The sequence below is a fragment of the Providencia sp. PROV205 genome, assembly GCF_028479505.1.
GTDB lineage: Bacteria > Pseudomonadota > Gammaproteobacteria > Enterobacterales > Enterobacteriaceae > Providencia > Providencia huaxiensis.
In genome coordinates this window covers 459,927-502,476 of record NZ_JAMPNU010000001.1, presented here as the reverse complement: position 1 = coordinate 502,476, position 42,550 = coordinate 459,927, and the positions used below count along the sequence as shown (strand labels likewise).

The 42,550-nt window shown below is 37.3% G+C and carries 40 protein-coding genes, 4 tRNA genes and 1 pseudogene (1 of these 45 running past the window's edge); 16 read left to right on the top strand and 29 right to left on the bottom strand.

The genetic code is table 11. From position 1 onward, the window contains the following. Positions 1 to 646: 646 nt before the first annotated feature. Positions 647 to 934: a hypothetical protein gene (locus PR800_RS02405; protein ID WP_102139251.1), complete on the top strand. Its 288-nt coding sequence runs from the start codon at positions 647 to 649 to the stop codon at positions 932 to 934. Between the two features lie 70 nt (positions 935 to 1,004). Here the strand turns inward: PR800_RS02405 and PR800_RS02400 are convergent, their stop codons facing one another. Next, positions 1,005 to 1,898 carry an endonuclease/exonuclease/phosphatase family protein gene (locus PR800_RS02400; RefSeq protein ID WP_272530130.1) on the bottom strand — a complete coding sequence of 298 codons (894 nt, stop codon included), beginning with the start codon at positions 1,896 to 1,898 and terminating at the stop codon, positions 1,005 to 1,007. A 256-nt stretch (positions 1,899 to 2,154) separates the two neighbouring features. Further along, a complete protein-coding gene (locus PR800_RS02395) occupies positions 2,155 to 3,189 on the bottom strand; it encodes a LacI family DNA-binding transcriptional regulator (protein WP_272530129.1) in 1,035 nt (344 codons plus the stop codon). Positions 3,190 to 3,548: 359 nt separating this feature from the next. On the opposite strand from PR800_RS02395, the gene PR800_RS02390 reads away from it, so the two are divergent. The 3 genes from PR800_RS02390 to PR800_RS02380 are packed head-to-tail and all read left to right on the top strand — an operon-like array spanning position 3,549 to position 5,573. After that, the gene (locus tag PR800_RS02390) at positions 3,549 to 3,995 is read left to right on the top strand and encodes a PTS sugar transporter subunit IIA (RefSeq protein WP_102139254.1); all 447 of its coding nucleotides are present in this window, start codon (positions 3,549 to 3,551) and stop codon (positions 3,993 to 3,995) included. Between the two features lie 22 nt (positions 3,996 to 4,017). Then, positions 4,018 to 4,305: a PTS sugar transporter subunit IIB gene (locus tag PR800_RS02385; protein ID WP_102139255.1), complete on the top strand. Its 288-nt coding sequence runs from the start codon at positions 4,018 to 4,020 to the stop codon at positions 4,303 to 4,305. 11 nt (positions 4,306 to 4,316) lie between these two features. Next, positions 4,317 to 5,573 (top strand): PTS ascorbate transporter subunit IIC, encoded by a 1,257-nt coding sequence (locus PR800_RS02380; RefSeq protein ID WP_036958647.1) that lies wholly within the window; start codon positions 4,317 to 4,319, stop codon positions 5,571 to 5,573. Positions 5,574 to 5,624: 51 nt separating this feature from the next. On the opposite strand, the gene PR800_RS02375 is transcribed toward PR800_RS02380, so the two are convergent. Then, the gene (locus PR800_RS02375) at positions 5,625 to 6,431 is read right to left on the bottom strand and encodes a bestrophin-like domain (protein ID WP_181489852.1); all 807 of its coding nucleotides are present in this window, start codon (positions 6,429 to 6,431) and stop codon (positions 5,625 to 5,627) included. A gap of 208 nt (positions 6,432 to 6,639) precedes the next feature. Beyond that, positions 6,640 to 7,122, bottom strand: coding sequence for a DUF523 domain-containing protein (locus PR800_RS02370; RefSeq protein ID WP_272530128.1), 483 nt, complete (start codon positions 7,120 to 7,122; stop codon positions 6,640 to 6,642). A 333-nt stretch (positions 7,123 to 7,455) separates the two neighbouring features. On the opposite strand from PR800_RS02370, the gene PR800_RS02365 reads away from it, so the two are divergent. Beyond that, complete coding sequence (locus PR800_RS02365; protein ID WP_272530126.1) at positions 7,456 to 8,199, top strand: ankyrin repeat domain-containing protein; 744 nt, start codon at positions 7,456 to 7,458, stop codon at positions 8,197 to 8,199. Positions 8,200 to 8,364: 165 nt separating this feature from the next. Here the strand turns inward: PR800_RS02365 and PR800_RS02360 are convergent, their stop codons facing one another. Then, entirely contained in the window at positions 8,365 to 9,309 is a 945-nt protein-coding gene (locus tag PR800_RS02360) for an SPFH domain-containing protein (protein WP_004263460.1), read from the bottom strand. 429 nt (positions 9,310 to 9,738) lie between these two features. Between PR800_RS02360 and PR800_RS02355 the strand changes: the two genes are divergently transcribed. The 5 genes and pseudogenes from PR800_RS02355 to PR800_RS02335 all read left to right on the top strand — a co-directional run bounded on the left by PR800_RS02355 (position 9,739) and on the right by PR800_RS02335 (position 14,267). After that, complete coding sequence (locus tag PR800_RS02355) at positions 9,739 to 10,692, top strand: 2-keto-3-deoxygluconate permease 1 (RefSeq protein WP_096863928.1); 954 nt, start codon at positions 9,739 to 9,741, stop codon at positions 10,690 to 10,692. A gap of 10 nt (positions 10,693 to 10,702) precedes the next feature. Then, the gene (dtnK, locus tag PR800_RS02350; protein WP_239979043.1) at positions 10,703 to 11,977 is read left to right on the top strand and encodes a D-threonate kinase; all 1,275 of its coding nucleotides are present in this window, start codon (positions 10,703 to 10,705) and stop codon (positions 11,975 to 11,977) included. Between the two features lie 16 nt (positions 11,978 to 11,993). Then, positions 11,994 to 12,950 carry a D-threonate 4-phosphate dehydrogenase gene (locus tag PR800_RS02345; protein ID WP_036958696.1) on the top strand — a complete coding sequence of 319 codons (957 nt, stop codon included), beginning with the start codon at positions 11,994 to 11,996 and terminating at the stop codon, positions 12,948 to 12,950. A 3-nt stretch (positions 12,951 to 12,953) separates the two neighbouring features. After that, entirely contained in the window at positions 12,954 to 13,730 is a 777-nt protein-coding gene (locus tag PR800_RS02340) for a DeoR/GlpR family DNA-binding transcription regulator (RefSeq protein WP_395350137.1), read from the top strand. Between the two features lie 105 nt (positions 13,731 to 13,835). Continuing rightward, positions 13,836 to 14,267 (top strand): annotated as a pseudogene (locus PR800_RS02335) (carboxymuconolactone decarboxylase family protein). A gap of 66 nt (positions 14,268 to 14,333) precedes the next feature. On the opposite strand, the gene map reads toward PR800_RS02335, so the two are convergent. Together map and PR800_RS02325 are read right to left on the bottom strand one after the other, a co-directional pair. After that, positions 14,334 to 15,104: a type I methionyl aminopeptidase gene (map, locus tag PR800_RS02330; RefSeq protein WP_102139261.1), complete on the bottom strand. Its 771-nt coding sequence runs from the start codon at positions 15,102 to 15,104 to the stop codon at positions 14,334 to 14,336. Further along, a complete protein-coding gene (locus PR800_RS02325) occupies positions 15,097 to 15,303 on the bottom strand; it encodes a ParD-like family protein (RefSeq protein ID WP_004910200.1) in 207 nt (68 codons plus the stop codon). The genes map and PR800_RS02325 overlap by 8 nt, the downstream gene beginning before the upstream one ends. Positions 15,304 to 15,629: 326 nt before the next feature. Here PR800_RS02325 and PR800_RS02320 point away from each other — a divergent pair, with 326 nt between their 5' ends. Both PR800_RS02320 and PR800_RS02315 read left to right on the top strand, forming a co-directional pair. After that, on the top strand, positions 15,630 to 16,055 hold the full coding sequence (locus tag PR800_RS02320; protein WP_166265395.1) for a universal stress protein: 426 nt from the start codon (positions 15,630 to 15,632) through the stop codon (positions 16,053 to 16,055). Positions 16,056 to 16,192: 137 nt separating this feature from the next. Further along, complete coding sequence (locus PR800_RS02315) at positions 16,193 to 16,624, top strand: DUF5339 family protein (protein ID WP_272530123.1); 432 nt, start codon at positions 16,193 to 16,195, stop codon at positions 16,622 to 16,624. 5 nt (positions 16,625 to 16,629) lie between these two features. Here the strand turns inward: PR800_RS02315 and PR800_RS02310 are convergent, their stop codons facing one another. Both PR800_RS02310 and PR800_RS02305 read right to left on the bottom strand, forming a co-directional pair. Continuing rightward, positions 16,630 to 17,403 (bottom strand): nucleotidyltransferase domain-containing protein, encoded by a 774-nt coding sequence (locus tag PR800_RS02310; protein ID WP_195698554.1) that lies wholly within the window; start codon positions 17,401 to 17,403, stop codon positions 16,630 to 16,632. A 6-nt stretch (positions 17,404 to 17,409) separates the two neighbouring features. Continuing rightward, on the bottom strand, positions 17,410 to 18,615 hold the full coding sequence (locus PR800_RS02305) for a nicotinamide mononucleotide deamidase-related protein YfaY (RefSeq protein WP_102139266.1): 1,206 nt from the start codon (positions 18,613 to 18,615) through the stop codon (positions 17,410 to 17,412). Between the two features lie 220 nt (positions 18,616 to 18,835). Between PR800_RS02305 and PR800_RS02300 the strand changes: the two genes are divergently transcribed. Then, complete coding sequence (locus tag PR800_RS02300) at positions 18,836 to 19,393, top strand: toxin-antitoxin system YwqK family antitoxin (RefSeq protein ID WP_102139267.1); 558 nt, start codon at positions 18,836 to 18,838, stop codon at positions 19,391 to 19,393. A 105-nt stretch (positions 19,394 to 19,498) separates the two neighbouring features. Here the strand turns inward: PR800_RS02300 and fabV are convergent, their stop codons facing one another. From fabV to PR800_RS02215, 17 genes are all read right to left on the bottom strand, one after another. Then, a complete protein-coding gene (gene fabV / locus PR800_RS02295) occupies positions 19,499 to 20,698 on the bottom strand; it encodes an enoyl-ACP reductase FabV (RefSeq protein ID WP_195698552.1) in 1,200 nt (399 codons plus the stop codon). Positions 20,699 to 21,025: 327 nt separating this feature from the next. Next, positions 21,026 to 21,586, bottom strand: coding sequence for a hypothetical protein (locus PR800_RS02290; RefSeq protein ID WP_102139269.1), 561 nt, complete (start codon positions 21,584 to 21,586; stop codon positions 21,026 to 21,028). A 125-nt stretch (positions 21,587 to 21,711) separates the two neighbouring features. Beyond that, complete coding sequence (locus PR800_RS02285) at positions 21,712 to 21,864, bottom strand: MbeCy (protein ID WP_102139270.1); 153 nt, start codon at positions 21,862 to 21,864, stop codon at positions 21,712 to 21,714. A gap of 267 nt (positions 21,865 to 22,131) precedes the next feature. Beyond that, positions 22,132 to 22,218 (bottom strand) — tRNA-Leu (locus PR800_RS02280). A gap of 123 nt (positions 22,219 to 22,341) precedes the next feature. Next, positions 22,342 to 22,428, bottom strand: a tRNA-Leu gene (locus tag PR800_RS02275). Between the two features lie 7 nt (positions 22,429 to 22,435). Further along, positions 22,436 to 22,509, bottom strand: a tRNA-Cys gene (locus tag PR800_RS02270). Positions 22,510 to 22,532: 23 nt separating this feature from the next. Further along, positions 22,533 to 22,608, bottom strand: a tRNA-Gly gene (locus PR800_RS02265). A gap of 166 nt (positions 22,609 to 22,774) precedes the next feature. Then, a complete protein-coding gene (pgsA, locus tag PR800_RS02260; protein WP_102139271.1) occupies positions 22,775 to 23,323 on the bottom strand; it encodes a CDP-diacylglycerol--glycerol-3-phosphate 3-phosphatidyltransferase in 549 nt (182 codons plus the stop codon). A gap of 57 nt (positions 23,324 to 23,380) precedes the next feature. Next, positions 23,381 to 25,213, bottom strand: a complete 1,833-nt coding sequence (gene uvrC / locus PR800_RS02255; RefSeq protein WP_272530122.1) for an excinuclease ABC subunit UvrC — start codon at positions 25,211 to 25,213, stop codon at positions 23,381 to 23,383. Beyond that, positions 25,180 to 25,866 carry a LuxR C-terminal-related transcriptional regulator gene (locus tag PR800_RS02250; RefSeq protein WP_102139273.1) on the bottom strand — a complete coding sequence of 229 codons (687 nt, stop codon included), beginning with the start codon at positions 25,864 to 25,866 and terminating at the stop codon, positions 25,180 to 25,182. Before PR800_RS02250 ends, uvrC begins: the two co-directional genes overlap by 34 nt. Positions 25,867 to 26,062: 196 nt before the next feature. Continuing rightward, complete coding sequence (gene pepT, locus PR800_RS02245; RefSeq protein ID WP_102139274.1) at positions 26,063 to 27,295, bottom strand: peptidase T; 1,233 nt, start codon at positions 27,293 to 27,295, stop codon at positions 26,063 to 26,065. A 67-nt stretch (positions 27,296 to 27,362) separates the two neighbouring features. Continuing rightward, entirely contained in the window at positions 27,363 to 28,916 is a 1,554-nt protein-coding gene (locus tag PR800_RS02240; RefSeq protein ID WP_102139275.1) for an AbgT family transporter, read from the bottom strand. A gap of 295 nt (positions 28,917 to 29,211) precedes the next feature. Further along, the gene (gene psiE / locus PR800_RS02235) at positions 29,212 to 29,619 is read right to left on the bottom strand and encodes a phosphate-starvation-inducible protein PsiE (protein WP_172412229.1); all 408 of its coding nucleotides are present in this window, start codon (positions 29,617 to 29,619) and stop codon (positions 29,212 to 29,214) included. A gap of 183 nt (positions 29,620 to 29,802) precedes the next feature. Continuing rightward, positions 29,803 to 30,216, bottom strand: coding sequence for a GFA family protein (locus PR800_RS02230; protein ID WP_210848752.1), 414 nt, complete (start codon positions 30,214 to 30,216; stop codon positions 29,803 to 29,805). 73 nt (positions 30,217 to 30,289) lie between these two features. Further along, positions 30,290 to 30,559: a hypothetical protein gene (locus PR800_RS02225; protein ID WP_102139277.1), complete on the bottom strand. Its 270-nt coding sequence runs from the start codon at positions 30,557 to 30,559 to the stop codon at positions 30,290 to 30,292. A gap of 167 nt (positions 30,560 to 30,726) precedes the next feature. Next, positions 30,727 to 32,211 (bottom strand): DUF3999 family protein, encoded by a 1,485-nt coding sequence (locus PR800_RS02220; protein WP_272530119.1) that lies wholly within the window; start codon positions 32,209 to 32,211, stop codon positions 30,727 to 30,729. Continuing rightward, complete coding sequence (locus PR800_RS02215) at positions 32,208 to 35,036, bottom strand: DUF2339 domain-containing protein (RefSeq protein ID WP_272530118.1); 2,829 nt, start codon at positions 35,034 to 35,036, stop codon at positions 32,208 to 32,210. Before PR800_RS02215 ends, PR800_RS02220 begins: the two co-directional genes overlap by 4 nt. Positions 35,037 to 35,631: 595 nt before the next feature. On the opposite strand from PR800_RS02215, the gene PR800_RS02210 reads away from it, so the two are divergent. Next, positions 35,632 to 36,555 carry an AEC family transporter gene (locus PR800_RS02210; protein ID WP_102139280.1) on the top strand — a complete coding sequence of 308 codons (924 nt, stop codon included), beginning with the start codon at positions 35,632 to 35,634 and terminating at the stop codon, positions 36,553 to 36,555. 161 nt (positions 36,556 to 36,716) lie between these two features. Beyond that, a complete protein-coding gene (glpX, locus tag PR800_RS02205) occupies positions 36,717 to 37,694 on the top strand; it encodes a class II fructose-bisphosphatase (RefSeq protein ID WP_195698777.1) in 978 nt (325 codons plus the stop codon). Positions 37,695 to 37,769: 75 nt separating this feature from the next. Here the strand turns inward: glpX and dtpA are convergent, their stop codons facing one another. Further along, the gene (gene dtpA, locus PR800_RS02200; RefSeq protein WP_102139282.1) at positions 37,770 to 39,236 is read right to left on the bottom strand and encodes a dipeptide/tripeptide permease DtpA; all 1,467 of its coding nucleotides are present in this window, start codon (positions 39,234 to 39,236) and stop codon (positions 37,770 to 37,772) included. 947 nt (positions 39,237 to 40,183) lie between these two features. Between dtpA and PR800_RS02195 the strand changes: the two genes are divergently transcribed. Next, positions 40,184 to 41,212, top strand: a complete 1,029-nt coding sequence (locus tag PR800_RS02195) for a tetratricopeptide repeat protein (RefSeq protein WP_206276549.1) — start codon at positions 40,184 to 40,186, stop codon at positions 41,210 to 41,212. Between the two features lie 113 nt (positions 41,213 to 41,325). On the opposite strand, the gene dpiA is transcribed toward PR800_RS02195, so the two are convergent. Together dpiA and dpiB are read right to left on the bottom strand one after the other, a co-directional pair. Continuing rightward, positions 41,326 to 42,006 carry a two-component response regulator DpiA gene (gene dpiA, locus PR800_RS02190; RefSeq protein ID WP_102139284.1) on the bottom strand — a complete coding sequence of 227 codons (681 nt, stop codon included), beginning with the start codon at positions 42,004 to 42,006 and terminating at the stop codon, positions 41,326 to 41,328. A 1-nt stretch (position 42,007) separates the two neighbouring features. Next, positions 42,008 to 42,550, bottom strand: the end of a protein-coding gene (dpiB, locus tag PR800_RS02185) for a sensor histidine kinase DpiB (protein WP_272530116.1). 1,086 nt of this gene lie beyond the right edge of the window; only the last 543 of its 1,629 coding nucleotides appear in the window; the start codon falls outside the window, past its right edge; the stop codon is at positions 42,008 to 42,010.

The window sequence follows — 42,550 nt, the reverse complement described above, 5'->3', positions numbered from 1 at the left end:
TTAACAAAAATGAACAGAAATATGTAATAAAATAATTCAATTCAATAATAGTTATGTCGAAATATTAATTAACTCACTTGGTAGGTAATTTAACTCAATATAAGCGTAAACTTGAATTAATTAATAATTTATTCGTTATTTTCAAATAAGTCCCCCTTGGCCTACCCTCGCATCCAAAAACAAAAAAAATACTTTAAATTCAATCAAATGAAAATATTCACATTGATTTAAATTATCTTCCATCTTTATTCTTAACGTCTCGTTATCTTGCATTTTTTTTAGAATGAATTAGCCAAATTGCCGCTTTCCCTTAAGCGCAATAGATTTTAACTAATTGATTAATAAAAACAAAATAACAAACAAATCAATTGCTAAAATGTTAATTTTTTGATATCAAAAAGTTAATCATAATGAATGAACCCAAAAAACATAAGAATTTCTAACGATATCTATATAGTAATTTACCATTAGACTCTTATATATACCTACTTTTTCCCAATTTTTGATATATCCAACCAAATCAAATTACAGAATATTCCTAGAAAGAATTGCTTCTTTTAGCCAATACATAAAATTATCCGGCTAAATTTGACAAAATATTTTTTCCATCTCATGTAGCATTGCTTTCCAAAGAAAAGGGTAAACCATGACAAATATTCAATTACTATTACTTGCAACTAATAACATCAAAAACAACACAGAGCTAAGCCACTCTCAAGAGTCTTATGTATATCAATTTTACTATGCTAATATCGTCGGTCATTTCGATAGCATTCAAAAATTCCTTACCGTATTTAAACAGCAGACGAGTGCAACATTAGATACATCACAACAATTAACTGAGCAGCGGCAGCAGATATACTCAACAGTTGAGTATTATTTAGGCATAGCTGAAAAACGCTATATTGAAAGGAAAAAAATACTAGCCAATTAACTTATCATTACAATTGGAAAGGCCTACAAACTAAATGAGGCCTTTTATCGAAAATTTTTCTGTTAAGTGTTTATTGCTCTTGTAGCTCTAATTCAGCAATTATAGGTAGGTGGTCACTAACATTGGACCATTGAAACTCTTTACTATCCGTTGGGATTTCCATTTTTTTCACATCCCAAACTTGGCCTTTAAATGTAAAAATATGGTCAATGTCTATGGCTGGGTTTATCGCAGGCCAACTACGATAATCAACACCTTTTAACTCAACTGGGTTCCACATATAACGAATTTCTTGGATAGGCTGTTCATTAGCTGTTGAATTAAAATCTCCCGCTAATATTTTTATTGAAGCTGCAATATTATCAAATCCCGTATCCGTATCCCCAATACTCGCATCTAAAATATGGCGCACTTGCCCAATGCGAATGGTTGGATCTTTCTGCCAATCAAGGTGGGTACCCATTACAATGATTGGCGCATCAAAGCCTGGTTTTGATATCTGAGATATTAATACAACACGTTGTTCTGCATCACCTGAGGGTAAATTAATCACTTTAGATTTATCGATTTTATATTTTGATAAAATTCCCACACCGTACTCTCCACCATCAAAATCCAGAGCCTTACCAAAAGCAAAATCCATCTTATTGGCTTTAGCTATTTCTTCTAGCTGGTGAACTTTTTTACTGCGAGCTGTTTTGTTATCAATTTCAGTTAAAACAATCACATCTGCATCTATTTTTGCAATCGCTTTATTCAGCCCATCAAGGTCACTGACATCTGATGCCAACTCATTTTTACCAATGTTATAAGTGGCTACTTTAATGGTTGGTTTGTCTGAAGTGTAAACTTTATTCGGTGTTCCCCCATCCTGTACCTTCAGAATTTCAGAACCCGTCATCGTAGCCATCGCACCACAAGAAAATAAAATTGCGCTAGAAATAGCTGTTTTTAGTAATTTCATAATTTTCCCCTGTTAATATCTAATACGGCAAAATAGTGCAAGCATTCAATAAAATCCTAGCTGAACCGAATTCATCTACCTGCAGTTTTCATACATTAACAGAGAATAAAAAAGATATAGTGACCAAGCCGACAATCTTATTTCGAGAGAAAAAAAAACCACTTTTTAGCCCCCGAAATAGTGAGCAAATGCACCATTATTTACTAAGGACAAGCAAGATATTCAAAAAAACGTGATCAATAACGATAAATTAAATTTAAGCACTTTGCCTTGCTTCAAATTTATAGGGGAAAACAACCCCTTCTTTACGTTCAATGAAATCACAATCGGCATCAGCAAGCCATTTTTGTAATCTTTTCGCTGTCTCTCTAGCCATTTTACTGTAATCAATTCGTACTGAAGTCAGTGATGGGTGGATGTGATCACAATTTGAAGAGCCTTCGACGCAGGCAATCGCTAGCATTTTAGGTATCTGAATTAAACGCCTTTGGCACTCAAAAATGACACCAAGCGCGATCATTTCATGGCTACAAACCACCGCTTCAAGCTCAGGTTGGCGGGTCAGCATCTCACTAATTGCTTGGCGACCAAAATCCATCGTTGCAACATACGGAGTTGTAATACTTTGGTCTGCGCTTTGGTTATACGCCAGCATTGCTCGGTTCCAGCCACTTAGTTGCTGACTTTGCATTTTGCTGTCCATTTGAGCACCAATATAACCTATCTTCTTATACCCTTTTTGTAACATATAGTTGGTTAAAAAATTAACCGCGTCTCCAACATTACTTTTGATGTTCAACGTGACTGGATGATTAGATTCCCCCGCAACACTGACTACAGGAATATCTAAATTCTTCAAATAATTCGAAACGCTTTCTGAGTTTATCGCCCCAAAAACAATCAAAGCTGCGGGGTTGCTCTGTAATAGTGTTGATAAGACCTCAGACTCTTTTTTTTGCTGGTAATCATGGCTACCAATAACGACTTGATAACTATTTTTGTTCAGCGCTTCTTGTAAAGATTGCAGAAAAACTGAACTAGCATGATCACGCAAAGACGGAATTAAAACAGCAACAGTACGACTTTGGCCTGAAGCTAAAATACCTGCCGCTGAATTAGGTATATAACCAAGCTCTTCAACTGCGGCATTAATTTTTTCACGTAACTTATCGGATACTAATTCAGGTGTACGCAAAGCCCTAGATACCGTCATGGATCCAACACCTGCGTATTTTGCGACATCCTGCAATGTGACTCGCCCTGTATTTTTTCTTTTTCGTATTTTTTGCATGTAATACTTTTACTTAGCCTAAACTATTATTAACCCTAAGATATTCAGATCTTTGGTGGCCATTTACCCTGTACTTTTACTTTTTCTCGTGTTTTCAAACTAATACACTAAAAATAGCCAATATGATTGGCTTAAATCTAAAGAAACAGTAAAGATCACCAACTCAGGTTAACTTACCACAGGTTGAATTTGTTAATCAGCCGACAAGTGTACTCATTTCATATTTGTTCGCTATATTTTCTTAAAATGATAGCGCTATCACGAAAATGAAATATTCAACTAGATAGCGCTACCATAGAGCACTACTATTCATTCAACCATTACAAAGATAATAATTTCACTCTACCAGGAGCAACCCGATGCTAACGACATTACTGACCCCTAACGTCATTCAAGTCGTCGACAGTGCCAGTAATTGGCAAGAAGCGATAAAAATCGCCTGTAATCCATTAATTAATAATAAATTCATCGAACCGAGATATATTGATGCAATAATTCAATCACACGAAAAAATTGGCCCTTACTATGTATTAGGCCCTGGTATTGCCATGCCTCACGCACGCCCAGAAGACGGAGTAAACCAACTATCTCTTGGACTAACCGTTATTAAGCAAGGCGTTGAGTTTGGTTCCGAAGGCAATGACCCAATCAGATTATTAATTGTATTGGCAGCAACTGATAGCAATAGCCATATTGGTGCTATCGCAAAATTAGCTGAACTATTTGATAATCAAGAAGATGTAGATAACATCATGCAATCAGAAAACGTCGATGACATTCTAAAAATCATCGCTAAATACGAATAAACTCAATATTAAGGTAAACATTATGAAAATTACTGTTGTTTGTGGGAATGGTTTAGGTACCAGTCTGATGATGGAAATGAGCATCAAAAATATCTTGAAAGACTTGCAAGTTAACGCTGATGTTGACCATGTCGATTTAGGATCTGCAAAAGGCACTGTGAGTGACATCTTTGTTGGGACAAGCGATATTGCAGAACAATTAGTTGCACAACAAGTTGGTGGCGAAATCGTTGCTCTCGAAAATATGATTGATAAAGTAGCAATGAAAGAACGCCTGACTGTTGCTTTACAAAAACTTGGTGCAATGTAAGCGGAGGCACTATGTCATTTTTTCGTTTTCTGATGCAGGATGTTTTATCTGAGCCAGCCATTCTTGTGGGTTTAATCGCACTTATTGGTTTGATCGCGCAGAAAAAACCAGTAACTGAATGTATTAAAGGCACCATCAAAACCATCATGGGTTTTGTGATCTTAGGTGCTGGTGCTGGATTAGTTGTCAGCTCGCTAGGTGATTTTTCAGCTATTTTCCAACATGCTTTTGGTATTAATGGTGTGGTACCAAATAACGAAGCTATTGTTTCTATTGCACAAAAAAGCTTCGGTCGTGAAATGGCCATGATCATGTTCTTTGCGATGCTAATCAATATCTTGATTGCTCGCTTAACGCCTTGGAAATTTATTTTCCTCACAGGGCATCATACCTTATTCATGTCCATGATGATTGCGGTCATCTTAGCTACTGCGGGAATGGAAGGTACACTATTAGTCACTGTTGGCTCACTGATTGTTGGTTTTTGTATGGTCTTTTTCCCAGCAATTGCCCACCCTTACATGAAAAAAGTGACGGGTTCAGATGATGTTGCGATTGGCCATTTCTCAACGATTTCTTATGTCCTAGCAGGGTTCATTGGAAGCAAATTCGGTAATAAAGAACATTCAACAGAAGATATGAATGTCCCGAAAAGCTTACTATTTTTAAGAGATACACCTGTCGCTATCTCTTTCACCATGTTCATTATTTTTATCATTACATGCTTATTCGCAGGCGGTGATTTCGTTCGCGAAGTCAGTGGTGGTAAGAATTGGTTCATGTTCTCATTAATGCAATCTATTACATTTGCTGCGGGCGTATATATTATCCTGCAAGGTGTGCGTATGGTTATTGCAGAAATCGTCCCGGCATTTAAAGGTATTTCTGACAAATTAGTCCCTAACGCAAAACCTGCTTTAGACTGCCCAGTGGTCTTCCCATATGCACCAAACGCAGTATTAGTCGGCTTTTTAAGTAGTTTTGCTGCAGGTGTTTTGGGAATGTTCGTTCTATATGCATTAAATATGACAGTTATTATTCCAGGCGTTGTCCCTCATTTCTTCGTAGGTGCAGCTGCTGGTGTATTTGGTAATGCAACAGGCGGTCGTCGTGGCGCTATCTTGGGTGCATTCGCTCAAGGACTATTGATTACCTTCCTACCCGTATTCCTGTTACCTGTTCTTGGGGATATTGGTATTGCTAATACTACATTCAGTGACGCTGACTTTGGCGCAATCGGAATTCTATTAGGTATTATCGTCCGCTAAAACAGAACTCCCCATGGCAAATTTGCTAGCGGGGAGTTTTTTACAGCTACCCTACTTTCCCAACCAAGCAGCATCCCTAAATAAGAATTCCTGTAATAAAATCAAATCATCCGGTGTCACATGGATCATACCTTCACCAGGAACATCAATTTCAGCAATCATAAATAGAGCCAACGTGGTTAATGAAGGCAATATGAGTATCAACCAATTTTTCCCTTTTGTTCCGCGTATATTGTAGCCAATAAGGATATTTGAACAGATAGCAAAAAAGATCAGTAAAAACCAAGTGGCATTTGGAATTTGGTGTCGCCAACTTGCCATCGTCTTTTGTTGAGAAAGATAAAGGTCACTAAATGCACTTAATACAGAAGCCACAATCGGGTTTGGTGTTTGGCTGGCTTCCTTTACTGCTATTTCCCACAACTGGCTTTGCTTCTCCAAAGAAGTCATCCGCCATTGGTTATTTTCGTCACTGATACCCGACTTAAAAAACTCAATCCGAGCTTCCAAATATTGTTGAATAAGCTGTGAGGCTTTACTTCTATCATCTGTACTCAATAGCTGTGCTCGCTGGTATGCTGTACCAATAGCAATAGCTTCATTTTCTTCTGTTTGTTGGCGGTTGTTATAACCATTAATCGAAATTGATAAAACAAACCCTATCAATAAACCCAATAAAGATAAAATCGCCCCTAAAATAATTTTAGCTTCATCATCTGTCGCTTCTTCGTGGGCTGATTTACGCTTGAAAATATATTTACCGACATAAGCGGAAATAACTAACAAGATAAATGTGATCACAAATAAAAGAATGGAATCGATTGGAGAGTCATTGATCAACTCAGAAATATTGAACATTGCATTAGCTCATAAAGTTTATTTACTAATGATATAGCACAAGAACAATACAATTATCTAGGCAGTACTATTTTTTTACTAAATTTCAGATAATAACAGCAATTAGGTATCATAATACGACACCCAATTAGCTAACAATAAAGCACAAACTCACTAATGCAGTACTCCCCTAAATTAACCCTAAGTTGATTATCTATAGATATTTTCATTACAATATTTCTAAATAACCGTTAATTTTCATGATTAAATCAGGTGAGTTTTCATCCAATATATCAATATTATGCCGTTTAAATAGTGCGGCACAAACACCCATGCCAACTTTTAAATTACCATCAAACTGGCCACTATAGATATGCTGACTACCGCACGAGGGGCTATTGCTTTTAAGTACAACTAATCGCACATTCATTAGTTGGATTTTTTCTAATGCAATATGCGCACCGCGAATAAACTCCTGCGTGACATCGACATTATCGCTACCGACCACACTAGCTCGACCAGCGAGTACATCATCACCATTTCCCCCTATTATTTCTGCCGATGCTCTTGGTGTTGGTAACCCACCAAAAACTTCAGGGCAAATACTGATGACCAGACCATCCTCATAGAGTTTTTTCAAAGGGGTATATAATTGATGCTTCCCATCATATCTTACACAATACCCTAATAAACAAGCGCTTACCGCAATCATGACCAATCCTATTAGTAGTTCTAACTCTTTAAGGCGTTTCGCACGATTATATTAGACTATAAGTTCACAAAATACTTCGCGCTAATAGTGCTCGCAAAATAAATAAAACAAGAAATTAATCCCTAGTAGATATATCCACCTGAGTTAGAAAAAATGGGTTATTTGCTATCGCAGATCCAGATTATGTCATCGTTCCTTGAGATCAAGATACAAATTAATATATTCAAATAAACCAGAATAACCACATAAAAGTATAATGAGTATGATTTGTATTGCTTTGTATCGTTTATTTTTCAATACTAATACATAACCAAATATTAATAAGGCTTCAATATGTATATTAAAAAATTTATATTTGCTTTTTCATTAATTACTTTTGGGGCAGTATCTCAAGCCCAAGTTATTAATAATAATAATCCTTTAAAATATAGGCAGTTCAAAACAGATTACGCCACGATGCTTGAACTCGCGAATAAAGAACGCTTACCTTGGAGAGTCTTCTATGAAAATCCTAGCGAAGGCGCCGATTCCGAATGGTTTGATGCCGTAAAGCAGGGAGATTTAGATAAAGTAAAACAAATGGTTACTGAGGGGCAAGATATAGAAGCCAAAGACACAGGTAGCTTAGACCAAACGGCTCTGGGATGGGCTGCTTTTATTGGCGATGAAGCAATGGTTGATTATCTTATATCGCAAAATGCAAATCTTTGGGCTACCGATACAGGTGACGTATATAACGTACTAAAATCAGCAGTACTTGGTAATAATGTCAATGTTGTAAAAAAAGTCCATCAGCTAATGAAAAATGAAGTAGATTTGAATAATCAACAAATTGAAAGTGATGGTGAAACATTAATCATGATAGCTGCGAGTAATAATAGAATGGAAACGGTTAAATACTTATTATCGCAAGGTGCAGATATTAACCGAAGTACAACGACTGATGATGTGACCATGTTTTCTTATGACCAAAGTGCATTAACTTATGCATGTAAGAATAATCTTCCAGAAATGCAAAAATTCCTTATTGATAACGGCGCGTTGAATCATCGTACCGGTAAACCATCTTGCGATTAATTTATAGAAAAATTGGGTGTACCATTCTATAAATTAAATGGCCTGATTCCGGTTGAATATCGAAATCAGGCCATACAACCCGCTGACTAACAGTACACAACTTTGTGTGTGTCACTTCAAGCTTAATAGAACGAGCTTTAAATACAGTAATTATTTTAATTAATATTACTGGCTATTACGCATATCCATAATCATTTTACCATCGTAATCTGCACCAACAACAATATTAGGTACCTCACCTTTATATTTGTGTGCTTTAATTTGTTCAATCTCTAACTGTTTCCAATTGATCATTTCACGGGTAATAGTACGTTGCAATATTGCATTAGCTTCAGCTTCTTTCTGTGCAGCATACAATTTTGCATCAGCTTCTTGGCGCATAGCAAATGAGCTTGCTTGTGCATTACGCTCTCTAGCGATGGCTTGTTGTTCCGCAGACTCTCTCTCCGCTTCAGCAATAACAACCTTCTTCTGAGCTAATTCACGCTCTTTTTCTGCCTCCGCTTTTGCTTGGTTAATTTGCTCTTGACGCATTTTAGTATTAACCACTTGCTCTTGAACAACTTCAGGCAAAGTAATATCTTGGATCATGATTTCTTTTATTGTATAGCCATAAGGGGAAGCGTAACCTTGAATAGCATCACGAATAGATTCTTGTAATTTTCTTTGTGTATCTGCAGTATAAAGATCTTGCGCATTAGCGACATCTTTACCAAATTCCAAAATCGTTGAAATCAATTTTTGGCGTACATATTTATCTAAAGCTTCACTTTCGGTACCACCATTAATACGTAATACCGGAGCTTTAGCACCATCAAACTGAAGCATCACTGTAATATCAACAATAGATTTTAATTTATCTTGAGAAGGTACTCTAAGTTCTTTAAGTGATACACGGATATCTTTTGTCGAGTATGTATCAAACGTTGTAAACGGGTTAATTGGAAAATGTAAACCTGCATCATAGGCAACTGGATCAACTTTTCCTAAAAATGTTCCCACCTTAACCGAGCCATCTTGTACAATAGTGTATGAATTAATACCTACGAGACCAATAACTAGAAGTAATGCAGCGCCAACAACCAATTTAATCATTGATTTAAATTGCATGAGTTAATCCCTATCAAATTAATAATTATAGTAAAGCGCCTTATTGTCACCACTTATTTTCTAACTACAAGTCTAACATTCCTAAATTTGAAAGCACTAAATCTGTTGTTTCTATTTTGGTAAAAATGAATCGCTGAGCCATTACAGATAATTTTGTTATAAACCTAGTTTTATCCTTTTAAATTATTAATGCTTATTTTCAATCATAAAACACATGTATGATTATTTATAATCACTATCTCGTTCATTTTAAATAACATTAACCACATCAAAAAACCAAATTTATATTATTTTAAACCAATATAATAATTAAAATCAGAGTATAATTTCAATTAATGGTAAATGGAATTATTGCGATCTTGATCACTGTTGTTTTTAATTGATTAAATATAATCATTGTGACTAAAATAAATCATGGCGGAGAAAACCATGCAAATAAAAAAATCGATTGAACGTATACCTGGTGGCATGATGGTTGTGCCATTAGTACTCGGTGCCCTAATCAACACCTTTGCTCCTCAAGCCCTCGAAATCGGTGGCTTTACAACATCACTGTTTAAAAATGGTGCCCCTGCTCTTATTGGTGCATTCTTGCTTTGTATGGGTGCAGGAATTAGTTTTAAAGCGGCGCCACAAGCTTTATTACAAGGAGGTACAATTACCTTAACAAAACTAGTCGTTGCGATTGCTCTTGGTCTAGGCGTCGATTATCTCTTTGGAATGGAAGGGATTTTTGGTTTAACTGGTGTTGCAATTATTGCAGCGATGAGCAATTCAAATGGTGGCTTATATGCCGCTTTAGTTGGGGAGTTTGGTAATAAACGAGACGTTGGTGCTATCTCAATTTTATCTCTTAATGATGGGCCTTTCTTTACCATGATTGCGCTAGGCGCAGCTGGTATGGCAAATATCCCTTTAATGGCATTAGTTGCGGTTCTTGTTCCGTTAATTGTTGGCATGATCTTAGGAAATCTAGACCCACATATGCGCGATTTTCTAACAAAAGGTGGGCCAATATTAATTCCTTTCTTCGCTTTTGCACTAGGCGCAGGGATCAACTTAGAAATGCTATTACAAGGTGGACTCGCAGGTATCTTGCTCGGTGTGCTGACTACGTTTGTTGGCGGCTGGTTTAATATTCGAGCAGACCGTCTAGTAGGAGGTTCAGGTATCGCAGGCGCTGCTGCCTCAAGTACCGCAGGAAATGCAGTGGCAACACCACTCGCTATCGCACAAGCCGACCCATCCTTAGAGGCTATTGCGCTTTCTGCGGCTCCTTTGATTGCTGCATCCGTGATCACCACCGCTATTCTAACCCCTATCCTGACCTCTTGGGTTGCTAAACGTCAACAAGCAAGACATCCCCAACAAACTGAAGAGTAAGGAGTTATTTATGAAACTATTAGTTATTGCGGATGACTTTACAGGGGCAAATGATACCGGTGTTCAATTTGCTAAAAAGCATGCGCGCACAGAGATACTTCTTGATAATACACAAAAACATTCTTGGTTTGCTGATGTCGTTGTGCTTAATACAGAAAGTCGCGCATTAAATGCACAAGTTGCTTCAGAAAACCTACGAAATAGCCTGAAACCATTTTTATCTCAGAAGGATAAACCTGTCATTTATAAAAAAATTGACTCAACATTTCGCGGTAATATCGGGGCAGAAATAGAGACAATTATGTCAGAAACAGGCTTAAAACTTGCTATTGTTGCCGCAGCTATTCCTGCGGCAGGACGTGTAACGTTAAATGGTGAATGTCTCGTTCATGGAAAAGCACTTATTAAAACTGAATTTGCTTCTGACCCTAAAACACCAATAGTTTCATCACGTATCCAAACTATTCTCCATCAGCAAACTACCCTGCCCGTTATTGAAGTGAATCTAGACCAAATACGTTCAGGGCGATTCGCAACATGGTTACAAGCACAAGAGCCAACGCAAGGCAGTATCATCGTCACGGACGCTGAAAATGATGAAGATTTAGCACTAATTGCTGAAGCCGTATTTTCAATAGATCAACCTTGCCTACTCGTTGGAGCTGCGGGCTTTGCAAATGCATTGCCTGAGAATATTTTCATGGATAAAAAGCAAGGGCTACCGTTATTTATTGTCGCTGGCTCAATGAGCAGCGCAACAATTGAACAGGTAAACTATGCACAAACACATTGTGATGCCAGTGTCATTGATGTTGATGTCACACAAGTACTTGCAGCCACTACACAAGATAACTACATGGCTGCGCTCATCAAAGAAATTAGTCAAACATTAAACCAACAAAAACACACCATCATACGAACCAGCCGAGATGTGCAAGATAGGCATCATATTGATGACCTATGCAATACCTACGGTATGACTCGTAATGAATTGGGGAAAAATATCAGCGACTTTATTAGTTTGCTGACCTTAAATACGCTGTCTGTTGCCAGCATCGGGGGACTTTTTTTAACAGGTGGAGATATTGCGATTGCGGTTGCCAATACTTTGGGAGCAAAAGGTTATCGAATTCAATCTGAGGTGCTGCCATGTATACCTTGCGGCACTTTTATTGACAGTGAAATTGATGACTTGCCCGTGATCACCAAAGCGGGAGGGTTTGGTCAAATAACCACTTTATGCGAAGCCATCAAATATATTGAGGAAATTTATTGTGAAAAATAATGTTGTTGCTATTACCATGGGAGATCCTGCAGGTATTGGCCCAGAAATTATCGTCAAATCCCTTGCAGAAGGTGAACTGGCAGGAGCCTCTGCCGTTGTTATCGGTTGTGCATCAACAATGCAGCGATTAATTAAATCAGGGGTAGTTCCTCAGATAAAAATCAATGTGATACAAAATATCAAAGAAGCTCAATTTTCAGCGGATACCATCAATATTATTGATGAACCCCTAGCCGACCCTAGCGCACTTATTGCGGGGAAAGTCCAAGCTCAAGCTGGTGACTTAGCATTTCGTTGTATTAAACGTGCGACTGAACTAGCTCTCGCAGGTGAAGTGAAAGCGATTGCCACTGCACCTTTAAATAAAGAAGCATTGCACCTTGCTGGGCACAACTACCCAGGTCACACTGAACTACTTGCCCAGCTAACCAATACCAAAGATTATGCCATGGTGCTTTATACCGAAAAATTAAAAGTCATCCATGTCACAACACATATTGCATTGCGTAAATTTTTAGATACATTAAATAGCGAGCGTATCATAACCGTGTCTCGTATCGCATCAGACTTTTTAAAACGCGTTGGCTATGAAAAACCACGTATTGCGATCGCAGGCGTTAATCCTCATGCTGGGGAAAATGGTTTATTTGGTGATGAAGAAATCGTATATTTACAACCAGCTATAGAACAGGTAAGGTCTGAAGGTATTAATGTTTATGGCCCTTGTCCTCCAGATACTGTATTTTTACAAGCCTATCAAGGGCAATATGATATGGTTGTTGCCATGTATCACGACCAGGGTCATATTCCTTTGAAATTATTAGGTTTTTATGATGGTGTTAATATCACTGCGGGTCTTCCGTTCTTGCGCACTTCAGCCGATCACGGAACCGCATTTGATATTGCTTGGACGGGTAAAGCAAATCCTGAAAGTATGGCCATCTCACTTAAACTTGCGATGAATGTAGTATAACTAATGAGCACAATGGATAGATTAGATTTAATACTTGAGTATCTTAAACAGCATAACCTCGTCACTGTTGAGGAACTAGTACAAGCATTATCCGTGTCAGCGGCCACTATCCGGCGTGATCTCATTAAACTTGATGAAACTGGGGTTATCTCTCGCACGCATGGCGGTGTAACCCTAAACCGTTTCATTCCTGTTCAGCCCACTACGTCCGAAAAAAACCAGCGTAATCTAAGAGAGAAACGGGCTATCGCGAAAGCGGCAGCCCGTTTAATTGAACCAGGTAGCACGGTTCTACTTGATGCAGGAACAACCATGCTTGAGCTAGCGCGAGAGCTCACTCATATGCCCCTGCGTGTTATCACCTCTGACCTCCATATTGCCCTTTTTCTTTCTGAATTCAAACAAATTGAAGTCACAATTGTTGGTGGAAGAATTGACGATAGTAGCCAATCTTGTATTGGTGAGCATGGGCGTGTTTTATTACGTAGCATTTATCCTGATATTGCATTCATTAGTTGTAACTCTTGGAGTTTAGAAAAAGGAATTACAACACCAACAGAAGAAAAAGCAGGTCTAAAACGTGATCTAATAACAAATGCTACACGCTCTGTTATGCTTGCTGATAGTAGTAAATATGGTAAATGGTCATTATTTCGTGTCGCTCAAATAGACGAATTGACAGATATTATTACAGATAACCAACTTCCACTCGATATTCAGCAAAAATTTATAGATTTTTGTCGTACTAATCTAATATTGGTTTCCACAAATGCCACTTAATGCTATTGAGCTTGATTTCTTTATAAAATAAAGTAGCGCAACCTTCCAACTAAACCGCACCAAACATTGCATTTCATCTGACAACAAAATATGTAAGGAACCCCCATGAGCGAACTGAGATTAGCTTATAACAATTTATCACCTGAAGCTTATAAAGGGCTTATTTAATGCAAAAATGCATTGGATAAAAGCGGGTTAGGTAAAGAACTAATAGAGCTTGTTTATTTAAGAGTTTCACAAATCAATGGCTGTGCATTTTGCCTAGATATGCATGCAAGCTCATTACGTTCAAATGGTGTCAGTAACAAAAAAATAGACACACTCGCTGGCTGGCAGGTTAGTCATCATTTTAATTCATTAGAGCGCGCTGCATTAGCTTGGACCGAAGCTGTCGTTAATATAGCTACCAGCAATACATCAGATGCTCTCTTTAATGAATTAAAACACCATTTTTCTGATGAACAACTTTCTGATTTAACTATCGCTATTGGTTTAATGAGTGCGTTTAACCGTATAGCAGTAGCATTGAGACAATAGTAAAAATTAATCTAAAAAAAGCCTGTTACCTTTATGGTAACAAGCTTATAAAATCTATTTTTAACGCTATTTTTCTTCATCACGTAATGTTAAAACTTCGTATCCATCTTTAGTGACTAATACTGTATGTTCGGATTGTGCAGATAATTTTTTATCTCTAGTTACGACCGTCCAGCCATCTTTCTTTGTTTTAATTTTCATTCCACCTTGGTTAATCATTGGCTCTATCGTAAATGTCATTCCTTCTTTTAATTCAACCCCTTTTCCTCGTACGCCATAATGAAGAACCTGTGGATCTTCATGCATTTCACGCCCAATACCATGCCCACAATATTCGCGCACGACACTATAACCTTTAGATTCCGCATAATGTTGAATAGCAGAACCAATATCACCTAGCGTTGCGCCTGGTTTAACTTGCTTTATGCCTTCCCACATAGCAGCATAAGTATCTTTGACCAATTTACGTGCCAGTGGTGAAGCTTCAGGCATCACATACATTTTACTTGAATCAGCAATGAAACCGTTTTTTTCTAGCGTAATATCAACATTAATAATGTCTTTTGTTTTTAAAATTTCATCTGTTTTTGGAACACCATGGCAAACAACTTCATTTAACGATGTATTCAAAACATATTGGTAGCCATATTGGCCTTTACTCGCAGGCCTTGCTTCTAGCTCATTAACAATATAGCTTTCAACTTTATCATTAATTTCCATCGTGGAAATACCCGGTACGATAAATGAATCCAACATTTTGAAAACACTAGCCAAAAGTCGTCCAGACTCACGCATCAGTTCAATTTCTTCTGCTGTTTTAATTGTAATATTATTCATGAACCTTTCCTTTTAATTCAATTGACTCTTTCTCTAACATTTCATTGATTAACATAGTAAATGTCTTATTTGGGTTTAGTTCAGCTTGCATACCAATTTTAATCCAAAATTCTGCCTGTGAATTAATTGAACGGGACATAACCTGGCTCGCATGGCGTAGATAATCATGCAGTTCATCTGAAATTTTTACGATACCCAAAATAACCTCAACAATATGATATGTATACAAACCATGTATAGATCATATAACAGGAGGATGATGATTCAAAGTACTCAAGTTTTGCATAGCACAAAGCGCATGAAAAACAGCCTACAAACAACACCACTAAGTTGCTTAAGTTGAATCCGCCGTCAAAGTATTTATCATATTAATCTGCTATCATAAATTCCGAATAATGTAAGTCCTATACGTAAATTAACCTTATTTTAATTAACTAGGCCATTTACTGATTTAACTGAGTTACTCCTTATAAACCAATACCCCGATTACTGCATGGACTCAATAAATAAAAGCCGGAGAAAAACATGTACAATAATATTTTGGTTCCTATTGATATAACAGAAAAAAGCTTAGCACAATTAGTTATGGCTCATATTCAATACTTTGCTAAATATGAAAAAGCACACATTCATTTTCTAGCGGTTATTCCTACTGTTCCTTTCTATACCACAATGGGGTTTGGTTTTGCTGAAAAAGCGGATAGTGAACATGAAAATGTCACGAAGCAGCTGGCTGAGATAATTAAAGAATTTAATATTCCTAGTAATAAGTACAGTGCACAAGTTTTAATGGGAACACCAAGGGATGAGATTTTACGTGTTGCTGAAGAAATTTCAGCAGATTTAATCGTTATTGGCTCAAAGCGCCCTGGCATGTCCACATATTTTTTAGGCTCAACCGCATCGATGGTTATTCAGAATTCAAAAATTTCTGTTTTGACTGTTCGATAACCTCTATCAACTATAATAATCTAGGTAGCCAATTGTTCGGTTACCTTTTTTTTCGTGTTAATCTTAAATACAAGTATTAATCACGAGACTAAACTATATATTGATATTACAGATTTATTTTTCGCTCAAGGAATGTAATGAAAAAATACTTACTTTGGATCAGTATTAGCATCAATATTATTCTAGCCATTGCTTTAGTTATAGCTATTACTTTGTTTTTTAACATGAAAAATCAGGTAATGACTATAGTTGATCAAGTAAAGTCTGGGAAGTATATCGAACAAGTACAGTTGCAAACGAAACAGCTTATTCCAAACGCACTTAATGAACTAAAAGCCTTAGAAACTGATGGTGACTCATGTGAGCAATTTTATCAAAGAGTCGATGAGGTTATTGAATACTTAAATAATAATCCTGAGATTATTGGAGCACAAACCTACACAGATCAATTGTCTTCTGTAAAAATGGCCATTGATAAAACTCCGACAGTTTTAAAAGACAAAGCCTGCAAGAAAGGGGTTTCAAGTATTAATTATATCATTAATGCACTACAGCCGGATGAGCCATAATTGGCTCATTTATTAATAATATTAGAATGTTCAACATCCAACCAGCAGATAAACTGGACTAAATGTTCCAAGAATTGCTCATCAACAAAAGGCTGTAAACTTTGACATAAAAAATAATTTATTTCATTTTGTCGTTCTGGATAACGTTGAACGAATTTCTGTGTATATTCAGATAATGTTTCTGGCCAGTCATTATCATTTTTCCAACGTAAAATATCAGTCGAACGAATGAGCTTTCTCGATGCCGCCCGATATAATAACTTTAACTCAGCGTCATCATTACAATTATTGATTTGGTCGACATAAGCATTAAGCACATCAACAAAATCACCATTAACAGCTTCGGCTATTGCTCGTGAAGGGGTAAATTGGCTAAAACATGTTGCTAAATCACCCCCATAAATGCAACGGCAGTGATGCTTAATCCAATACCCCCAACTATATAAATTAGCCTCACTCATCACATCCGTAATAATACCAATATCAAAATCAATTTTGCTGACTTCGGTGTGATTAATCGTTAATTGAATTTGTAATTCATTAAGTTTGGTAGCCTCTAATTGAGTAAGACCATCACACAGTATAATACACAGGTCTAAATCTGATTGTTGTGGCTTTGCACAGCCTTTTGCCACACTGCCATACACATAAACGCTATGGAGTTTTTCTTTTAATATGCACCTAAGCCAATTAATAGATTCAGTTATAATTAACTTAAATTCCGATTGAAACGGTTTCTCTTCAAGAACAGGAATATACTCATAATCGTTTAACTTCATAACCTGCTAACTCTCAAGGATAAGTGTTTCAGTTTGTACTAACCATTCATAATAGCCAATAACCTCTCGACCATTTAACCAACGAGACAGCATATCTAATATTAACATTACACTGACTTCTTGCTTTTCTTTCTGTGAATGGTTGTTTGGTAAATAGTGAATTCTTTGCGCATAACACTTATCAGGTGTTGATAATACAACGTTTAAATATTGCTCATGATATTCACCAACGACTAAAGCAATAGATAACGGATGATTAGCCGCTATTTTTTGAGCTCTTTGCACAAGGGTTTCTAATGTTTGTCCCGCATCAAGAGACAGGATTTGGCTGGAAGACATGACTATTCCTGCAGAATTTAATGTCCAACTTAACAACCCTGCACTAAATTGTTCACTGACGACTACATGTAATTTCTTTTCTTTTAGGGATTTTCCAATTTTTTGAGCTAAACCTTCAGTACCTTCAAATATCAAATTATCCCCTACTCCTTGCTTCACGAGTTGCCAATCCCTCTCCATCAACTCTTTTTGTGACGCAGGGCCCGTTAATTTTAATTCAATAATAGGCATTGAAGAACGGTAACCTAAAACACAATTTTCAGGTAAAGGTAAGCTATCAAATTGCTTCGCAAGGCTACTTTCGCTGCGGCCAAAACTCGTTAGGCGTAAACAAATTGGCGGCTCTGGCAAAGTAAAACGTGCACGTAACCTTGGCAAAATTTGCTCATTTACCATGACTTTGAACTCAGAAGGTACCCCTGGAGTAAAAAAAATCAGACAATCATTCAAAACTAAGGAAAAGCCACAAGCCGTCCCTACAGGGTTGTCAATTAATTCAGCATTGGCAGGAAGTAGCGCTTGTTTGCGATTTGTTTCAGGCATAACTCGCCCTCTAGCAATAAAATAACGCTCCATAACTTCAATCCACTGCGAATGCTCAACTAATGGAACTCCCGCAGCTTTAGCCGCAGCCAAAGCACTTAAATCATCACTCGTTGGCCCTAACCCTCCATTCACAATCAGAACATCTGCAGATAAACTACGTTCAAGAAAAGTAGCTACTAAACTTTCTAAATTATCGCCAACAGTGGTTCGGCTACTCAAAGGGAGACCTTGCTGAAAAAAACAGTCTGCTAACCAAGCTGCATTTGTATCAACTATTTGTCCGTGCAAAACTTCATCACCAGTACTCAACATTTCAACAACTAACATTCATGACTCCCTGAATATACAAATCGTATTAACTTACTAAACTACCTTATTATCAAGATGACTAACATCAATATTTGTTCAACTCCAACATCCTAAAAATCGCTCATAATTCATTAAAGCAAATAGTTTAGGATAATTCTCACAATATATAGTCATAAAAAGGCTATAGTTTTATATGCAATTGAATACATTATTTTTTTACAGCAATAATAGGGGCTACATGTTCAAGCTAAAACCAATTAAATCTGTTGCATTACTTTCTTTAATTTTATTAGTTTCTGGATGCCAACTTGGAGGCTCTACAAATTCCAATTCAAACTCAGATTCAAAATTTGGAGAATTAAGTGAGTTAAAAACGATGGAGTTTCCTTCCACAGAGGCACCGAAAGGCCTTGCTGAAGGGGCATTTGAAACTGAGTATGACAATGGTCAGCCAAAATTCAAAGCATGGGTATCTAAAGGATGCTTGGATAAATACATCAAAACCTATTATGAAAATGGCAAACCAGAATCCCTAATTCAACTAAAAAACTGCAAGATAGATGGGACTGTCCGTAACTATCATGAAAATGGCCGTATTGATGTCGAATTAACCGCGCTACAAGGCAAATTATCAGGACCATTTAAAATTTACCACAATACTCCAAGTAATAAGCCAAATATTACTGGCACTTTTAAAAATGGAGATCTCGTTGGCACACTCACCGAATTTGATGAAAATGGAACTGTTATTTCTAAAGCAGTGATCCGCGATGGCGAAATTATCGTATTACAATAATTCAGCTAACAAGACAAAATAAAATATGTAATTTATAAATATAGCTAAAAATAGAAACCCGCAAATAGCGGGTTTCTAAGAAATATTATATAATGACCAATATGATTAAATCAGCTCTTTCACTTCAAAATTTACTTCACCGCTGAGATCTGCATCATAATTGACACCATTTAAGCCGAAGCCAAACAAACGGAGAAACTCAGCTTTATAGCCTTGATAATCCGTTAGCTCATTGATGTTATTATCATTCAGCTGCTGCCAAATTTCACGGCATGTATTTTGTACGTCATCACGTAATTCCCAATCATCTAAGCGTAGACGATGTTTTTCATCAGTATCTGGCACTGAGCCATTGAATAATTTAGTAGCAAATAAGCGCTGAATTTGTTCAATACAACCTTCATGGATCCCTTTCTCTTTCATAATTTTAAAGACAATAGAGATATATAAAGGCATGACAGGAATTGCAGAAGAGGCTTGAGTTACAACAGATTTTAGTACTGCGACATAAGCGGCTCCACCCTTAGCTTGCAATTTTTGGTTGATTGCATAAGCCGCACGGTCCAAATCTTCTTTCGCTTTGCCTAATGTACCATGCCAGTAAATTGGCCATGTTAAGTCCGTACCAATATAAGAATAAGCCACGGATTGTGCATTATCGGCTAAAACGCCTGCTTCATCTAATGCGTCCATCCACAGTTCCCAGTCTTGGCCGCCCATGACTTTTACTGTGTCTGCGATTTCTTGTTCATTTGCAGGTTCAACAACCGCTTCAATCAGTACATCTTTGTTGGTATCTAACGCAACAGATTTATACGGCTCGCCAATAGGTTTCAATGCTGAGCGTACAATTTCGCCCGTTTCAGGCATTTTACGCACTGGAGAGGCCAGTGAATAAACAACTAAATCAATTTGGCCTAAATCTTGTTTAATTAAATCAATGACAGTTTGACGGCATTCATCAGAGAAAGCATCACCATTAATGCTTTTCGCATACAGGCCTTCTTCTTTTGCTGCTTTGTCAAAACCTGCAGAATTGTACCAACCCGCAGAGCCTGTTTTACCTTCACTGCCTGGCTTTTCAAAAAATACGCCGATGGTAGCCGCACCACTGCCAAATGCAGCATTGATACGAGAGGCAAGACCGTAACCGGTGGATGCACCAATAACTAAAACTTTCTTAGGGCCATTTTTCAGTTCGCCACGTGATTTCACGTAGGCAATTTGCTCACGCACATTGGCTTCACATCCTGCTGGATGAGCTGTAGTGCAGATAAAACCACGAATTTTAGGTTTGATAATCATAGTAATTTTTTCTTGGTAGCTAACAATCAGGCTCTAATATACCTGATATTATCCATTTACTTAAGACAGAGTGACAATAAATAAGGAGAACAGACCAGTTTACTGATGACTTTCCCATTAATTGCTCATTTAAAACCAGTAGAACTTTAATAGCACGTCGTAACGGATCTAATTCCCGCGCTATTGTACCTGTCCAACATCGACGCGTATTTCCGCCTACTCGACAGCCATTGAAGAGTGCATCTAGAGACAAAACCATAGATGAAAACGCATTGCCAAACGAAAGAACAAATAGCATTAACGAGTATGAAATAGCTTAATAGCTGCTTATTGTGGCATAGTTGGTATTAAATTATGGATAACCATCACTGAGTAAACAATGTCTTTTTTATCGTGGATTTTACGAAAATGGGCATTACTAACAATACCGACCATAATCTGCATGCCACTTTTTTCATAAACCCGCTTAAATGGCGTTGTTTCGTCATCCGATATTTTATCTAAGAAATAAACATCCCGTTTATAGCGTTCAATGGTTTGCATTGGTAAACCATAAACTTCAAACATTTTCTGGTTAATTGCATCATACTCAGCCAAAATGGCTGATTGGTCTCGACTATCTTTTCCTTGGGAAGAAACTAGCATTAACGTATTATTCTCCCGAGAAAACATCAATAAAAACAGCTTATTTGCTATTTGAGGGGAGTCTGTTGATGAACATAATGCACCTCCTTCTTGAAACTCTGTACATTGCAATCCTTTTAAATGCAGTTTTCGTATCTGCTCGGGGGTTTGCCCCCACTTAAAACCATAAGGGGCATCTAGTTTTTTCGTTGTACAACCAGAAACGAGTACGAGTATTAACGTAAACAAAATTCCTTTTATCATCACTTCTCAAATTCCAATTAAGTCATCTAATTTGATACTATCAAAAACGAATAATTAATCAAAAAATTAACTTTTCTATAAGCACATTAAATGACTCGATTGATTTCTGCATAATTAAATCTGCCTTACTCTTTCTTATTTTCCTGCTGCTTAACCTCTGCCATGGCAATTTCCTTCAACCAGTCGGCTAATAAAGGTTTTGTTTTCACTGTATCTAATAATGCTCGTTCGTGTTTGGTTAATCGTACAACTACAACTTCAGTTTTCATGTTAGACATAGCTCGTTCCTCTTCAAGGATCAGAATAGTGACATAAAATACTAACGGAACGGTCTGACTTACGGTTTTTTACACGAATAGCGAGTTAATTGACACAATGAAACAACAGCTTCATTTTTTAATAAACCATTGAATATAAATAGGAAACATTACAAAGAATCGATATTAATTGAGCTGGTATAAAATACTTGAAAGGAAGTAAATACAAAAAAACCACCTAGAGGTGGTTAATTGCTAATTTCAAACCATAACTGATTTAAATTTAGATGGTGCCCAGGGCGGGACTTGAACCCGCACAGCCTAAAGGCCGAGGGATTTTAAATCCCTTGTGTCTACCGATTTCACCACCTGGGCTAAATTTTCGTTCTCAAAAACTTGGATAAATTATTAACTTACCCGGCTAACCCATATATTTGATATATTGTAGTCAGCTAAACTTAAAATAAAACACTTAATCGTGTTTAGATTACTTTAAGATGGTGCCCAGGGCGGGACTTGAACCCGCACAGCCTAAAGGCCGAGGGATTTTAAATCCCTTGTGTCTACCGATTTCACCACCTGGGCTAAATTTTGGAGGCGCGTCCCGGAGTCGAACCGAGCTACACGGATTTGCAATCCGGTGCATAACCGCTTTGCTAACGCGCCTTATCCGAATTTCTTTCGAAATTTGGAGCGGGAAACGAGACTCGAACTCGCGACCCCGACCTTGGCAAGGTCGTGCTCTACCAACTGAGCTATTCCCGCATAAAGCTTCACTTTTCAGCTTATGCTTTTCAAACTGGCTGATTTACTTATTTATTTTCGTAAACCATGTTGCCGTTCGATGCGTTGCATTCTACTGATTTCACCTATCGAGTCAATACAATTATTTAAATAATTGGATCGTTCGCTGTTTTTTCAATCATTTCGATCACGCTTCGCTCAAATCGGCCCATGCAGCCTTTAAATATTGGAACATTGACCAAAATGTTAAGATAGCCGCAACATACATTAGTGCAATTGAAAGATTTTCAATTAATGGCGTTGGACGCCACAATAGACCGACTAATGACATCATCTGAGCAGTTGTTTTAAATTTACCAATCCAAGAAACGGCCACACTGCTGCGTTTACCAATCTCTGCCATCCATTCACGTAAAGACGAAATAATGATTTCACGTGCAATCATCGTTGCTGCAGGCAAAGTTACATACCAAACATCATAACTTTCTGTAACTAATACTAACGCCGTTGCAACCATAACTTTATCGGCAACAGGATCTAAAAAAGCACCAAACTTTGTAGTTTGCTTCCACAACCTTGCTAAAAAACCATCAAACCAATCAGTTACCGCTGCAATAACAAAAATAAGCGCACATGCAAACGGCCCCCAAGCGACAGGGAGATAAAAGGCTAATACAAAAAACGGTATTAGGATGACGCGAAATAATGTCAACCACGTTGGTATGTTTAATTTCATCACGCTCACTAACTTTTTGACCAAGTTGGATATTATGAATATGTTGCCCTAAGACACTCACTGTTTCAATGCATTATAAATCTTTTCTGCAAGGGCGTATGAGATCGAGGGCACTTTTGCGATTTCTTCTATACTTGCATTACGTAAAGGTTGTAACCCACCCATATATTTTAGCAACATCTGCCGACGTTTTGGCCCAACTCCCTCGATTGACTCTAATGCACTCGTACTTTTGACTTTTGCTCTTCGTTGCCGGTGCCCCGTAATCGCATGATTATGTGACTCATCTCGGATATGTTGGATAACATGCAAAGCGGGAGAATCAGGTGGTAGTGAAAAACCTTCGCCCTCAGGCTTTAAAAATAACGTTTCAAGCCCTGCTTTGCGGTCACTACCTTTAGCAACACCAATTAACAATGGGTGTTTTTTATCCCAATCAACCTCAAGTGAATTAAATACATCCTTTGCCTGCCCTAGTTGCCCTTTACCGCCATCGATAAAGATAATGTCAGGAACTTTGCTTTCATCAATGTGTTTACCATATCGGCGCGTTAAAACTTGGTGCATTGCTGCGTAATCATCACCAGGAGTGATACCAGTAATGTTATAACGACGATATTCAGATTTCACTGGACCCGATTTATCAAACACAACACAAGAAGCGACGGTTTGCTCCCCCATCGTATGCGAGATATCAAAACACTCCATACGGTTGATATTTTCTAAATTAACCACTTTTGCAAGCGCTTCCATGCGCTGTTGCACCGTCGAGTGTTGTGCAAGTTTAGTTGAAAGTGCAATCGATGCATTCGTTCTCGCTAGTTTTAAGTAACGAGCTCTCACACCACGAGGCTGACTTTGAATATTAATTTTTCGCCCAGCGATCTCAGAAAGAGACTCCGCTAATAATTCTTTTTCTGTTAATGCAAAATCTAATAATATTTCGCCAGGTAACGTTCTATTTTCACTACCTTGCAAATAAAACTGACCTAAAAAGGTTTGAACCACTTCATCAAGCTGTGTGTCTGTTGGAATTTTGGGGAAATAGCTGCGACTTCCAAGCACTTTCCCTTGGCGAATAAAAAGTACATGCACACAAGCAAGGCCAGATTCAAAAGAAACACCAATAACGTCCAGATCATCGCTGTCACCCGATACATATTGCTCCTCAGTGACTGCCCTGACTGCTTGAATTTGATCTCTAAAACGCGCTGCATCTTCAAAACGTAGCTCTAAACTTGCCTTTTCCATACGGTCAACTAAGCCAGCCAAAACTTGTTTATCTTTTCCGGTCAAAAATAAACGGACATATTCAACTTGTTGGTTATAGTCTTCATCGGAAACTAAACCTTTGACACAGGGGCCTAGGCAACGGCCAATTTGATATTGTAAACAAGGCCTTGAGCGATTTCGATACATGCTATCTTCACATTGACGTATTGGAAACAACTTCTGCATTAATGCCAATGTTTCCCTTACTGCATAAGAGCTTGGGAAAGGGCCAAAGTACTCACCTTTAGCATGTTTCGCCCCTCGGTGCATCGAAATTCTAGGGTGAGCTTCGCTGCTTAAAAATAGATAAGGATATGATTTATCGTCGCGTAACAATACGTTATAACGTGGTTGGTACAACTTAATATAGTTGTGTTCAAGTAATAGTGCTTCTGTTTCAGTATGAGTCACCGTCACATCAATAGAGGCTATCTGCTTAACCAGCTGCTCTGTTTTGCGGCTCCCCACATTTTCACGAAAATAACTTGATAAACGCTTTTTAAGATCCTTTGCTTTTCCTACATAAATAACCGTTTCCCCAGCGTCATACATACGGTATACACCAGGTTGATTAGTCACTGTTTTTAAAAAAGCCTTTGGCTCGAACTGTTCTGACACTCGAATAAACCCTGTTTTGCTGTAATTAAACCATAACTGATGGCTATATGAGTTAATTCTACATCACTACAGATATTAAGTTTACTAAACATTCGATATCGATAGGTATTGACTGTTTTAGGGCTCAAGGAAAGTGACTCTGCCACCTGCTTGATAGGCATTCCCTGAGTGATCATCAACATGATTTCTAATTCACGCCCTGATAATAAATCATATAAATCTTGTTGATTACTATAGACTAACCGCTGAAGAGCAAGATCTTGGGCAATATCTGGAGATATAATCCGTCGTTTAACACTCACAACTTGGATAGCTTCAATGATATCCTCTTCTGTCACATTGATACTTAGTAAACCGAAAATACCGATATCTAACGCTTTTAAAAAAAACGAAGGATTATTTCTGACATTGTAAATAATGATCCCGACATCCGGCTGAGTTCGACGGAGTGTTTGTATGGTTTTTAGTGAGTCATAGCGGAAACTATCACTGCTGATTAAAATCATATTTGCTTTTTGGCATCTATTCCATGTAACCACATGTTCCACTGATGGAAAAGAAGCAACAACTTTATAGCGTATATGACGTGAAAAAAACGCTTCAAAACCACGAATTGCAATATTATTATCGTCAATTATTATTATATTAATCAATTAATTCCCCTATTGGACTTTAAAATTAATTGCAAAAATAATAAATGAATAAATAAAAAAATTATATACACTTTTTTGTTTATCTTTGTTTTATTAAAAATAACATTAAATTATAATTTAAAGGAATGATTCATGGTGATTAATAATTAAAGACCACCTTATTGAGTGGTCTTAATATTAAAAATAAAATGATACGCTATTTTTTTCCAACTAAACGACAGATGGTTTCTGATACTAAATAGCTTTTCTCAAAAGAACGGACAGGTAGAAACTCAAAGCATGAGTGGAAATTAAGTGCTCCCGTAAAATAATTGGGAGTTAAAATGCCTCTTGCCGATAAAGCAGAACCATCAGTACCACCACGCATCGGAATTACCTTAGGCTCAACCTCTTGGATTTTCAGTGCTTCAAAAATTAAATCGATCGCTGTACGGTCATCTCCCAATGAGTCACTAATATTGCTATACACATCAACAATATTACACTCAATTTTTGCACGCGGATGACGAGCTTTTATTAAATCAATCGCTTGTTCTATAAAACGTTTCCGTGCCGCAAAGCTATGGCGGTCAAAATCACGGATCGCCATTTTAATTTTAGCGTTATCTGGGTTTGCGATTAAATCTGTGACATAAAAATAGCCTTCGCGATGCTCTGTGTGTTCTGGGGTATCAAAGCGGTCAAAACAACCAATAAAATCATGTGCAACACGAATAGGATTCAACAATACATTCTTAGCTGACATGGGATGTGCGGTAATACCTTTAATTGAAACCTCGATAGAAGCGGCATTAAACGTTTCATACACAACCTCACCAAGTGCGCAACAATCAATGGTATAAGCAAAATCAACGTTAAAGCGGGATAAATCCATAATTTTAGAGCCACGCAGGCCAATTTCTTCATCCGGTACAAACGCAACGTAGATATCGCCACAATCAAAATCAGCATGCTGCAGCTTATTCATTAATTCCATAACAACCGTTACAGCGGCTTTATTATCGGCACCCAGAACGCTGGTTCCATCACTAAAAATAATATCTTCACCAACATAAGGAGCTGCTTCTGGATGCTCTGCTACCTTAAACCAAATATTTTCTTTTTCATTTAAACATAAGTCATGACCTTCATACTTCAAGGTTTGAGGCTTAATGATGGGAGATAAACCAACATCGACCGTATCTAAATGAGTTACAAAACCTATTTTTGGTGCTGAAGGTTTATTTCCTGGGCGCATTGCATATAAGATGGCATGGTCATCAATATAAACATCTTTGAGACCATAACTTTCAAGCTCTTGCGCTAATAATTTTGCTAGTTCACGTTGCCCCTCTGTACTTGGAACAATCGTGCTTGCTGCGTCACTTTGGCTTTCAATAGCGAGGTAGCGGTAAAAACGCTGCTCTAATTGTTTACCTAATTCGTTCATTTTATATTCCTTGCATTAACTATACTTACCCTATCTATTTATTTAATAGACAGGGTATTGGCTCTACCTATTGTGCAGGATGCCACGTGTAACCGCTATCGAAACCAATTGGGATATCAAAAGCCCAGAACAAATATAATGTTGAAGTCAAAATAATTAATAACCCAACAGTGAATGGGATCATCATTGAGCACAATGTTCCTATTCCTGCATTTTTATAATATTTTTGACAATACATCAGAATTAACGGATAAAACGGAAACATCGGTGTGCTCACGTTCATCGCAGAGTCACTGACACGAAATGCTGCTTGTGTTAATTCAGGTGAAATTCCCACAGCCATTAGCATAGGTACCAATACTGGCGCCATAATTGCCCATTTAGACGTCGCTGAAGTAATCATAATATTTAAAATAGCGGTTAATAGAATTACTCCAAAAACAGTCATTCCAGATGGCATATCGAGTGTACGTAATAACTCAGCCCCTGAAAGCGCCAATAATGTGCCTAAATTAGAATGTTGAAATGAATATAAAAATTGGGCAGCAAAAAAAGCGAAAACAATAAATGGGATAAGTGATTTAGTAATATTCTCCATTGCTTTAACAACATCTTTTGTTGATGTAAAAGATCTCGTCATGTAGCCATAAACAATGCCTGGCAAAGCAAAGAAAATAAACAGTAAAGGCACAACAATTTGCATAATAGGTGCTTTCGGGCTAGTTAAGCTACCGTCAGGCCCACGTAATGGTGAATTTTCTGGCCATAACAATGCAAATAACCCGATACCTAAAGCAATTAGCACTAAACCTGCAATTCGAAAAGCACGATTTTCAGCAACAGTAATTTTACCTAAATCTTTTTCAGAATCAGTGTCAACTTCATTTAAACTGATCGGGCAGTTTTTATTCAGCCATGGCTCAACAATTTTTTCAGTGATAAACCAGCAAGTAAAAATAACACCAAATGTTCCGCCCAAACTAAAGAAATAGTTACATAGAACATTCACGCTATAACCTGGCGCTAGCATTTGCGCAGCATCTTGCGTAAAACTTTGCATTATTGGGTCAATAATTGATGGTGTATAGCTTGCAGTAAATCCACCTGCTAAACCTGCAAATGCAGCAGCAATCCCAGCTAACGGGTGACGACCACTCGCATAAAACATCATCGCTGCAACTGGCATTAAAATGACATAGGCAGAATCCGAAGCAATATGAGAAACGATCCCGACAAATACTACTGTAGGCGTTAGCATTCTAGGTGAAATAAACGACAGCATTTTTTTCAATGCAGTATTAATAAAACCACTACTTTCCGCAATACCAATACCTAACGTTGCCACTATCGTTATACCAAGAGGAGGGAAGTTAATAAAATTTTTAACTGCCGCAGTAATAAATAATATTATTTCCTCATACTGAAACATATTAACTATAGCGATTTTATCTTTTGAAATAGGATGGTAATAACTAAAATCTACGAAAGAAAGCAGATAAGATAAAAACCAACATATAATCAGGGCATAAACAAACAGCATAGTCACATCAGGCATAACATTACCAATGCGCTCAACACGGTTTAAAAACCCTTTCTTCTTGGGGAGTGTTTTTGTTGTCATATTTACAAGCTACTTATGTTATTAGAATAGAAACTTTATAACAGTAAATAACCTATATATAAAAGTAAAATACTTTTGTGATTAGTTTAAACAGGATAAACCAGTTTCAAAATAAAATATTAGAAATTTTTATATTAATTTTAATTACCAAATATTACATATCTTAAATTTTATTAATTTATAGATTTAGATGCAGAATATATAGCTTAAGTATTTGCCTTCGATGTCACACATACAAAAAAAGGAATAATAATTACACCTTTTTTTGCATGCCAGTAAATTATACTAATGTATGCTATTCACGCTTTAATTTTTCAGTGTTTGCAATATAAAGTGCAACAACAAGTACTAAAATTGCTCCTGCATGCAAAAGCGTTGTCATTGGGTCACTATGGTCAACAATAATTAAACGAATTATTGCCGTTATACCTATATATATAAAGTACCTTAATGGGAAGTGATACCCTGACATAAAATACTTTATAATCAAGGCAATAAACTCAAAATACAGAAAATAAATGACAATGCCTTCTAATAATTCATAGGCCGTTGCCCCTTTTGAGCTACCAAACATTAATGAGGCCATTGTTACCGTTTCTTTAGCTAAAAAGAATACAAGTACAGCAGCGAGTGAGATCAAGCCAATATTTAGTATCCATTGTAGTACCCACGCAATATTACTCGCATGACGCATTCCTTTCATACTATTCATTTGTTATCCCTCTGAACAACGTTTAAACCTAGTTATTTTCTTAATTGTAAAACAAATTTAAATCACTCGCATGACAAACAAGAAATTAATTTAACAAATAGTATCAAAAAATACAGTCTGAACAGCTACCGTTAAACCCCTTATGGCTTACTATTAACGTAATAATTAGAAATTTTAATCCGATGACGGTGACATCATTTCCATAATGTCTTTCTCTGTCAACATGGGCGTTTTTTCTACAAAATTATAATATTGGGGCTTACTATCTATGTAAATCTGCATACTCATTTGCGCATCTTTACTCTCTTTAAATAAGGTTGCTGATACATAGTATGTTGACGGTGAAAGTAAATGGTAAAAAAGGTGTGAACCACAATTCTTACAGAATGCACGCTCTCCCCATTCGGATGATGCAAAGATCGTCACAGCTTCTTGCCCCTCTATTATTAAGTCGTTACCACAATCAACACTAAAACCTGGGCCACCATTCCATTTTTGACACATTCCGCAATGGCATACACTGACATGGCTAATATCTTTTGCTGTTGTGATTTTTACAGAACCACATAAACATTGGCCTTGATGCATAGAATTTCCTTTATTTAGATAGCTGATTTATTACTCAATATGAATATAACCACAGTAAAAATTTAGTTATTACTTACTTTGTATCTATTCTAAATTGCCGACCAGTAAAACGTTTATCATTAATAATATTACGCAGTTGAGAACTATCAAGCTCTTTTGTTTCTCGTTCAAACTCTATGTCTGCTTCACTTTGGTTTGTATTTTGTAACACATACTCATACGTCACTTGATTATGTGCTATAAATTCTGTTAATACGGTATTATTTGCAGCTTGAGCTACTATTGAAGAACCGGTCAAAATAACAATCACAATAAATATACGAGCCAGTAATGTTCTTTCCATCATTATCTCCTATTTCGTTATGATTGTTTTAGCGCAAATCCTTGTCAGAAAAAACAGACTAAAGGTAAGTGTGCTCATGCTTGAGTAAAGAGATGTCAGAATTGTCAAAGACGTAAATTGGAACCAAATAGGGTACTATTCCCTATTTGGCTAATAAAAATATCTAGTTATAACTCTTCATGATTAGCTTTATCTGAAGAATTAACTTCTCTTAATAAATACCAGCAAAAATAGATCAATACTAAGATACCAATAAATAACAGTATCCATAAAGTAATTGTCAACCAGTTAAAATTATCATCAGCCTCTTCTACTGAAGTTAATCTATCTACCCCTCCCAACTCAATGATTGTGTTATCAAGAAATAACTGGGGGTAATTCGTCATTAATTCATCAATACTATCTGGTTTTCCTACAAGCTGACTTGTGGTTAATTTATCAAAGCTTGCTTGTTTATTTCCCCAAACAAGCAAATACGGCGAGGGACCTTGTAAATTAAAAATAAGGTTATAAGCATCTCGTTTTCCCGTTAATCTTGGCGGTTGATCCTCCCAACTGCCTTTGAGCGCAGAAATTTTTACTTTCCCTACCATTTCGCCATAAAGTGCAGTGCTTGGATTACTGACTAAATCACCATCTATTGTTTGATTATAGGCGACAATATTAGTGAGTAATTTCCAGCTTTCACCGCGATCAGATGAATACTCGATTTTTAAGGGGATCACGCGGTTTGGTTGTTGCAACTGTATTTGTAATTCACTTAACGGCAGTGCTCTAGGTAACTGATAGATTATATGATCTTTTGAAACTCCATCGTTCGTCATCTCAAAATGAAATAGTTCTTGACGGTGAGTTGAATTGAATACGCTAGAAGTTGCATCTACTTTTAATAAATCGGGTATAACAATATCTGGAGCACTTACAATTACAGCCATAAGATAAGGTGCATTTAATGCTTTTGAATTACCATTCAATAATTCAATATTATTACTTACAATAGTTTCAGAATTTAATTTTAAATTCATAATTGGCTGGTTCGATGCTACATTTAACCAATTTTCTTTATCATCGCTAGCAAAAATAGATACCTTTGCCTGCCACTCTTTCTCACTTTTAGCCCAGTCTAATGTCAGGCTCTTAACGGGGGCATCTTTAGTTTGGTTTTGATTTCTCGTTAATAAATAAGCCTGATAAGCAACATTATCTTTCACTTGCATACTAGGCAACTCAATTCTATTCACTTTACCTGGGATAGATTCGACTAGTAGATGTTGCCTTTCTCTACGCACATCATCATCGGAATTAACGTTGTCAACTTGGGTCACTAAACGTTGTGGTGTAAAAACCACTTTTTCATTAGAGACGGATTTTTCAGTATCAGAAAATAATACGGAAGGCATTTCATTACCAGTGCCATTAAAAACTCGAACATCTTGCAACGTTTTAGGGTACGCTGAATTAATATACGCATTTGCGGGAAGCTCTAACCAATAAAAAGGGGTCGATGTATCAAGTACATTTATTTCTGAGCCTTGATAAAAACTATAAGGTGTCGTCTCTTCTACTGTCTCTGCATTCATGTAACTAGAAAATAATGATAAAGAGAGGACAGTAATAAACTTTCCTAGTCTTGTATTTTTTATTAAACTCATGGTTGCATCTCCTGTTCGACTTTCCCTTTTGCTTCTTTTGGTGGTAATGGCGAAAAATACCCAACAATTAAAATTAACAATGCAACACCAATAAAGGAAATTGCACGAGAAATACCACCTTGCCCATAAATATCAATTAAGAATAACTTGGCAATAACACATGCAAAAATACCTGCCCCTATAAACCAGCAAATACGGTTTTTCTTGAGAGCAGCAACAATAATGCAGGCTAATGCAGCCAATGCCCAACTGATAGAAAGTACAGTTTGTACTAAGCGCGAATCATAGAGGGTTTCATAATTCCAGCTCAGTGCTGCGAAATCTGCTGTTGCACGAATTAAAATACCGTTAAACCAATAAGCAGAAAGTGCAATAGTGGCCACTAATAAACTACGCAGAACCCAAAAATTAACCGCTGTCACTTTACGTATTTTCTGCGTGAACCCTCTACGTATCAAAACTAGCGCCGCGATACTAAATAACCCAGCTTCATCTAATGGATTGATTAATGGTATATAACTCCAAAACGTCAGTTTGCCATCTTCTAAATTAGCATAGCTAGACAATATGATTAGCCCGGCAGCGACAGGAAGCATCGAATACCAATAAATCAGTCCATTTCGTTTCATCGGTGGCATTCTACTTTGTTGTAGCCAATACAGAACAATAATGGTTAGTGTTATGGCCATGATATACATAAAATACCCGACTTCGTGCATTCCCCAAGGTAAAATAGAAACGAACCAATTTACTTGAGTACCAATAAACGCAAGAATTAACCATAAATTAGCGCTATGGAGACATCTTTGCATCCAGGGGTCACGAAGCTTATATGCATGAATAACAAATAAAACAGAACTGCCCAAAACAACTGGCCATATAAGAGAACCTTCGCCACGTCCCATTGGGTTTTGGTCGTTAACGAAATCTAAACTAAGATAATAATAGCCCGCAATCCACAAGATAGATTGGCACAGTAACAACGGCACCCAATTAATATGGATAGCATATAAACGCCAAAACCAAACAGAAATAACAACCAAGACTAAAATAATAAAGCCTTCAGACTCACGGCTCCACGATAAAATATCGGTAAATAAAGGTAACCAACAAAACCACGTTACCAACCCAATAATTAAGAAACCATAACTAAATAAAGTAAAGTTACTATCTTCTTTACGACGAGTATGGAAAAGCCCACCCGCCATAAAACATGCGACTAATAGCACTGGAACCATATAAGTACTACTGCGACTCCAATATAGATAAGGATAATCACTTAATAAAGTAATTGCGCTAATAACTATCAATAAAGAGCCAATCGCCGCCATTTTTTTCTGGTTTTGCTGTAAACCAAACCAAAGGATTAACAGACCTTCTAATGACCAAATAATGGAGGTCCACTCAAATGTTAACGCTAGTGGAATAGCTAACGTGATAAATCCAGCACCAATAATAATATTTGCTAATGCCATATTCTTGCCAGCAGATTTATAGCGTTTATGCACTTGCAAACCAGTAACCAGATATAACAAGCCTATCATCAGAGAAATAAAGGCTGGCAGCAAACCTTCCCCTTGTGAAATAAAGAATTGAAGAGCAATACTGACAAAGGGAGGAACAAACAGAAGCGTATTATCAACAATAAGTTGCTTGCTATGTTCAAAACGTAGTGAAAATAGTTGAGTTAAAGCATTAAATACGACTAAATTAGCAATAATAAAGAGTTGGCAGGATAAATAATAGTCTGGCTGGTAATTATCTACCCCCCATAAAACGGCAACGCCATAAGTCATCACCATACCGACTAAATTTAAAGGGCGCCAAGCCTGCCACACACTAATAACTAAAATACCAATAGATAGCATCAGGTAATAAGAAAATAAAACAACATGGCTTCCACCACCAGTCGATAGTAATACAGGTGCTAAATACCCGCCTATTGATGCCAAAACCGCTAAGCTAATCGTTCGCTGCAATAATGCCAAAGCAATACTTGCAGCACAAATAAGCAACATAAATGCAAATGCCATTCCATATGGCACCATCGTATATAATTTAAAGGCAGCAAAAATAGTGATATACAAGCAGCCTATTGCTCCCCCTTGTAAAATCAACCCAAATAATGCCTTTTTATTCCGTAACCACCAGCCAACGCCAAGTAAGCCTAAGCACCCTACTGCACTGAAAATTAAACGCATTTGTGGTGAAATAATGTCATTTTGCACGCTATAATTCAGTAAATACGCCACACCTAGGAATAACAACAGAATACCTATTTTCGCAACAGGATTTCCTTTTATTAACCAGCTAAAGAAATGGCTGAATATTGATTTATCATGACTAACCGCATTTTGATTATTTTGATCTGTTTTACGTTCATTATGATTAAACCGATTTGGGTCTATTTGCGGTGCTGTCGAGTTATCAAACCTATTTGAGTTGATGTTTTCATTAATTGGAGAGCGTTCGAGAGGATCTTCATAGACAGTTTGTTCCGTAATGGGAACCGAGCTAGCATGACTAGATAAAACATGATCAGATAAAGCATGTTCTTTTTCAGCCTGCTGATAAGTAGCATGGCTCATTGAGAAGACATCTTGTTTTTCATCGAAGCTTGGTTGGGGAGCCGTTACATCATCAACAGATACACTTTGTGAGGGTTTAGAGTTAGAAAGGAGAGCTTCTAATGAGGAAACCTTCTGATTTAATAGCGAAATTTGATACTGCAACCGACCAGTTCGATTGATGGCAATGATAGCAAGTATCGGAGCTAGCACTAGCAGAAAAACTAATACGAGTCCTACTAGTATCCAAGTATCCACAAATAGGTTTCCTCATAATAAAATTCACAATTTAGAATCTGGAAAATAAAGACCACGATTACTGCTAGTGTAGATAGCATTGATCCCCTTGCCAACCAAATGTAATAAACTGTTACAAAATAATTCATTACACTCTACTTTTAGCTATACTCTGAACAAAAAAGAAGCAATACCCTCACCCGTTTTTTATGACTTATTAATACTCTCATTCGTTATTTTAGTAACTAAGAAAACCCTTAATCATCATTTAATGATAGTTTAATTCATGGAAAATAGATAATTGATTGAGTGTCTATTTTTCGATATTCATTTTCAGATACTTAACTAATTAATAATAAAAATTTTATTAGTACAATTATTTTTATTATGTTATTTATATAATATATTTATTTTAAAATATTTACTCTAATATTTATTATCCTTAAATGACTATAGCCACTTAAAGATAATATTAATTATTTTCTTTATTACACATTGATGAAATGTATAAATTTTTTAATTAGACTGAGATTAATCGCAAGGGAAAGTGTTAACTGTCATTTAACTGACTTTTTATGAAATAAGGCCTACCGCATAATATCGGGAGAATTTTTTAATGCTAACTCACATTATACTTGCTGCTTTAGGGCCCATTGTTCTTGGATTAGCCGTTGGTTGGCTATCGGGTAAATACGGGTTCATCAAACGAGAGTATTCCCAAGCTTTTGCTGACTTTGTTGTTAAAATAGCATTACCGTTTGCACTATTTCTTGCTGCTGCACAAGCACCACCCTCGGTATTACTCAATATTGACTATTTATTAGCATTGGCCGTAGGATTAATTGCAACATACGTGATTGGTTTTATTTTTGGTAAATTTATTTTTCGCCATAATAAAAAAGATGCAGCTATGCAAGCCTTGTCGGTGTCTTTTCCTGATATGGCCTACTGTGGGCCACCTGTATTACTTGCAACTGTCGGCTCATCAGGCTTAATAGCAATGGTATTAGGTAACCTTATTTATACCGTTATTATTATTCCATTTACTCTCTTAATGATCAGCGGGTCACAACAAGGAAACAGTATCTTAAAATCTGTTGGTAAAGCCATTGCCCAACCCTTAGTTTTTCTTCCTATTCTAGGGGCAATACTGGCTATTTTGGGCGTTAAATTACCGGAGATATTACAAAATTCAGTCAATGAATTAGGGAAAACAGCAGGCGGAGTCGCCCTATTCTTCCTTGGATTACTCCTTTCTGGGATCAAACTGACAATTAGTAAGGAAATTGTATTTAACGTTTTTATTAAAAACTTTGTTCAAGCAGCCCTAATTTTAGGAACTGGACTCGCTTTAGGTTTACAAGATGATTTACTGAAAGCGGCATTTATTATTGGTGTATTACCCACCGCGACCGCAGTGCCCGCATTGGCCATTAGCAACCAAGCCTATACTGAAACCTCAGCAGGAACCGTGTTATTAAGTACATTAGCTGCCTTAATTTCGATTATTGGCGGTATCACTATCGTAGAAATGCTTTAATTTTCAATTAATGGTAGCCGATGTTTAGGCTACCATTACATTCTGCCGCCAAATTCTCTGTCGATTTAATCACCCATTATTTGCCAGATAGATCACAAAAAACGTATCATAGTGATAAATACTTTTCTTTTATACATCTGGGATACAAACAAAAAATGAAAATTAGTGATGAGTTAGCTTCTGCTATTGCTTCCGTTACCGAGGTCGCTGCAGTTGCTGCCTTCGATTGGGTGGGTAAACAAGATAAAAATGCTGCAGATAAAGCCGCGGTAGAAGCGATGAGAAATCGCCTAAATGAAATTGATTTTCATGGAAAAATTGTCATTGGTGAAGGTGAAATCGACGATGCTCCCATGCTATATATTGGTGAACAAGTTGGCAAACAATCTGGTTCTGTTGGATTAGATATTGCGGTAGATCCTATCGATGGAACTCGCATGGTCGCTTGCAATGAAAAAAATGCCATTGCCGTACTGGCAGCGGCACCAACAGGAACACTACTTCAAGCACCTGATATGTATATGGAAAAACTGGTTGTTGGGGCCGCAGCTAGAGGGGCCGTTCACCTTGCCAATCCCCTAGAGAAAAATTTAGAGTTCCTTTCCTCTGCATTGAATAAACCAATCTCAAGTCTTTCAATCGCAGTGCTTGATAAACCTCGCCATCAACATATTATCAAGACTATCCGTAATTTTGGTGCAAATGTGATTACCATTCCTGATGGTGATGTACTCGCCTCATTACTGACTATCCTTCCTGAGCACCCAATTGATATGATGTATGGAACTGGCGGTGCTCCTGAAGGTATTATCAGTGCAGCCATCGCACGCGCTTTAGGTGGTGACATGCAAGCAAGGCTAGTTTCTCGAGATAAAGCTAAAGGAGATAGCGAAGAAAACAAACAACTCGCGGCACAAGAAGTTTTGCGTTGCCAACAAATGGGGTTAGAAATTGGTGAGGTTTTATCTTTAGACCAGATGGTCAGCACTTCTGATGTTATCTTTGCCGCCACAGCCATCACACCAACAATCTTGATGGATGGCGTATCAATAGATGCGTACAGCCGTATTTCGAATACCATTTTGGTTAATGGCCGTGACCGCTCGCTAAAACTGATTAATAACCGCTATTTTAATTAATACGTCTATTACCGTATGTCACATATATCAAAAGGGCTTCTTAGCCCTTTTGATTACTGCAACTTAAGATGAAAATTAACGCTCAAGAGTCATACGATTTAACATCGGAGCGGTTAAAACCATCAAAATTGCAATCACACCAGTCACTAAACCAATCTTCAAGAATACGTCACTATACACAGCCAAAGATTCGACTTTGCTGGTAAGTTCACCTTCTGGTGCCGCCGCCATTGAGGCAACATATCCCGCAATAAATGCAGCTGCTGAGTTGGTTAGGAACCATGCGCCCATAATAAAGCCCATTAAGCGTTGCGGAACTAACTGAGCCACCATCGCAAGCCCAAGGCCAGAGATCATCAGCTCACCAATGCTTTGGAAGCCGTAACAAATAATCAGCCATTCAACGGAAACAATACCAGCTTCATTTGCAAATTTAGCGCCTAGTGGTAAAACTAAGAATGCAGCGGAACATAACAACATACCAATCGCAAACTTATGTGGCATTGGTAAGTTATCACCCATTTTATTATAAATCGCGGCTAAAATTGGGCTTCCAATCATAATCCATAATGGGTTCAGAGCTTGATATTGCGCAGGTTCAATAGAAAAACCAAGAACTTCATGTTCTACGTTATGTAATGCAAAGAAGTTTAATGAGGTAGGCATTTGGCTATAAAGAACGAAGAATACTATCGCTTCAAGCATTAGAATCAATGCAACAATCATGCGGCGACGAGCCGTACCTTTTAGTGCTAATGTTTCTTTGATAAAGATAACTAAAATACCCAAAGAAATAATCGCTAATGCTGCACGTGCGATACCAAGGTTATGCAATAACCATGTAGAAATCGCAATTAATGCAATAACGCCTGCAACTGTAGCAACTAACCTTGAAATAACGACAGGTGCAAAGTCAGGCTTTGAGCCATGTTGAGAAACCCATTTTTTACACATATAGAAGTTAATCAATGTGATAATCAAGCCCACAACACTAAGAGAGAACGCAACATCCCAACCATAATGTTTCGCTAACCATGGCGTTGCAATCATTGAGAAAAATGAACCAATATTCACGGACATATAGTACATGGTAAATGCGCCATCTAACCGTGGATCATCTTTTTCATAGCAGGTTGATAAGAGTGATGATGGATTCGCTTTAAATAAACCATTACCAACCGCAATAGTCGCCAAGCCAACATAGACCATCGACACATCATGCCCTGAGAAAGCAACAAATGCATACCCTGCAATCAGAGTGATTGTTCCAAGAACAATCACACGTTTTGTGCCAAGGACTTTATCCCCTAACCAGCCACCTACCGCAACAAAGCCATAAACTAACGCTGCGAACGCTGAGAAAAGTGTAATTGATTCTTTTTCTGACATACCCAGCACTTGGCTTAGGTATATTGGAAGGATCCCTTGAAGACCGTAGTAACCAAAACGTTCCCAGAGTTCGATAGAAAAAATAAGATAGAATGAGCGAGGTTGCTTAAACGCGTTAAGACTAACTTCCTCTTTGTTATTTGTTGTGGACACAAGTTACCTCTAGTACAACCTGTACATATGCAAAAAAACCACGGAACGCTCTATACGCTCTCGCATTGTTATGATCTCAAGAATTCAAAGTTGAAAAGATTCACTTTTGGTAGGAGGAGTATCATTCCCTGACCTCAAAATAAACAAAACTGTGTGTAGGCTTGTTTATGGATCTCAAACATAAATTCAATGAGTTAAAGCACATTTGATTATTTATTCAACATTAACTGGTAGATAACCCGCCAAGAACCCAATAATCAATTGAGCCATATACGGTATTTATGCACCAAAATTAAAGAATTAGCTAGTATTAATTACTACATCAATTGAATTTAATCGTGATTAACTTCAATTTTTTACAAAATTACCAAATTATTATCGATTACTAATTAGTCATTTGTTCATTAAATGTTAAGAACATTATTCTGCATTGAAACTATAATGTCGCGATTTATAACCTTATGATTTATTGCTGTAAGTATTATGTGAAACAAAAATCATCCATATCAACCAGACGCTTTTTATTTTACTGGTAGGAAAAACTTTAAAGGAGTGCGGTGAAAGGTACATGCAGATTGGAATTTTGGATAAAAAAAAGCCCAGTAGTAAACTGGGCATAATGCATTCTACTCAAGGATCTTTTGCTAAATTCAAACTATCACTACGTAGATGCATTATTACATTACTTCATGTAAAGAAATGAATGATGAGGGTAAATATATGAATGTTTACGCAAGCAAACAGTATATAGATACTACTAAGAGTGGTTATAACGGAAAAAAGTTCATCTTTTTTTAAAGTTTTTTATGTGTTTTTTGCCCAATGTGCTAATAGCAACAATTAACCATTTGATTTAGTAGAATTAATATAAAATATCTATCAATCGTTGCAGGAACTTACCTAACAAGATAACTTAGCCATTGAGCGCTTAGTCGAAAGGATGTCATGTGAAAAAAATATTTTTATTATTTTTTATCTTTATTAACGTATTTTCCCCCCAGGCTTTCGCAGAAGAGACCGCTCCACTCATCAATGAAGAAGCGCTAATCGCACTTGCAGAACAAGGGCAAGCTGAAGCTCAATTTAATTTAGGAATGTTTTATCAGTCTCATCAACAGTTTGACCAGGCTTTACACTGGTACCTTCTCTCTGCCAATCAAGGGTTTACAAAAGCTCAAATTAACCTTGGCTTAATGTACCAGCAAGGAACCGGTGTTGCACTCGATGAAAAACAAATGCTCCATTGGATGCAAACTGCAGCCGAAAATGGTGACCCTATTGGCCAGATGAATATGGCCGAATACACCTTATACGGTCTTGATAATTTATTAGAGAAAAACCCAGAAGAAGCCGAACAGTGGCTAAAAAAAGCGGCTGAACAACATTTTCAACCTGCGATGCTCACCCTAGCCTATTGGTATGAAGAGGGAAAAGCCATCACAAAAGACCCACAAAAGGCACAAAAAATATACCTTGCTCTCGCTGAGAAAAACCACCCTCAAGCACTCTATTTATTGGGTTATCAAGCTGCAGTAGGTATGTATGATAAAACAAACTACCCCCTCGCCTTTCAATATTTTACCCGCGCAGCCGAATTAGGGTTTTCACCCGCTCAAAATAGCTTAGGTATGTTGTACTTAACTGGACAAGGTACTAAAAAAGATATCCAATCCGCCATAAAATGGCTAACCCAAGCGGCTGAACAAGGTGAAATGTCAGCTCAATTTAATGTTGCACTTATCTATGCACGCGGTGATGGTATCAAAGCTGACCAAGCTAAAGCATGTCATTGGTTTATAAAAGCTGCCCAGCAAAATAGTGCCGATGCGCAATATGCAGCAGGAGCTTGTTATCAATATGGCATGGGTGTTGAAACTGATGATAAAAAAGCCCTACGCTGGTATCAGCTTGCAGCGGCTAAAGGCCATGAAAGAGCTGAAAAGAAAGTGTTAATTTTAGAGCATCAACAGCAATAAATTCTATTTCTCAAGCTTACTGTTGTACCACCAATATAAACAAGGTAAAGAAAATCTGCATTGGTAATAACCAATGCAGGGCGTCTATCGACATATACTATGAATACAAACACTCACAATTTGCTACGGTAAATCCGCTGCGGCCGGCCAACTTTACCATACTCAATTTCAGCTTCGATTTTATCCTTCGCTAAACAATACTCCAAATAACGTCTTGCTGTGGTACGACTGAGCTTGATTGTTTCAGCAATACTTTCTGCCGTAAACTGCACATCAGGCTCTGTGAATAAAGCGAGTATTTTTTCGAGTGTAATAATATCAATACCTGTTGGAAGTTCTTCCTTAGATTCCCCACGTGCATAGGTATTAAACATATCATCAATTTTACTTTGATTCGTTTTGCTGCTGTCTTGTAAAACAGATTTACGTTGAATATATCTATCCAACGTTTGACCTAAGCGCTCGTAGGCAATTGGCTTCACCAAATAATCAAAAACGCCTAAACGAATCGCTTCAGAGACTGTATCCATATCACTTGCAGCCGTAGTAAATACAATGTCTGCATTATTTCTTTCTTGTATTAATTCGTGAACCAGATCAATGCCTTTTCCATCAGGTAAATAGTTATCTAACAAGATCAGGTCTGGTTTCATGTATTCAACCATTTTTCTTGCTTCTGCAAGGTTACCAGCAAGCCAAACTTTGTCACATGCAGGATAGGCTTTTATATATTCACTGTGCATTTCGGCAAGCAGCAACTCATCTTCCACAATGAGGATTTTTATCTTAATCATTTTATATCTTCACTTTCGGAATAAATATTGAAAATACTGTACCATGCGGTTGGTTTTCTTCAATAAGAACCGCACCATTACAGCGTTTAACATAAGACGCAACAAGATAGAGCCCGATACCATGGTTATCTGCCACATCAGTTTTGGTTGTCACACCGCGCTCGAACCATTTACTTTGAATTTCTGGCGGGAAACCACACCCCTGATCCGCGACTTCAATGACAATCTCCCTTCCTTCATCAGAAAGGTATAATTCCACTTGTTTATTACCCTGATTATTTTGCAAACTTGCTTCAAATGCATTATCAAGTAGATTCCCCAATATGGCACAAAATTCAGTACTATTTAGTGAATTAGGTAATTCATGTAACTGGCTACCTGCTGTAAATTTTAGTTGTAACCCTAACTCTTTGGCTCGATGGTGCTTACCAAATAATAAACCAGCGACTTGCTTATCAAAAAACTGCCCACGGAGTGTATCAATTAATTGTTGCTGAGATTCTGATTCTCCTTTAATCAGTGCCAACGCTTGGTCATACTCTTT

What these genes read in the sequence shown, in the direction of transcription:
- PR800_RS02370 (WP_272530128.1), bottom strand. Translation starts at nt 7,122, where the DNA reads ATGATTGCGGTAAGCGCTTGTTTATTAGGGTATTGTGTAAGATATGAT.
- PR800_RS02390 (WP_102139254.1), top strand. Translation starts at nt 3,549, where the DNA reads ATGCTAACGACATTACTGACCCCTAACGTCATTCAAGTCGTCGACAGT.
- PR800_RS02355 (WP_096863928.1), top strand. Translation starts at nt 9,739, where the DNA reads ATGCAAATAAAAAAATCGATTGAACGTATACCTGGTGGCATGATGGTT.
- PR800_RS02360 (WP_004263460.1), bottom strand. Translation starts at nt 9,309, where the DNA reads ATGCAATTTAAATCAATGATTAAATTGGTTGTTGGCGCTGCATTACTT.
- PR800_RS02345 (WP_036958696.1), top strand. Translation starts at nt 11,994, where the DNA reads ATGGGAGATCCTGCAGGTATTGGCCCAGAAATTATCGTCAAATCCCTT.
- fabV (WP_195698552.1), bottom strand. Translation starts at nt 20,698, where the DNA reads ATGATTATCAAACCTAAAATTCGTGGTTTTATCTGCACTACAGCTCAT.
- PR800_RS02210 (WP_102139280.1), top strand. Translation starts at nt 35,632, where the DNA reads ATGCTAACTCACATTATACTTGCTGCTTTAGGGCCCATTGTTCTTGGA.
- PR800_RS02405 (WP_102139251.1), top strand. Translation starts at nt 647, where the DNA reads ATGACAAATATTCAATTACTATTACTTGCAACTAATAACATCAAAAAC.
- PR800_RS02385 (WP_102139255.1), top strand. Translation starts at nt 4,018, where the DNA reads ATGAAAATTACTGTTGTTTGTGGGAATGGTTTAGGTACCAGTCTGATG.
- pepT (WP_102139274.1), bottom strand. Translation starts at nt 27,295, where the DNA reads ATGAACGAATTAGGTAAACAATTAGAGCAGCGTTTTTACCGCTACCTC.
- PR800_RS02305 (WP_102139266.1), bottom strand. Translation starts at nt 18,615, where the DNA reads ATGTTAGTTGTTGAAATGTTGAGTACTGGTGATGAAGTTTTGCACGGA.
- pgsA (WP_102139271.1), bottom strand. Translation starts at nt 23,323, where the DNA reads ATGAAATTAAACATACCAACGTGGTTGACATTATTTCGCGTCATCCTA.
- PR800_RS02225 (WP_102139277.1), bottom strand. Translation starts at nt 30,559, where the DNA reads ATGGAAAGAACATTACTGGCTCGTATATTTATTGTGATTGTTATTTTG.
- psiE (WP_172412229.1), bottom strand. Translation starts at nt 29,619, where the DNA reads ATGAAAGGAATGCGTCATGCGAGTAATATTGCGTGGGTACTACAATGG.
- PR800_RS02320 (WP_166265395.1), top strand. Translation starts at nt 15,630, where the DNA reads ATGTACAATAATATTTTGGTTCCTATTGATATAACAGAAAAAAGCTTA.
- PR800_RS02285 (WP_102139270.1), bottom strand. Translation starts at nt 21,864, where the DNA reads ATGTCTAACATGAAAACTGAAGTTGTAGTTGTACGATTAACCAAACAC.
- PR800_RS02220 (WP_272530119.1), bottom strand. Translation starts at nt 32,211, where the DNA reads ATGAGTTTAATAAAAAATACAAGACTAGGAAAGTTTATTACTGTCCTC.
- PR800_RS02365 (WP_272530126.1), top strand. Translation starts at nt 7,456, where the DNA reads ATGTATATTAAAAAATTTATATTTGCTTTTTCATTAATTACTTTTGGG.
- PR800_RS02230 (WP_210848752.1), bottom strand. Translation starts at nt 30,216, where the DNA reads ATGCATCAAGGCCAATGTTTATGTGGTTCTGTAAAAATCACAACAGCA.
- PR800_RS02380 (WP_036958647.1), top strand. Translation starts at nt 4,317, where the DNA reads ATGTCATTTTTTCGTTTTCTGATGCAGGATGTTTTATCTGAGCCAGCC.
- map (WP_102139261.1), bottom strand. Translation starts at nt 15,104, where the DNA reads ATGAATAATATTACAATTAAAACAGCAGAAGAAATTGAACTGATGCGT.
- dpiA (WP_102139284.1), bottom strand. Translation starts at nt 42,006, where the DNA reads ATGATTAAGATAAAAATCCTCATTGTGGAAGATGAGTTGCTGCTTGCC.
- PR800_RS02400 (WP_272530130.1), bottom strand. Translation starts at nt 1,898, where the DNA reads ATGAAATTACTAAAAACAGCTATTTCTAGCGCAATTTTATTTTCTTGT.
- PR800_RS02300 (WP_102139267.1), top strand. Translation starts at nt 18,836, where the DNA reads ATGTTCAAGCTAAAACCAATTAAATCTGTTGCATTACTTTCTTTAATT.
- PR800_RS02290 (WP_102139269.1), bottom strand. Translation starts at nt 21,586, where the DNA reads ATGATAAAAGGAATTTTGTTTACGTTAATACTCGTACTCGTTTCTGGT.
- PR800_RS02340 (WP_395350137.1), top strand. Translation starts at nt 12,954, where the DNA reads ATGAGCACAATGGATAGATTAGATTTAATACTTGAGTATCTTAAACAG.
- PR800_RS02315 (WP_272530123.1), top strand. Translation starts at nt 16,193, where the DNA reads ATGAAAAAATACTTACTTTGGATCAGTATTAGCATCAATATTATTCTA.
- PR800_RS02395 (WP_272530129.1), bottom strand. Translation starts at nt 3,189, where the DNA reads ATGCAAAAAATACGAAAAAGAAAAAATACAGGGCGAGTCACATTGCAG.
- PR800_RS02375 (WP_181489852.1), bottom strand. Translation starts at nt 6,431, where the DNA reads ATGTTCAATATTTCTGAGTTGATCAATGACTCTCCAATCGATTCCATT.
- PR800_RS02240 (WP_102139275.1), bottom strand. Translation starts at nt 28,916, where the DNA reads ATGACAACAAAAACACTCCCCAAGAAGAAAGGGTTTTTAAACCGTGTT.
- PR800_RS02310 (WP_195698554.1), bottom strand. Translation starts at nt 17,403, where the DNA reads ATGAAGTTAAACGATTATGAGTATATTCCTGTTCTTGAAGAGAAACCG.
- dtnK (WP_239979043.1), top strand. Translation starts at nt 10,703, where the DNA reads ATGAAACTATTAGTTATTGCGGATGACTTTACAGGGGCAAATGATACC.